The following is a 57,671-nucleotide window of genomic DNA, read 5'->3' as shown; positions in this document are numbered from 1 at the left end:
AAGAAAAGAACTAGAGTGTATAAATGATTCTAGTTCTTTTTGTTTGGGAAAATATAAACAAGTATAATTATTTTTACCAAAAGTGGATTTAAATTAGCATTTCATAATACTATATCATGACAGGTGCATATTATTCTACTTCAAATTACTACAACCTACATGCTCGGAATTTAGCTATTTATTTATCTTGTAAATTATATTACAGATACTAATAAATTCTTTTTCAATTAAAACCTTTGTGTTTAATTTATGGCAAATACATATCTTTAGTGAAATAAATACTAATGAGAAAGTAATGATTATATTAAATGATGATAATAGTATTTTGATTAGTGATACTAGAATATCTGAAAGTAAAAATAGAGGGATTGGTACAAAAATTATATCTATAATATAAGATATAGCAACTCACGAAAATATAAGTAAAATCATCGGAGACTTATCAGATGTAGATATAGATCATAAAGAAAGACAACTACATTTTTATACAAAGAATAGATTTACAATAACAGATAATAAAATAGAAAAAATAATATAATTATTTTAAAACCAGATCAAAAGAAGCTATAAATAATTTTAAGAATATTAGAAATATAAAAAATCTAAAATCTTAGTAGATTTAGGTATGATAAGTCTAAAATTTTAAATTAACTTTATAAACGACCTTTTAAATTCGTTTTTAAGACCATAAGAAAATAGTCGCAAGGTGTTTATATCTATCGAAAAACAAACTTCTAATAATAGCGACAGAAGGACTAAAAATGATATGTTAAAGTTTAAAGGTATAATTCTAACTAAAAGAGACACAAAAGAGAGAAAAAATCAATTATATACAGCAATTTTGGAATGAGGTGCATGCAGAGCAGTTATAAAAAATTATACGTCCTTATATATTGATTTATTTTTATATATATTTTTGGTATAATTAATCAAGTATTTAAAAAGTAATATTTGGAGGGAAATTTATAATGAGTAAAAGAAAACAAGTTCATGTTCCTAGGGAGAAGATAGAGGAACAAGATAAATTTATAGAATCAATGAAGCAATATACTGAGCAATTTAGGCTAATTCACGGTAGAAAACCAAGGGTGCTTACTCAAACTTTCGGATGTCAGATGAATGAACATGACTCAGAAATGCTTTCAGCAATGTTAGATAACATGGGATATGATAGAGGTGCTATGGCTGATGAATGTGATTTAATAATATATAATACTTGTGCAGTAAGAGAAAATGCAGAGCTTAAAGTATATGGAAATCTTGGACATTTAAAACTAAGCAAAAGAAAGAATCCAGACTTAAAAATTGCAGTATGTGGATGCATGATGCAACAACCTCATGTTGTAAAAGAATTAAAATCTAAATACAATCATGTTGATTTAGTATTTGGTACACATAATCTATATAAATTCCCAGAACTTTTAGTAAACTCTATGGACAGCAACAAGATGCTTGTTGACGTATGGGATGTTGATGGAGAAGTAGTAGAAGGATTAAGAAGTAGCAGAAAATTTGAGTTAAAAGCTTTCGTTAATATTATGTATGGATGTAACAACTTCTGTACTTACTGTATAGTTCCATATACTAGAGGTAGAGAGAGAAGTAGAACACCAGAAGATATAATGAATGAAATAAAAGAATTAGTTGCAAATGGAACAAAGGAAATAACATTACTTGGACAAAATGTAGATTCTTATGGTAAGACTTTAGAAAATCCAATAACTTTTGCTGAGCTTTTAAGAATGACAAATGAAGTAGAAGGATTAGAAAGAGTTAGATTTATGACTTCTCATCCAAAAGATATTTCTGATGAAGTTATATATGCTATGAGAGATTGTGATAAGGTATGTGAGTTTTTACATCTACCAGTACAATGCGGAAGTACTAGATTATTAAAGAAAATGAATAGACACTATACTAAGGAATATTATTTAGAGATAATTGAAAAAGCTAAAAAAGAAATACCTGATATAGCTTTCTCTACAGATCTAATGATAGGTTTCCCAGGGGAAACAGAAGAAGACTTATTAGATACTTTAGATGTAGTTGAAAAAGTAAGATACGGATCTGCTTTTACATTTATATATTCAAAAAGAAAAGGAACTCCAGCTGCAGAGATGGAAGATCAAATACCAGATGATGTAAAGCATGAAAGATTTAATAGAGTACTAAATAAGGTAAATGAAATATGCGTTGAGATTAATGCAAGTTACCAAGATAAGGTTGTTGAGGTCCTAGTTGAAGGAAGAAGTAAAACAGATGATGATAAGTTTACTGGAAGAACTAGACAAAATAGATTAGTAAACTTTACTGGGGGATCAGATGAATTAATCGGTACTCTGGCAATGGTTAAAATAACTGATACTAATACATTCTCACTTAATGGAGAATTAGTAAAATAGAATAAATTAATAAAAAAATCATCTCATATATTAAGAGATGATTTTTTATTATAAATATTAACACTAATATTATTTATTAAATGCATAATCCTTCACAAATATATATTATAATAGATAATATATATTAAACTTAAAATATAAAGGTGATTACAATGTTAGAATATGATTATGAAAAAATCAAAGAGTTAGAAACATGGAAAAAGAAAATGAGAAAAAAGTCTTCTTTTATAGATAAAGCATCAAAAGGTACTCAAAATAAATTTAATGCTATCTTACCTGATAAATACCATAAAATAATGACTGAGTCAATTAAAAACATGATAAAAGTAGTACTGTTTGGCTCAAAATACACAACTAAAAAGCCTAGACAAGATCTTACGTTAAGAGAAAGAGATCTTTTAGCAGAAGAAAAAATTAAAAGTTACAAAAATACTGCTATGATTGAGGGGGCTGGTACCGGAGCAGGAGGTATTCTTTTAGGTCTTACTGATTTTCCACTTTTGCTTAGTATAAAAATTAAATTGCTTTATGAACTTGCAAGTATATATGGGTTTGATATAAAGGATTATAGAGAAAGAATGTATATATTAAATATATTTCAATTAGCATTTTCAAGTAAAGATCATGTAAATGAGGTATTTAAAATAACAGAGAGCTGGGATATATATAAGGATACTCTTTCTGAAGATATTAATGATTTAGATTGGAAGAAGTTTCAGCAAGAATATAGGGACTATATAGATTTATCAAAGATGCTTCAATTAGTTCCAGGTATAGGAGCATTTGTTGGAGCTTATGTTAATAATAAATTAGTTGATAAACTAGGATATTACGCTATGAATGCATATAGAATGCGAATTTTAGAAAATAAGGAAAAAATAGCACCAAAAAATAAAAAAGTTAATATATTCCGATTTAGACACTAAACTATATATTTTCTTACAATCTTGTAAGATTCTACAAGATTACTCCATGCTATAATAAAGAAAGAAATGTATTATACAAGGAGGTAAAGGTTGAGTAAGAAAAAGATTATAGCGATAGGTTTAATATCTACAATAGTAATTCTGGCATCAATATTATTTGTTAAAGAATACAACTTAAGAGAAATCAAGAAAAATGATATAGATGTATCACAGTTTATTATTACAACAGATGAATTAAGTGAAGGAAAAGCTCAAATCAATTGGAAAAATGTAGCGAGTATTATCGGGGTTTTAAATAACAATAATTTTAAAAATACAAGTGAAAACGATATAAAAGATATATCAAAACTATTTTTAGAAAAATCTAAAGAAAATAATGAATTCTTTATACTGCAATTAGATGAAGTTATTTCTAAGTTAGATATGACTAGTAAACAATCAAAAAGGGTAAAAGACTATATAAATGATTTAGAACACTTTGGATTAATGCCTGAAAGATTAGATCCTAATGATAAATATGCTAAGTTCATTAATACAATAAAAAATGCAGCTAAGATAAATTATGAAGAACATAATATATTACCTTCAATTACAATATCACAAGCTATACTGGAGTCTAATTGGGGTGAGTCAGAACTATCAAAGGATTATAATAATCTATTTGGTATAAAAGCTCATTCATACTGGAAAGGTGAATCTGTTCAAATTAAAACGTCTGAGAACTTCAATGATGTAATAACTGATAAATTTAGAGTTTATAAAAATCAAGGAGAGTCAATAGATGATCATGCTAAGTTTTTAAAGGAAAATCCGCGATATAAAAATGTATTTGATAACAAGACTTATATAAGTCAAGCAAAAGCATTAGAAAAGTCAGGTTATAGTACTGTTGCATATGAAGATGGAACTTTAAAATATAAGGATTTATTAGTTCAAATTATTAGGCAATATAACTTACAATTAATTGATAGTGAAATGCACGGAAAAAAGGCTAGCTAATATACTAGTCTTTTTTTCGTGCATTTTAAAAATAATATTATTATTAAAATTTTTATGTTATAATAAAATTTTAAAGAAAGCTAAAACTAAATACATACAATTATTAGGAGGACATTATGGCAAATACACTATATATAGTAAGACATGGTCAGACAAATTGGAATATATTAGGTAAAACTCAAGGTCATGGAAATTCTGATCTAACTTCTCAGGGAATTGAGCAGGCAAAAGACTTATCAGCAAGTATGTTAAATCACAATATTGATTATATCTACTCAAGTGACTTAGGAAGGGCTGTCCAAACTGCAAATATAGTAGGAGAAAAACTTGGTATTGATGTAATTACAACTCCTGATCTTCGTGAAATGGGATTTGGGGAATGGGAAGGTCTTTTAATAGATCAAATTAAAAATGATTATGCTGATATATACAAGACTTGGAGGAATGAACCACATAATGTTGATATTCCTGGTGGAGAAACTCTACATCTTATAAAAGAAAGAACGGATAAATTTATAAGTGAGCTAAATAGTAAGTATGATAATAAGCATATAGTACTTGTTACACATTCTGTTACTGCAAGAGTTATGCTACTATCATTCTTAGGTTCAGGAGTAGAAAATATATATAAAATAAAACAAGATAATACAGCATTAAATATAGTAGAGTGCAGAGACTATGGTCCTATAGTTATTAAGATGAATGACACTACTCATATTAAAAATCATTCTAAAATACATAATTCAGCATTAGAATAAGGAGAAAAATCATGTCAAAGGTAATAGTAGTTGGAGGAGGTCCATCTGGGATGATGGCAGCTCTAGCAGCATCAAAGACTCATAATACTATATTATTAGAAAGAAATGAAGAACTAGGTAAGAAGCTTAAAGTTACAGGCGGAGGAAGATGTAACATCACTAATAATAGAGATATAGAAGATTTCTTTGAAAAGGTAGTAACAAATAAGAAGTTTTTATATAGTAGTTTTTATAGTTTTACAAACACAGACCTACTTAACTATTTTAAAGAAAACAATTTAGAATATAAAGTTGAAGACTTCAATGATCATAAAGTCTATACAAAAAGTGATAAATCTATAGAAGTAATTGAAGCATTAAGAAATGACTTAATAACTAGAAATGTGGATATTTTATATAATAAAAGAGTCGTAGATTTAATAGTAGAAAATGATATTATAAAAGGCGTAGTGTGTGAAGATGGAGATAAAATTTACGCTGATAAAGTTATAATATCTACTGGTGGAAAAAGTCATGCTCATACAGGATCAGATGGTAGTATGTATCAGATTCTTCAGAAACATAAGCATTCTATTAATAAGCTTTATCCAGCTCTTACTCCACTTACTATAAAAGAAGGGTGGGTAAAAAACTTGCAAGGTATTTCGATGCAAGATGTTGAAATATCATTTAAGATAAAAAAAAGGAAGATGTCAAAGGTTGGAGATATGATATTCACTCACTTTGGAATAAGTGGACCTTGTGTGCTGATAACTTCATCTTATATAAACAAGGTGATTGAAAATGAAGAAGTATCTTTAAATATAGATTTCTTACCTAAGATGACTAATGAAGAGATTTCTAAAATTATGAGAGAAACTCCAAATAAAAATGTATTAAATAATTTAAAAGGTATACTTCCATCGAATTTCTTAAAAGAGATATTTGATTTGCTAGAATTATCGGATAAAAAAGCAAATGAACTGTCTAAATCAGATGAATCAAAGATCATAGAATATCTTAAAAATATGCAGCTTACATGTAATGGAAGCAGAGGTATAAAAGTATCCATGGTGACTAGTGGAGGAGTAAGTGTTAAAGATATAAACTCTTCTACAATGGAAAGTAAAATAATAAAAAATCTATTCCTAACAGGTGAGGTAATAGACGTAGATGCAGAAACAGGTGGATATAATTTACAAATTGCATTCTCAACAGGCTACCTAGCAGGAATAAGTGTATAGGTGATAAAATGAAAGTACAAGGAATAAGAGGAGCAACAACAGTATCTCAAAATGAAAGAAATGAAATTTTAACTGAAAGTGCTACATTAATCAAAACAATAATAGATGAAAACAATATAGACGTTGAAGATATAATAAGTATAAATTTCACTATGACAAGAGATTTAGATAAAGCTTATCCAGCAGTTGCAGTAAGAGAAATACTAAATATTACTGACGTTCCACTATTAAATTTTGAGGAAAAATATATTGAAGGAAGCCTTCAAAAATGCATAAGAGCTTTAATATATATAAATACTGATAAAAGTAAAAAAGATATAAGACATGTGTATTTAAATAACGCAAAGGTTTTAAGAACAGATATTAATTAGCTTTAGGTTATAAACTTAGATATCATAAATAATTATACAGGAGAAACAAGAATGAAAAATTTAGTTATAGCAGTAGATGGACCAGCAGGAGCTGGGAAAAGTACAATAGCAAAAATAATAGCAGAAAAGTTAAACATCAATTATATTGATACAGGTGCAATGTATAGAGCAATTACATACAAATGTTTAAAAAATAATATTGATATAGAAAATGAAGAACATGTAATAGAAATTGCCAAATCTACAGATATAGATTTTAGAGATAACAATATATATTTAGACGGAATAACTATTAATGATGAAATAAGAACTATAGAAGTAAGCAATAATGTATCAAATGTTGCAAAGATAAAAGAAGTAAGATTTTTAATGGTTGATGTACAAAGAGAAATCGGTACTAGAAATTCAGTTATTCTAGATGGAAGAGATATCGGTTCTTACGTATTTCCAAATGCAGATTATAAGTTCTTTTTAATAGCAACACCAGAAGAGAGAGGAAATAGAAGATATAAGGAGCTTTGTGAAAAAGGGTATAATACTACACTTGAAGAAATAATAGCAGATATTATAAAGAGAGATGATATTGACTCAAGTAGAGAGTTTGCACCACTTGTAAAAGCTGAAGATGCAATCGAGATAGATACAACTGGTAAGGCTATAGAGGAAGTTGTAGAGTCTGTGTTATCTAAAATAAAATAAATGGTCTTGAAGGGAGATAAGTGTGAGTTTTTATAAATTTGTCACATCAATTTTTAGAGGATTTTCTAAAATATTATTTAAATATGAAGTAATAGGATTAGAGAATATTCCTAATGAGGGAAATGTAGTTTTAGCTGCAAACCATAAGTCAAATCTTGACCCAATTTTTGTAGCAGCAGCTGTGAAAAATAGAACAGTAGCAGCTATAGCAAAAAAAGAACTTTTTAACATAAAGCCTTTGGGGTATATACTAAATAAGTTACATGTTATACCTATAAATAGAGAGAAGCCAGATGTATCTAGTATTAAAACTATATTAAGAGCTATCAAAGATGGTTATGTAGTTGGAATATTCCCAGAAGGAACTAGGATGAAAGGGCCTGAATTTGGAAAAGCAAAACCTGGACTTTCTGTATTCGCGATTAAAGGAAAGGCATCGGTAGTTCCAATTTCTATAATTTCTAATTATAAGTTATTTAACAAAGTAACAATATACATTGATAAACCAATATCATTTGAAGAATACTTTAAAGAAAAACTTACGAGTGAAGATCATGAAAGACTTTCTCAAAATGTATTAGAGGTTGTTAAAGAAAACTACTATAGACACTAAGGTAGGGGGTTACTATGAAGGTTAAAATAGCAAAAAATGCAGGCTTTTGCTTTGGAGTAAAAAGAGCAATGAAGATGGCATGGGATGAAGTAGAACAACATTCAGATAATATATATGCATTAGGACCTATTATCCATAATAAGCAGGCTGTTTCAAAATATGAAGAAAAAGGTCTTAAAACTGTGGAAGAAATAGAAAATATTCCTTCTCAAAACCATATGATAATAAGATCCCATGGTGTATCAGAGGAAATATATACAACTGCTAAAAATAAAGACATTAATGTTGTAGATACTACATGCCCATTCGTAAAAAAAATACATTACATTGTTAGAGACAACTATAATCAAGGTTATAATATAATAGTTATCGGAGATAAGAACCACCCTGAGGTAATAGGTATAAATGGATGGTGTAATAATTCTGCTATAATAATTAAGAATATTGAAGATCTAAACAGCATAGAATTAGATAGTTCTTATAAGTATTGTGTGGTAGCTCAAACTACAATTAATTTAGATTTGTATAAAAATATAGTAGAACAATTATCTCTTAAGCTTAATGATATTATTTTTAATAATACTATCTGTTCTGCTACAAAAGTTAGACAAGAAGCTGCTAAAGAGTTGTCTAATGAAGTAGATTGCATGATTGTTGTAGGAGGAAAACATAGTTCTAATACTCAAAAGTTAGTGCAAATATGTAAAGAGTATGTTCCTACATTTGCAATCGAAACTTGCGATGAATTAGCTATTGAAGATCTTAAAAGCTATAGTTTGATAGGTCTTACAGCTGGTGCATCTACTCCAGATTGGATTATAAAAGAAGTAATAGACTTTGTTGAATCATTATAATAATTTTTTATCATAAAAAGTGTGTAACTTCAATCATATTGAATTACACACTTTTTAATTTGTCAATTCATATTCTTTAATTTAGATATTAATTGACAATGATTATCGACTTCTGTATAATAACAGTATATTTTGTAAATGAAAATAGTTATCAATAGTTTTTCTATTTAAGTTAACTTTGATAACTGAATAAATGGAGGTAAAACTATGGAATTTTTTGTATCATCAGCAGAAGAAGCTTTTCTTCATGTTGGTTCTATGATTGGATTCTTTATACTCTTATTTGGGTATATAAACTATAAAACTAGTGGTAATATAACGAAAGCATTAACTAAAAATAAAAAACTACAACCTCTAATTGGTTCTTTGATCGGAGCTATTCCAGGTTGTGGTGGTAGCCTTGCGATAATGCCACTATATATAAGTGGAGATTTAAGTTTTGGTGCAGTTGTAGCTAGTTTAATATCTAGTATGGGAGATGCGGCATTTATACTTATTTCTGCTAATTTTAAAATGTATATATTTGTAACGATTATAGGTATTATTACAGGTATCATTACAGGTTATATTGTAGACCTTTATAATTTTGAAGTCAGATTCAATTTAAAAAGCAAAAATAAAAAGGCTCTAGCAAGGAGTACATCATCCAAAAATACTATGAATATGAAGGAAGGTAATAGCCATATAGCACATAATCATGGAAATATAAATTCTCTAGCATATACTATTACTCACGGATTAGGTTATAAAATTTATATTGCCATATTACTTATTGGTTTTATATTTATGATAATTGCCCACTCAGGCTTAGAGTATGAATGGATTGAAAGTATTCATGAGCTAGAGGAGTTAATAGCAAGTATTGGTATAGTATCATCTATTATCTATATGATTGCTTTTAAAAAGGTATTTAAGAACTCAAATATAAGAGAAGAAGAAAATAAGAAATTATCTCTAAGTGAAATGCTAATTCACTCTGTTGGAGAAATATCTTTTGTAATTGTGTGGATCTATTTCGCTTATCTTATATATGATTTAATTATTATATCAGTTGGTGGAGAACAAGTTATAGCAAATATGGTTTTAACTAGTGGTATAATAAGCGTTATTATAGGTGCTGCTTTAGGGTTGATACCAGGTTGTGGAGTACAAATAGTACTAATGTCATTTTATTTAAAAGGTGGAATTCCTTTAGGTGCGGTAATTGCAAATTCAATATCTCAAGATGGAGATGCACTTTTCCCATTACTTGCAATGGATAAAAAATCTTCTTTCTGGGCAGCTGTAGTAACAACAATACCAGCTATTGCTGTCGGAACTATTATTTATATATTATTTGGATAATAATATATAAATAATAGTTATAATTCTACATTTTGTGATAATATAACTAAAATTCAAAAAAATTTCTATAATTCATTGCATAATACGACGAATAATGTATAATTGTATTATCGTCAATGAATGGGGGATTTAAAATGAGAATTTTAGTTTTAGTGCTTTCAATAGTAACTGTTCTAATTACATCATTTAATATAGTTATCTCTTTAGACAAAGTTGAGGCTCAAAATACTAATATATCAAGTTCTGAAGAAGTTATCGAAAAAGAAAAGAATGAACATGAAGTAAGTGAATATATTGAAGGAGAGGCCCCTTTATATATTGATGGTATTGTTGTAGTTAATAAAGACTATGGACTTCCAAGAAATTTCAAATCAGACTTAGAAGAAGAGGCCTTACAGGCTGTAGATGACATCATTGCTGCTGCAAAAAAAGAAAATATTGCTATAAAGGTTAGAAGTGGATTTAGGTCTTATGATAATCAAGTTCAACTATTTAAGACCTACGCTAATAGAGACGGCTCATCAAAGGCAAATACTTATTCAGCACATGCTGGGTTTAGCGAACATCAGACAGGATTGGCTTTTGACTTTACAACAGGTAAAAGTAATAAATCTATAGGGGTTTGGTTTGATGATACAGCTCAAGCAAAGTGGCTTTATGAAAATGCATATAAGTTTGGATTTGTACTAAGATATCCAGAAGATAAAGATCACATAACTGGATATATGCACGAGTCATGGCACTATAGATATGTAGGAAAAGAGCATAGCAAAAACTTCAAAATGAATGACTTAACATTAGAAGAATACTTAGGGTTGTATGACGGAAGTTCTGATAATAATGAAGATGATGATTTAGATGATAACTTAGATGATTAAAAATAGAGGATAAACTCAATATGTTTATCCTCTATTTTTATATATAGAACTTATATATTTTCTTGTATAAATATTATGGAGTATATATAATTAATATTATTATAAAAGTATGGAATTATATTCAATATATAGATTATAATGTTAGTAAACTACTTAAGAAAGGTATGGTATGACTTGATAAAAAGAATAATAATTTTAATGATAACACTACTAGCTAGTGCTTTGTTTGCAATAGGATGTACAAAAGAACCTGACATAAATCTAGTTTCTCTTGACTTAATTGATATACCAATGATTAACAATAATAAAATTAAAGAAATAATAAGTGATAAAAACTTAGAAGATGGAGTATATATTATAGAAACTAATTCAAACAAGTATATTTATTTTAATGGTGTGAACAATTTATACAGCAATATATATTGTAACCTAGTTGACAATACTCTTGAAATCCATGCTGAGTCTAATACTAAACTAAATAATAAACAAGGTATATTATATATAATCAGTAGTCTTAATGAAGATATATTCGATGAAATAAATCTTAAAGTTAATAATAAAAGTGAGAATTTTAAAAATGTATATCGAATATAAATAATGTAAGTAATTTTATTATCAACATAATCTTACTTATAATACTATTTCAAATAGAGGTTATACTAATTGTATTCTACATCATATTAAAATATAAATTGGGGAGTGTTAAGCTCCTCAATTTTTGTATACGCAAATATAGGAGGGATAATATGACTAAGCAATTGAGGTGCTTTCTAATAATATTATTAATGTTTAGCACTATATTCTATGGTATCTCTATATTGATAACTCAATTACATATGTTAGACTTTGATAATCCTATTTTTATAAGTATATACGCAATAGCTGGATATTCTCCTGCCATATCAGCTATTATAACAATAGCATGTTACTATACTAAAAAAGAGTGTATAGAATTCTTTATTAAAGTAATTAATATTAAAATTAATATTTTGTATTATTTATATGCTTTAGTATGTATATTAATTTTATGGATACCGCCTTACGTAATTTCTGTAGTTAATGGAGGTAGTGAAGACATGCTATCCTTGCCATTATATTATATACTAATATTTGCACCGATGATGATATTTGCTGGAGGTATTGAAGAAATTGGATGGAGAGGTTTTTTACTGCCTAATTTATTAAAAAAGTTATCAGTAACTAAGAGTTCACTCCTTATTGGAATAATATGGAGTGTGTGGCATATACCTATGTGGTTTGTAATTGGATCACCCCAACAAAAACTAAATTTCATTACTTTTTTTATAAGCTGCATAGCATCGTCTCTCTTACTATCATTACTATATATAAAGACTAGAAGTGTGTGGATATGTATATTATTTCATGCCATGGATAATGCTTGTTTTCAAGTATTTACTTACTCAATAGATAGTAATTATATTACAGCAGTTTATTCAATATTAGTCATAGCTATTTGCTACTATGTATTATATAAATTAACTATAAAAAGTACTAAATATAATATCTGAAAGATTAATTAGAAATATATCCTTTTTATATTAATATATGTATATAAATCGACAAGAAATGAACATATTATTAGTAGTATCATATATTAATATAGGAGGGTTGTAAATGAATTATAGAAACTTATTTGAAGGCATAGATTCTTTAGTTAAATTAGAAAATAATCAATATGCTTTGCCTATTAACTTTGATAATGGTGCAACGACTCCACCACTAAAAAGTGTAGTAGACATTGTAAATAAAAATATACAAAACTATGGTCCGATTGCTAGAGGTCTTGGACAAAAAGGAGATTACTGCACTGAAGAATTTGAAGCCGCAAGAGACTATTTACTAGAATTTTTTAATCTGAAAAACTCTAATACACATACAGTAATATATACAAAGTCAACAACAGAAGGATTGAATTTACTATCTAAAGTTCTTATAAAAAATAAAGATGATATTGTATTAACAACTAGGATGGAACATCATGCTAATGACTTACCATGGAGGTATGCTGCAAGTGTAGAATATGTAGAAACAGATACACTTGGGAGAGTTAGGATAGAAGATATTGAAAGAAAGCTAATAAAGCACTGCGGTCATGTAAAATATGTAGCTATTACTGCAGCTTCAAATGTTACTGGGTATATAAATACTATAAATAAGATTGCACAAATCTGCCATAAATATGGAGCACAAATCATTGTAGATGGAGCACAAATTGTAGCTCATAGAGAAGTAAATATGTTAGGCCACAATAAAGAAGATCAAATAGATTTTCTAGTTTTTTCCGCCCACAAAGCATATGCTCCTTTTGGAAGTGGTGCTATTATAGGTCTTAAAGATGATTTAAATAGCAATAATCCATTTCTAAAAGGTGGAGGTTGCGTTAAGGGTGTTTTTGACTCATATGTTACTTGGGAAGAAGTGCCACATAGATTAGAAGCAGGTACACAAAACTTCTTTGGAGTAATCGCAATGGCAAAAGCACTAAAAGACTTGAAAGAAATTGGATTTAAAAATATTTCTGACCATGAAAATAACATCAAGAATCATATTCTAGGTGAAATTAATAAAATTAAAAATGTTATATGTTATGGTGATATTCAAAATACCGATGATAGACTAGGCGTAATAAGCTTTAATATTAAGAATAAAAATTATGAGGAAGTAGCTAGTTATTTTGCTAATAAATATGCTATTGCATTAAGATGTGGTAAATTTTGTGCTCATCCATATGTAGATAGGCTTATTGGCGTTACATCTAGCATTTCATATATTGATATATTAGATGATGATTGGAAGATAGGTATGATAAGAGCTAGTCTAGGTCTTTATAATACCATTGAGGAAGCAGATAAATTCTTAAATATACTAGAGCATATAGCAAATACTAATAATCAAATAATATAGGGAAATAAAGGAGTACAGTTAATAGACTTGTACTCCTTTATTTATTTGTAAAGCTAAAAACAGAATAAATTTAATTAAAAATGACTATAATCAAAATATATTATCAAATTTTATAATAAAATAATGCATATTATATTTAACACTTAGGTAGTAATGTGCATACTATAACCTAATAACCTAGAGGTTAACTTATTGTTTAAGGGGTGATTTAATGAATGAGGTAATAATAGTAGATAAATATTTAAGAAATTCAATAATAGAGATGTTAGAAATGCCCCGATCATTCAAAGGACCATTTTCACAAAAAGATTTATTATGTCTAGAAACACTAACAATAAATGATAAAAATATAGAAAGTATTTCAGGTCTAGAATATGCTACAAACTTGAAGTCGTTAAATCTTTCTAACAATAATATTATAGATATAACTCCAATATCAACATTAAAGAATTTAAGAATTTTAAATATATCGCATAATTATATAACAAATTTAGAGAGTTTATCTGGATTAAGCAATCTTACTTACTTAAATGTATCAGATAACCAGATAATGAATATAGATTCTTTAAATTCTCTTGGAGAATTAATTTATTTGAATATCTCTAATAATCAAATATGCAATTTAAGTAATTTAAGTGAATTATCAAAACTAATAAAATGCGATGCAATCAATCAAAGTATAGGTATTTTTACACAAAAAATAATAGAAAATGGCGGATTTACTATTTCATTAGATTTATTAAAAGATAGATATGGTAGTTCACCAAATATTAACTATATATCTGATAATGGACATTATGATATAGTAGATAATTCTGTGACATGGTTAAATTTAGTTAAATCTAAAGAATATAACTTTAAATTTAAAACATCAGAGGGATTTTCAGGTAATATATTTGTAAAAATAGATATTGTAAAAGGTAATAGAGTCATATCATGAAAAACTTATTATTAAATTTATAATTTACCCTATATAGATATATTATCTAGTAGGGTATCTTGTTGTCTAGTATAGAAAAATTAAATATATATGATAAATATGCACATATAGCACTCTAAGAACATTTGTTCTATAATGCGAAATATCATTATTTATAAAAATTATTAAGTAGCTTGGGAACATTTTACATATAATCTACATATTATTTATTAAGATTAAACCTATTATAATACTTCCCTACAGTAACTCTTAACATACGAGTTATCTAAGCATTTATAGATAAAAGCCATAAATTTATTGATGTAGGCAAAGTATATAAATAGTATCTTATCTAGGGTAGTCTAAGTAAAATTTTAGACTACCCTATTTTATTGTACTTTATTATTAACTCGTACATATAAATTATAGAGAAATAAATTTAAAGGTGGGGATGAAATTGAATAATATACTATCTAACTTGATAAAATCAGTCTTTACTAACCCAGTAACAGTAATATTTTTATTACTAATTATAGTATATACAGTATCTAAAGTTTTAGAGAATAGAAATCTTTATGATTTTATTCGTAGAGACTTAGATGATTTAAATGAAAACTATAAAAATAGTAGGGTATATGCAAATGTAAAAAGTAAGTATCAGATATACATGGATGAGAAAGATTATGCAGATATAAATGTGACATCTTTTATAGAAGAAATTGCTTCAAATCTAACCTATAAAAATAAGTACTTATTAGACGAGATAAAGAGCATAAAAAATGCTTCTTCAATCTGTATTTTGCTAGGGGTACTTGGTACGTTTGTAGGCCTATCAACAATGTTGTTGTCAGTAAATACTAAAGATATAATAAATTCACTTCCTGCTACAATTAGTAGCATGCAAACTGCGTTTACTACAAGTATTTTTGGTATAATTTCATCTTTGATTATAAACATGTGTATTAAACATCATAATTGTGAACATAATTTACTTCAACTAATGTTAAAACTTGAAAATTTACTTACTTCTGAGGTTACTAATAAAAAATCATCTATTATGGATACAAAGATAGAAGAAGTAAAAAGTACGATAAAGCAAATAAGTAAATCTATTGAAGCTATAGAAAGATTTGACAAAATTTCAAAAGACTTAAATGATTTCAACGATGAATTTATTAGTGGCATAGAAGCTTTAAAAGAGCTTCTAGAAGGTTCAGGAAACTCTATTAAGACATTTGATCAAAGTGTAAGAAAACTTGATAAACAGTTTAATATTTTAAATATAAAGTTTAATAAATTGTTTGATAAATATGATAATCAAGATGAGATAAATACAGAAATACTTTTAGAAATGAAAGAGACTTCTAAAAATATATATAATACAACAGAAAGTCAATTTAAAATACGAGATTATATAAAGAATTTAAATGCAATTTTTTCACTTTATGAAAGAAGTGCACAAGATCTACTACAAAAACTTATATCACATGAAGAAGAAGCTTTAATAAAGCAAAATAATATTAGTACTGAAAGTATTGAGCTCGAAAATACAGTCAAAGATCTATCATCAATAGTAAATCTTGCCTCATATGATATACAAAGCAAGTTAGATATGGTATTTAACTACATAGATCTATATAAAGAAGCTTCAAATATTAACAAATCAGAAATTGAATCTATTGATGATACAAATATGGAAGAAATTTATGAAATAGAAAAAGAAGATATCATACAAAACTCAAAGGATATTAGAAAAATTTATCCGCTATTAAAAGATATAAATGAGGATGATATAAATGATTAATAAATATAGAAGAACTGTTAATAAAGAGTTTGAAGAGAGCAGTTTCTGGCCAACATTTACAGATCTATTATCTACAGTGCTGATGGTAGTAATACTTATTTTATTTAGCTCAGAAAGTATTACAGGATCAGTTGAACAAGATTTGGCAAAAAATGTATCTAATTCAGTAGAAAAAGCATTAAAAGAGGATGGTTTACAGGTAGAGGTAAATAAAGATACTGGCCAAGTAACCTTTGGAGAAAAGACAATGTTTGACACTGATAGTTTTGAATTAAAACCTGAAGCTAAAGAAATTTTAAAAACCTTTATACCTAAGTATGTATCTGCTATATATAAAGATTATGGTGATAATATATCTAAAATAATAATTGAAGGTCATACAGATGATGTTGGCAGCTATATATATAATTTAGATTTATCACAAAAAAGAGCATATAGCGTAGCAGAGTTTATGGTAGGTGAGGAGATTGGGAATTATGAGTATAAAGACAAACTTACTAAGGATATAGTGGCCATAGGTAGATCTCAAGCTGAACTAATAAAAGATGCTAATGATAATGTTAATCGTGATGCCTCGAGAAGAGTAGAGATTAAATATGAAATTAAGATTAATTAACCTATAGCTCTATATAATCCCTATACAATACTGTATAGGGATTTCTATTATCAATATTTATTTATATATCTAAAATGTCAATATACCATTTAGAGTTAGAATTATTTTTGGTTAAAAAACACCAAGATTCATAAATTCCGCTCTGATCATATCGTGAACTATCTGAGTTATAGGAAACTTGATATTTAACCTTATATATTTTAACATTTCGCTCAGAAAATTCATTATTATATTTTGTATAGGCTGTTATTAAGCTTTCATCTTTTTCTTCAATGACTGAAATTAAAGATATATTGTTTAAATTATTAATTTCTAACTGAATATAACTAATATCTTGAGGATTATATAATAACTTAGAAATTGATTCTATGTCTTTTTCGTTTTTGTATTCAAAGTATTCATATATTACTTTTTCTGGATAATTATGTGATTTTGTTTGTGAATATACGGTTATGAAATAAGTAAATATAAGCATGGGAATAAGAATAAGAAGAGCTATACGTTGATTACCTCTAGTCAAAAAATTCCCCCCTTTCTAGGATAGGATTATTTTGGTATAATATAAATTCAAAGTATATCTATACTATATAGTATACTATAAATGACATTTAAAAATATCTAATTATCAGAAAGTTGATAATATCTTATCTAAAATAATTAGATAAGTATTCAAGGAGGAAGTAAAATGAGTAACACACCAACACCACATAACAATGCAAAAAAAGGAGATATCGCTGATACAGTCTTATTACCAGGAGATCCACTAAGAGCTAAATTTATAGCTGAAACATTCTTAGAAGATGTTGTACAATACAATACAGTTAGAGGGATGTTTGGTTATACAGGATACTATAAAGGTAGAAAAATATCAGTTCAAGGTTCAGGTATGGGTATGCCATCTATTGGAATATACTCTTATGAATTAATACATTTTTACGGAGTTAAAAACTTAGTAAGAATAGGTTCAGCTGGAGCTATAAATGAAAACTTAAAGTTACATGATGTTGTTATAGGTATGGGAGCATGTACTGATTCAAACTTTGCATATCAATATAACTTACCAGGGACTTTTGCACCAATAGCAAGCTATGAATTAATGCAAAATGCTATTAATGTAGCACATGAACAAGGAACAAAAGTTAATGTAGGTAATATATTATCTGCAGATGTTTTCTATAGTGATGCAGGACTTGATAACTTAGCCAAATGGAAAAAAATGGGCGTTCTTTGTGTAGAAATGGAAGCTGCAGCTCTTTATATGAATGCTGCAAGAGCAGGAGTTAATGCACTATGTATTCTTACTATATCAGACTGTCCATTCACAGGAGAGGAAACTACTTCTCATGATAGACAGGTTGCATTCACTAAAATGATGGAAATAGCATTAGAATTAGCTTAATTTATTATATAAATCAAATAAAAAAGATATGGCTTATAACCATATCTTTTTTATTTACCAGATTTTTTATTTAATAACTCTAAATACCCCTGTAACATGACCTATAATCTCTACGTCTGAATCATTTAAAATTATTGGTTCCATAAAATCATTTTCTGGCTGTAATCTTATACAATTGTCTTCTCTAAAAAATCTTTTTACAGTAGCAGAATCTTTATTAATAAGAGCTACAACTATTTGAGAATTAAGTGCAGTATTTTTCTTATCTACAATCACATAATCTCCGTCTAATATACCAGCATTAACCATACTGTCACCTTTAACTTTAAGTACAAAGTTATCAGTTCCTTTTACTAGGTTAACTGGTAATGGGATATATTCTTCAATGTTTTCCTCGGCAAGAATTGGTTCTCCAGCAGTTATACAACCAACTAAAGGTAAGTTAAGAATTTCTTGATTAATTCCGTCAATTTGTCCAAATCTTGTGCCATCTAAAACTTCTATTGCTCTAGGTTTAGTTGGGTCTCTTCTTATATAACCAAGTTTTTCAAGTTTGTTTAGATGAGAATGTACAGTAGAAGTAGATCTTAGTTCTACTGCGCTACATATTTCCCTTACTGAAGGTGGATATCCTTTTAGAGTAAGTTGTTCTTTAATGAACTCTAAAATTAAGACTTGCTTATTGCTTAAATCTAAGTACATATTTATCACTCGTTTCTAAACTAAATTTAAATACAAATATCTTATGGTATATATTGTATCATAATTTTATTCTTAACACAAACGTTTGTTCCGAATAATAAATTTTTAATTATTCTATTCATCATCATCTTCTATCCACTCAAAGTTATTTACAATGTCCCTTTTAACATTCTTTTTGTGTGCAGCGTATAACTGAGTAGTAGTCACATTGTCATGGTCTAGTAAGTTTTGTACATCATATATTGAAAATCCTGTTTGAATTAAAGAAGTAGCAGCTGTTGCTCTTAACTTATGAGGACTATATCCATTTCCTCTAGATGTTTCCATAGAAATTGAGGTATATTTCTTTACTAACTCTCTTATTGCTTTTGAAGTAAGTCTTTTATTTTGTAATGAAAGAAATAGAGCATCTTTGTTATCTTCACTAAGCATCTCACTTTGACATCTCTCATTAAATATGTAATCCTTAACCACTATTTCACATGTATGGTTAATCGGCATTAATACTTCTTTACCTCTTTTCCTATAAATCATAAATTCACCTCTTGAAAAGTTAAAAGAAGAAATATTAAGTTCTCGAAGCTCATTTAATCTAAGTCCATACGTTACAAATAGAGCTAATATAGCTTTATCTCGAAGCTTAGTTTTTCTCCAGTATACTTTTTCTTTATCAGTAAGACCTTCACCAGTTTCTACAGATTCTAACATCTTTGCAACTTCATCAATTTCAAGACGTTTTATAGCGTCTGGTTGGGGCTTAGGAAGCTTTATAGGATTAAAACCATCAGTTATATTATTATCTAATTGTTCATTCCTAAAAAGGAATTTAAAGAGAGTAGAGAGAGATGATTTTTTTCGTGCTAAAGCCCGGTTATTATTTTCAAATATCAAAGTATTTTTATCTGTATGTTTATAGTATCTGCTACAGTAATCCCCTAGAAATAAATTAACATCCCTTGCTTTTATATTATTAAATTCATCTATTGTTATATCTTTAGTATCTAGTGCATCAGTAAGGTCTTTAGTCTCAACTAGATAAGTACAAAAGAAGTGTATATCATCTAAGTATGCTAGCCTGCTAGAAACAGCTACTGAGCCTTTTAGGTAGATAAAGTAATCTTTCATAAACTTAGGAAGCTTATTTTCAACAGCTATGCATTTTTCTACAATTTCATTATCTCTTAAGACAATATTATCTGGCTTGTCAGACTTATTATGTATTTTTAATACTTTTTTATCATTACTCAAAACTTATACCTCCATCAAAGCTTAATAAAACTTTGTAATTACTTAATATACCAAATAGAATATCATATGAGTTTAACACTTTCAACTATTCCTAAAAATCTTGTATATTGCAATAAAACTAGGTCAATAATTACTAAATGTTAAACTTTATTCTTACTTTGATTATAAAAAGTTTAAATTCTGAGTTGTAAGAACAAATGTTTGTAGTAGGGATAAGTTTGTGTTACAATATTAATATAAGATCATAAAGTAAGTTAAAACTTATAAAAACTATAGATTTAAATAGGTATTTTAAGGTAATATAAAAATATAAATAAACCTAGAAAGGGAAGATAAAATATGAGTACACAAATAGACCAAGGAAAATTACAAGCTTTAAATACGGCACTTGCTGGTATAGAGAAGGAATTTGGTAAAGGATCAGTAATGAAGCTTGGAGAAAGTGCTTCTATGAATATAGAATCTACTTCAACAGGATCATTAGGATTAGATATCGCATTAGGAATTGGAGGGGTTCCTAAAGGAAGAATAATAGAAATATACGGACCAGAATCTTCTGGTAAAACTACTGTAACACTTCATTGTATCGCAGAGGTACAAAAAAACGGAGGAATCGCAGCATTTATAGATGCAGAACATGCATTAGACCCTGTATATGCTAAAGCGTTAGGAGTAGACATAGATAATCTTATCGTTTCTCAACCAGATACAGGAGAACAAGCTCTAGAGATTGCTGAAGCTTTAATTAGAAGTGGATCAATTGACATAATCGTAATAGACTCGGTTGCAGCTCTTGTTCCTAAAGCAGAGATCGATGGAGACATGGGGCAAAGCCATGTAGGTCTTCAAGCAAGACTTATGTCTCAAGCTCTAAGAAAATTAACTGGGCATATAAAGAAAAGTAACTGTGTTGCAATATTTATAAACCAGTTAAGAGAAAAAGTTGGAGTAATGTTTGGTTCTCCAGAAACAACTACAGGTGGACGTGCACTTAAGTTCTATGCATCTGTAAGAATCGATATTAGAAGAATTGAAGCTATAAAACAAGGGGATAAACTACTTGGAAATAGAACTAGAGCCAAAATTGTAAAAAATAAAGTTTCTCCTCCATTCAAACAAGCTGAATTTGATATTATGTATGGAGAAGGTATATCTAAAGTCGGTGAATTAATCGATATTGGTGCTAGCCTTGACGTAGTAAAGAAATCAGGTTCATGGTTTAGTTATAATGATACAAAAATAGGACAAGGTAGAGAAAATGTTAAAAAGTTCCTAATTGATAATCCAGATTTAATGATAGAAATAGAAGAAAAAATAAGAGATCACTATAAGTTAGAAGAAAATGAAGCTTCTGAAACTGCAGCAGATATTAGTAATGAAGAATAAAAATAAAACCTTAGAGATTATCTCTAAGGTTTTATTTTTTGATTATAAATTTACTGAAAGCGAAAGAAGAAAGAAGATAGATAAAAATATTTATAAATATAAAGTGAAATACTAAAAAGCATTAAATTACTAATTATATTTATCCAAACTAGTAACTATTCCCAAAATATACATTTAAAGACTAGTTATATTTTATACAAAACTAGCTTACATATATATGCATATACTTCTCTTTATATTCATTTAAACTAAATTATATAAATATAAAGAAATTATTAATAATTATTATATAGACTTTATACCTTTGATATACCTCACAGATATTTTATTTAATTCATTGTATCTGTAAGGTATATATGAATTATAAACAAACCATTTTGTTACTTAAGTGTTTAAATATTACTTATTAAGTTCAGATAAATATCCTAAGTCAACTTCAAATTTTTCTTTCTTATCTAATGATTGAACATATGCTGTACCAATATTATTATCTACGCTTATAATATTAACTGGATGCTCTTGATAATAAACAACTACGTCATTCTTTTTTTCGTTTACTATTTCCATTGCTCTTCTTAATTGCATAAGTATCCTCCTCAATTTAACTTTAAAGTTATTTTTCATAATTATATTAACCTATGTAAAGCTTACTTATTCTAATTGAAAAAAATTATAAAAAAAGATGCGAGAAACATTAGTTTCACACATCTCATATTAATAAATATTTATGACCTACTACCTAGGTTCGACAATAAGTTTTATAGCAGTTTTTTGGTCGCCGTCTATATTTATATCTGTAAAAGCAGGTATACAGATAAGGTCCATACCGCTTGGTGCTACAAAACCTCTTGCTATTGCTACAGATTTTATAGCTTGGTTAAGCGCTCCTGCTCCGATTGCTTGTATCTCTGCACTCCCCTTTTCTCTAAGAACTCCTGCTAAAGCACCTGCTACAGAGTTAGGATTAGATTTTGATGAGACTTTTAATACCTCCATTTCAATTTACCCCCTTGTTTATACTTTATGCCATCTAAAACGTATAAAACAAAAACAATAATATAAAAAGTGATATAATTATTATAAAATAAGAAATTGTTAGAGTTCTAATCTTTCATTACTTCTATATATAATTCACAATCCCTTTATTTTTTTACAAACATCTCCCAATTTCTCTAAACTTATTATATCTTTGAGATATAATCTCTTCTTTTGAAATATTTTCGTAATAACCTAGCTCCTCTAATATATATAATTTTATATTATCTGCAACTAGTTTGACATCTTTTTGGGCTCCATCAATAGGTTCTTTTATAATTTTATCTACTATATTTAAATTATATAAGTCATAACTAGTAAGCTTCATTACTTCACTTGCTTCCTTAGATTTTGATGAATCTTTAAATAGTATGCTGGATAATCCTTCAGGTGATATTACTGAGTAAATAGAGTTTTCAAGCATGCAGATTTTATTTCCAACACCTATGCCTAAAGCTCCTCCACTTCCGCCTTCTCCTATTACAAAAGTGATTATAGGCACTGACAGTTTACTCATTTCAAGCAAGTTTCTAGCAATAGCTTCTCCTTGCCCTCTCTTCTCAGCCTCTAGGCCACAATAAGCTCCTGGAGTGTCAATAAATGTTATTATTGGTCTATTAAACTTTTCAGCTTGTTTCATAAGTCTAAGTGCTTTTCTATAACCTTCTGGGTGAGGCATACCAAAGTTTCTTTCTATGTTTTCTTGTAGGTTATTTCCTTTTTGATGACCTATAATTGTAACGCTATGTTTTCCTATTTTACCTATTCCTGCGACTATAGATGGATCATCTCTATACATTCTATCTCCATGTAATTCAATAAAGTTTGAAGTGATAAGATTTATATAGTCTTGAGTTGTCGGTCTTTTAATATCTCTACTTATAACAACCCTGTCGTAAGGAGATAAATTCAAATTATTATTATGCATTATTTACCTCCTTTTTACGTATAGCTATGTTTGAATTATGATTTAAATTATGCATAGAAAGTATCTCGTGAATGCTTGATTTAAGATGACTTCTACTTACTATTTTATCAATAAATCCGGTTTCAAGTAGATATTCTGAGGATTGGAATCCATCAGGTAGTTTTTGATTTATTGTTTGTTCTATAACCCTTGGACCTGCAAATCCAATTAATGCATTTGGCTCTGCTAAAATAATATCACCAAGCATTGCGAAACTTGCAGTCACACCTCCAGTAGTAGGATCTGTTAATAATGAGATATATGGCAATGATTTTTTTTCGAGTTTTGCTAAAGCTTGTGACGTTTTAGCCATTTGTATAAGAGATACCATTCCTTCTTGCATCCTGGCACCACCAGAAGCTGAACATATAATTATGGGTAGATTATTATCAGCTGCATATTCTATTGCATAAGTAATCTTATCGCCAACAATAGATCCCATGCTACCCATCATAAAATCAGGATTCATTACACATATAACAGTTTTAATACCATACATTCGCCCGTATCCAGTTATTACAGCATCACATTCCTTTGACTTATTTTTAGCTACATCTAATTTATCTATATAATTAGGAAATGTAAGTGGATCCTGTGTATCTACATATGAATTAAACTCTACGAAACTTCCTCTATCTATTAAAAGACTAATTCTAGATCTAGCTTCTAATTTATAATGAGTACTGCATTTTGGACAAACACTTAAATTATCTTCAATTTCCTTTTTAAATATTCGCTCTTCGCAACCCTTGCAATAGATCCAAAATTTATCATTAACACTATTTTCCTTTTTATTATCAAAAGAAACAGTTATGTATTTTTTCTTTGAAGATAGAAACTTCTTTATCATAATTAATATACTCCTTATACGATACTAAGAGCTTTGATAAAATTATTTTCAATAAACTTTGTATAATGAGTGTCATTTATAAATGCATTACTATTTATAAGCGATTTTTGAAACTCAACGTTAGTCTCTACTCCACTAATTATTATTTCATCAAGAGCCCTATTCATTCTATTTATACATTCTTCTCTATTTTCACCCCAGCATATAAGTTTTCCAATCATTGAATCATAAAGAGGTGGTATAGTATATCCTGTGTACACAAACGTATCAAAACGCACTCCAAACCCGCCAGGAATGTTTAATGATGTTATCTCACCTGGAGATGGCTTGAAGTCCTTAGAAGCGTCCTCAGCATTTATTCTGCATTCTATAGCATGACCTCTAAACACAACCTCTTCTTGTCTAAAAGGAATAGGCTTATTATCTGCTATAGATATTTGTAACTTTATTAAATCTATTCCTGTAATCATCTCAGTTACTGGGTGCTCAACCTGAATCCTTGTATTCATTTCAATGAAATAAAAGTTTTTAGAGCTGTCCACTATAAACTCAATAGTACCAGCACCTATATATCCAACTCCTTTTACTATGCTTAAAGCTGTATTATATAAATTGTTTTTTTCTTCATCACTAAGATAATCGCTTAATGATTCTTCTATAACCTTTTGATTTCTTCTTTGCATAGAGCAATCTCTACCACCTAAGTGTATTGCATTTGAAAACTTATCTCCAAATACTTGAACTTCTATGTGTCTAGGGTTTTCGATATATTTTTCCATATATAAGTCACTATTAGAAAATGCAGCCAAAGCTTCAGCACTTGCTAATTCATAACTAGAGAAAACTTCATCAGGAGAATTAATTATTCTCATACCCTTTCCACCACCTCCATTAGAGGCCTTTATCATCACAGGATATCCAATCTCATTTGCTAAACTAAGTGCTTCTTCTTTACTTTTTAACACCTCTTTTGATCCTAAAACTACAGGAACATTCAAGTCTATCATAGTTTGCCTTGCACGAGATTTATCACCCATTAATATCATTTGTTCTTTTGTTGGACCGATTAGTATTATATTGTTTTCTTCACATCTACCTGCGAATTCAGCATTTTCAGATAAAAAACCAAATCCAGGATGAATAGCATCACAGTTCAACTTTAGTGCTAGATAAATTATATTGTCTATATTGTTATAGCTCTTGCTGATATTATTAGGTCCTATACATATAGATTCATCTGCTAAGTATCTATGTACACATTCTCTATCAGCTTCAGAATATATAGCTACAGTCTGTATACCCATTTCTTTACATGTTCTAATTATTCTAACGGCTATATCTCCTCTATTAGCTATTAATATTTTCTTTATCATATATTTCCTCCAATCTAGAATGATTTTATTTTAAATAAAGGCTGATCATATTCTACTAAATCTTCGTTTTTTACTAGAATATCAATTACTTCTCCTCTTACTTCACTTGTTATTTCGTTCATAAGCTTCATAGCTTCAAGTATACAAAGTGTATCGCCTATTTCAACTATATCACCTATTTTTACGAAATTTTCGTCTTGTGGGCTTGGTGAAGCATAGAATGTTCCTATTAATGGTGCTACAACAAAAGAAGTCTTTTCATCATCATGTACTTCTACTTCTCTTTCTGCGCTTATCTCTTCTTGATAGTTAAAATCTGTAGCTTCTGATTTCTCAGCATATTTATATTCTACTTGTGAATTTGTTTTTGACACCTCTAACTTAATACCTTCTAAGTCTAGCTTTACTGAAGTTAAGTTTGTAGAATCTATAAATTTTAATAAATCTTTAATTTCGTTTGTTTTCATTTATTTACCCCCTCGTATTATTACCTGGTGCTAATATTATATCACAAAAAAATAAAATCTAAAAGAAAAAGTGCCGATTATTTTATCGGCACTAACTATTTATAGCATTAGATTCACTTTTAATGATACTTATTTCATCTAAAGTCAGCCCTGATATATCTGATATAAAGTCAATTGAGGCATCTTTGTTGATTAAATCTATAGCCATATTTTTTCTAGCTAAGTATTTTTTATCTTTTTTGTTTTCATTGCATAACATGCTATTTTCACGCTCGTCGAACATTTGTTCTTGAATCGGATTCTTAGCACCTTTACCATCATCACAACTATATTGCGAACTAACTTCTACACTCGATTCTATTTTATTAAAACTATTTAAATTTTCAGTACACTCTTCTGCTACTACAATATCACCTTGAGCAGAGCATGATGCAAGTTCTGGATTTCTTGAATCTTTACTTTTTTCATTAAAATTATGTACTATTAGTTTAGCAAGTGTAGTAAGAGGAGACAGTAAAATTAGTAAAGACGGAATTAAAAAGTTCACACCAGTTCCAAGTAAACCAATTATAACTGTAATTATACTTATAGCCATATTAAATCTATCCAATGATATCTTGCATATCATCTTACCCAGCATATAAGATTTCATAATTGAAAGTAATAGAGTTAGTATGCAAAGAGGAAATAAAGTATAACTTGATAACATACCTCCAAAGCTCAGTGAGTCAAAGTTACCTCCAATATTATTATATACAAACATATCTCCGTTTAAGTATGCATAGATACAGGCTATAAGTCCTATTGCAGATCCTAAAGCTTGAGAATACCAATTTAAAAATTTAGAGCTCATTCAATTCCCCCCCTTAAAAACCATATATTAATTAATATGATTCTATCTTTATAATTATATCTATTCCATATTAATAACAAAAAGCCTCCTATTTTATAGGAAGCTTTTGTTATATAAGACTTTCAATCGCAAGTTTAAGAGCTGTTATATCCTCATCTCTAGTTTGTAATGAAATAAGTTTATTTGTTAGATCTATTGCTGTCTCTCTATCATTAGATTCAATAGATTTATAAATAGAACTCAAAATATCATATTCTTCGTAAGTGAAATTTTGTTTTTCTAAGTTATTATTAAAAGAATGAATACACAAAATATTACCTCCTATTTTTTATTATAATTATATTGTAATCAAATTATTGTATTACAATACTTTTTTGTGTATACTTTTTATTATGGTAAATTAAGACTATTTTGATTAAATATGATTAATATGGTAACAATACAAATAAATCCACTGAGTAAAGGGGAGCGTTGATTATGTTAGACACCATTGAGTTTATACTTAAGATATTATTTTTAATTTTATCTATAGTTTGGATTGGTAAGATAATGATTTTAAGAACGGATAAGCAAATAGTTATAAATCCACTTCTTATTGCTATCTCAGCTATATTAGTTATACTACCAGAGACTAAAGATAACTTTGATATTATTGGATTTGACATTCAAAATATAAGAATTTTCTTATACGCTTTATATTCTATAGTTGTAATGATGGGCGTTTATGCTACTAGTCGTAAAAATGGAATGTTTTAATAAAAAAGGACTATCCTAAAATTAATTTAAGATAGTCCTTTTTTATATTTGTAATTTATAGTATTGTTATATAAATTACCGTACCAGAACATTTGTTCCCGCATGCTAAATATGGCATTAATATAGTTTTTGTTTACTTCTTAGCTTCACATCTATAAATTTTCATACCTTGAGACATAAATTTATCTTCGTATTCAGTAGTTACATTTTCATTATAGTCACTTTCAGCTAAATTAAGCGATATATTTTTTAATGCCCATCCATCTGATGCAATTTCATTTAACGTAAATTCAAATAGCTTCTCATTGTCTGTTTTAAAATGTATTTCTCCATCTGCGTTTAGTATTTTATCATATTTATTTAAGAAGTTAGTATGTGTTAGTCTTCTTTTCGCCCATCTAGTTTTTGGCCACGGATCACAGAAGTTTACATATACTCTATCTATTTCTTTTTCATCGAAGTAATCTAGTATATTGTTTACATTTCCCCAAACAAATAATATATTGTCTAAATTGTTTTCATCAGCTTTTTCAACTGCTTTTACAAGTACTTCTTCTTTTATCTCCATTGCTATATAGTTTATATTAGGATTTTGCTTAGCTAAAGTTGTTATAAATTTTCCACGACCAGTTCCAAATTCTACATGTATAGGATTATTATTTTCAAAATGAACACTCCACTTACCTTTCATTTCTTCAATATTTTCTTTAATAACGTAATCTTTATAGCTTAATAACTTCTCATCTGCACCTTTTACTTTTCGTCTTCTCATGTCATATCTCCTTGTATATAAAATTCACCTTACTAATTATAACTTCATTTCGATAGTTTATGCAATTAATTGTGAAAAAATAAAAAAGGATACTAATCATAGCTAGTATCCTTTATATATTATTATTGACCGCAGCCAGAACATCCTCCACCGCATCCGCTACCTTCTTCTATGTTCTCTGGTGCTACTCTGAAGCCATATTCTGTATCCTCAATTACAATATCTCCGTATTGATCGTACTCTTCTTTTGTCATAATGAATTTTAAATCATTCACTTCGCAAGTTATATCACTATCTTTTTGCTCATCTAATGCAAGACCAAATGATGGTCCGCAACAACCATTACCTGAAAAGTAAACCCTTATATTGTCTGGTCTATCTTGATTATCCTTTAATATATCTTTTAATATATCTACCGCTGTACTTGGTAAAGTAACCTTCATATAAAATCATTCCCCTTTAATATTTTATTAAAATTTTGTTTACTCAGTTTTTAAGTTTCCCCCTATAATTAAAAATAGTAAAACAAAGTACTTCAAAAAACAAGCCTTTATTGTTATAATATAAAATTGACAGATTAAGGAGGTAATTTTCATGAAAAAATATAAATCTTCTATTATAATAGAAGCATTGGGGTTAATAATCGGATGTATATCTATGAGTATTGGTATTAATATGTTCCTAAAGCCTAATACAATAGCTCCAGGAGGCCTTAGTGGTATGTCTGTAGTACTTAATAAACTTACTGGCATTTCGGTCTCTAGTATAATGCTTATTATAGGTGTGCCATTAGTACTATTCGCTTTTAAGATATTAGGAAAGAAGAACTCTATTAAAACATTAATTGGTACTGTTTTATTCTCTGCACTTATTAAATTAACTTCACCTTTATCAAATATCACTGTAACGGAAGATGTTTTACTTGCATCAATATGTGGTGCAATATTTGTTGGAATAGGTATTGGTATTGTTTTTATGGTAGATGGTTCTACAGGTGGAACAGATTTAATAGCTCTTATTTTAAGTAAAAAATTCCCAGGAATAAAAGTCACTAAATTTATGACTTGTTTAGATGGCATTGTAGTTATTTCATCAGGTATAGTAAATAAGAACATAGAAACAGCTCTTTATTCTGCAATCGCTCTTTATGTAATTGTTAAGATAGCTGATGCAATAATGGAAGGTTTTGATTATTCTAAAGGATTATTTATTATTTCAAATGAATCAGAAAAACTTAGAACTGCAATAACTAATGACCTAGATAGAGGACTTACTATTTTAGATGGTAAAGGTGGATATACTGATGAAAAAAAAGATATACTACTTGTAGTTGTTCCTAAGAATCAAGAAGTTCATCTTAAAAGACTTGTTAAGGCAACAGATCCAAATGCATTTATTATAGTAACTAATGTTCATGAAGTTTTAGGTGAAGGATTTAAAAGCTTACAAAGTTAAAAGCGGCAGTGCCGCTTTTTATTTTGTAAGCTTTTATTTTTTTCGTAAAGTTGAATTTATTTCTAAATTAAAACCATCTTTTAGATTGCATATGCAAAGGCTAGGTGTTGTATATTCGTAATCGCTAATAAAAGGAAATAAAACTGTATATCTACCTGCAGATAAATCATCAAAACTATATTCTCCTTTTTCCTTTGTAAATTTATAGAATTTATTTCCGTTTGAATCTATAAGAGTTATTAATTTATTTTCTAAAAACTGATTATTTGGAGTTTCCTCACGATCACTACTAATACTCAGTGATAGACACCCGTATATGCACCCTGTTATTTTACTTTTTTTAAGCTTTTCTATCCCGAAAGAAGCTGTAGATAACTTTATCAATATTGGTTGGATAAGAATACCACTTAGTATTCCTGATTTAAAGAAATTAACTTCGTGATAAAAATCCGCCTTTATTATACAATTTGAGCATATGTTTTTAACTATCATTTGTGAAATTGAATATAATAAGGATGGTCTTTCATCTGTCTCAAGCTTACTGTATTCCCCATCCACTTGGACATTATCATATAGTACAGGTGTATGTTCATCCCAAAGTATGTTAGGTTTAAAAGTAAAATCTTCGCCATAATCTACAACTACACTATTTAATAGTACGCATTGATCACTAGCTATCACTTTGACATTATGTGTACATATAGTTTTTATAAAAGATAAATCTTGAATTTTATTGTTAGATACATTAATGAGAGCTAAATTCTTTAGATTATTTAAACTTGGAATGTAAGATATATTGTTACACTCTAGGCCTATACTTTTGAGTTTCTTCATATTAACTAAGAAAGAGACATCTTTAATTTTATTGTCACTCAAATCTAAATCTGTAAGTTTATATAAAATACCTAAGTAAGACACGTCACTAATATTATTTTTACTTAAATTAAGTTTTAGTGCATTAAAGGCAAATTGTATTCCTCTTATATCTTCAATATTTTTGTAACTTAAATCAATTTCTTTTAATGTAGATAGAAACTGTTTCGTAATTTTTTCTTCTGATTTATTATAGGTACTAGCTAAGGCAAATTTTAAATCTTTACTTATCCAATCTTCTATAACATTATTATTTTCTGCCACAGCTGATCATTCCTTTTCTATAAAATTATTATTAATAAAGAGAACTAATTATTAAAGTAGTTATTTCTCATCATTTCATACTTATAGCATATTACGCTTTTATGTGGTTTAGTCGAAGTTATCTTTCTTATAAATTTTCCGACAAAGTTAAACCCCAATACTTCTAACGGTTTTTTTGAATATACATTTTCTTCATATAGTATAGCTATAATTCTATTTAGCTTTAAGTCTTCAAATCCAAACCTAAGCATTTCTACTGCTAATTCGGTGGATAAGTCGTTACCCCAATAAGATGGATTTATACAAATTCCCATCTCACCTTCTTTTGAATCTTGAGAAATATTATTGAAGCCAACATTTCCTATAACTTTTTTGCTCTTTTTTGATACTATTACAAAATGACCAATTTTACCTTTTTTATAATTATCTAGAAAAAATAACTTTATAAAATTATGTGTATCTTGTATATTTTTATGTTTGTTAAAAGGTAAGAATTTTACAACTTTTTCTTGTTGATAATATTCGAATAAGTCAGCTGTATCTTTTAAGGTTGCAGGCCTTAGTATACATCTTTTAGTTTCTAATGTTTTCATTTGAGGATATTTAATGTTATACATAATTGCTTCCCCTTTAACTATTTTATTGAATAGTATTTATATAGATTATGCTAGAAATAGTATAACTGTTCATATAAGACATAAAATATATAGTTTTATGCCATTTTTATAAAATATAGATTTATCAATAGTTATAGGTATAATTAATCATATTATGTCAGTTATATGTCAGAATTTTGTATGTTATTTATTTTTAGATTATGTTACAATAGATATATAATTGTAAAACATTGGAGGATATTATGAGTTTCGTTTTTATAAGGAAAAGAAGTAAAAACTATATAGTATATTTAGAATACAAAGACTTAGATAGCGGAAAGAAAAAGCAAAAGAATATGGGGTCTTATGATAAAAAAAGAGATGCTAATAAGAGAGCTACAGAGTTAAAAGACAGCATATATAATGATGATTTTCTAACTCCTAATAAGATGATTTTAGAAGAATTCTTAGCAGACTTTTTAGAAAAATATAAAGAAAATTTATCCATAACAACATATAATTGTTACAAAAGAATCATCACAAAATACATAGTACCTATGATCGGTAAAATAAAATTAGAAGATCTAAAACCATTACATATCCAAAATTACGTAGATGATTTAGTAGGTATTTTAAGTCCACAAACTATCAAGATACATATAAATATTTTAAATCTCGCTTTAAAAAGAGCTTATCGTTTAAAGCTAATCAGAGAAAATATTATAGATTGTATAGAGATTCCAAGAGCAAAAAAGTTTAAAAATAATATATATGACCAAGAAAAAATGATAAAATTACTTAATATATGTAAGGATACCGAACTACAATTACCCATATTTTTAGCAAGTGGTTTAGGTCTTAGAATATCCGAAATTCTAGGTCTTACTTGGGATAATATAGACTTCAATAACAATACAATAACCGTAAATAAAATCACAGCTAGATCAAACGGAGAAGTAATTTTAAAAGACCCTAAAACCGAAAGTTCAATAAGAACAATATCGTCACCTAAAGAAATTATGGATATGCTCAAAGATTATAAAAAAAAATACATAGAGTTAAAGCTAAAAGGTTTAATAAAAACTGAAAAAAACCTTATTTTTTTCGATAAAAATAATAAACCAATAGCACAAGATGTTATAAGCAAAAAGTTCTCAAGACTCTTAAATGATAATGATCTCCCACATATTAGATTTCATGATCTGAGACATTCCCATGTTACATTATTAATAAATTCGAAAGTTCCTATAAGGGTAATCTCAGAAAGAGTTGGTCACTCTAATATAAATACAACATTGAATACATATTCACATGTCCTTAAAGAAATGGATAAAGAAGCTTCTGACAAAATTTCAGAGAGCCTATTTAAATTAGGTTAAAAAAATAAAACTCACAATTATGAGTTTTATTTTTTTAACCTAATTATTAGTTTACATAATAAAATTATTTCGACGCTGTTACTTCTCTATTTTTACTTTTATATAAATACTCTAAATTAAATTTATTTTATCTTCAAACTGAAAAAAAGATAAGAAAACTAACCTTTTAAAATCGTTTTTAATGCCGTTTAAAAAAGTTAATAGATACTTAGTATTAAAAAAGATAAAACTTCTTAGAATCGCAATAACAAGCTGTATTAAGTTGTAGCCTAAAAATCCACTTTTTTAGTTATATTTCTAACATTTTTTTAATGAATATTTTCTATAAAAAATAATATAATTACAATAACTATATTATGTAAACTATATTGCTATTTATCATAAAATTTTTTTGATTTTAAAAATAATAATTCCAATAAGTATTATCATTAACATAAATAGTAATGTTAGAGGATATGCAAAAACAAAATCTAATTCCGGCATGTATCTAAAATTCATCCCGTATATCCCAGTGATAACTGTAAGCGGTGTCGATATAGCTGTAAGTAATGTTAGCTTCGTAATTAAGCTGTTTGTCTTTTCACCTACTCTGGAACTATAAATATCCAAAAGTTTATCCGCAAGCTCTCTCGTAGAAATAGCAAATGTATATAACTTATCTATACCAAAATCTATATCTTGGAAATTTTCAAGATTATATTTTTTAACATCTGAGTGCTTTAGATATCTAATATTCTCTTTAAGTATTCTATCTCCGATATACAAAAGCGGTCTTGTATTTTTTACTATAGTTCTAGTAATTCCTCTAATATAATTTATATCCTCAATATGATCACTACAGACCTTATCCATCATACCATCTTCTATTTTTAAAATTAAATCTTCGACCTTATCCAACGTTTCAAATCCTACAAGTATAACCTCTTTTATTATTGAATAATTGATTTTAAACAAAGTTACGGTTGAACTTTTTTCAAGTTCTAAATTTTTTGTAATCATATTTTTCACATAATTATAAATAAAGTGATTTTCCTCAACTACTACGACTATAAAGCAATCTGATAAGTATAAATTCACTTCTTTTATTATTGCTTTTTTCTCTATAAGCTCACAAGTATTTAAGCTTAAAAAGTCATATTTATCAAATAGATCTAATTTTGTATTTTCATCAAATTCAAGGCAATCTTCAAGCGTGTCTTGATCTATATCTAACGGTTCTTGAAGTAAATTAAGTTCATCTGGTGTACTTAATATAATATAAGAATTACCTTTTTTATAGAAATTTTTATTAAACTCATTCATAATATCTTTGGTACTTAAATCTATAATATACATATAATCACCACTCAATAGACTATTTAAAATAATAAAAAGAGATACCAAAATTTATTAATTCAGTATCCCTTTTTATTATTTTACACTATTTGAATATTATTTATTCATCATTAAGTCTATAGCCAACGCCTACTTCTGTGATTAAATATCTAGGGTTTGCTGGCTGTTTCTCTATTTTTCTTCTTAGAGTAGCCATAAAAACTCTAAGCGAATTAGTTTCACTTCCAATTATATTACCCCATACTTCTTTTATTATAAAATTATGAGTCAGAACTTTACCATGATGTCTAGCTAATAATGATAAAAGGCTATACTCTATTGGTGTTAGGCGAACTTCATAATCATTCATCATTACTTTTCTTTTTTCGAAATCAATAAATAATTTATCTACAGAAAAAGTAGATTTTGTATTTTCGCTTGCAACAAAACCACTCGCACTATGTCTTAACGCTACTCTAACTCTAGCTAATAATTCAATAATAGAAAATGGTTTAGTCAAGTAGTCATCAGCACCTACGTCGAATGCCTCAACTTTTTCTCTATCTTGTTCTCTAGCAGAGACCACAATAATCGGAATATTACTTAACTGCCTAATATTTCTAATTACATCTATCCCATCCATATCTTCTAAACCTAAATCTAAAAGAATTACGTCAGGTGAATAAGACACACAAAGTGATATAGCATCTTTACCGTTAATGGCTTCAATCACCTTATAATCTTGAGTTGCAAGGGATGTGGATATAAACTTCCTTATAGTTTTATCATCTTCTACTACTAAAATTACTTTTTTATTCAATTTCTAGTCCCCCCTCATGATGCATTGGCAAATTAAACCCAAAAGTAGCACCTTTTTGTTTATTGTTTATTGAATATATTTCACCTTTATGAGCTTCTATTATAGATTTACATATTGGAAGTCCTAATCCAACACCTTTTCTAGAGTCAGAACACTTCACTTCACCAGTGAAGAATCTATCGAACACATACTTTATATTCTCACTTGGAATTCCCGGTCCATTATCACATACTTCAAATTGTGCTTGGTTGTTTTTTTCATAAACATTAATTTTGATTTTACATTGCTCTCCAGCATATTTTATTGCATTATCTATTAGATTTATTAAAACTTGTTCAATTAACTTAGCATCCATAGGAACAAACATAGGATCATTGGGAATGTTTATTTCTATATCCATATTTTCAATTCGTCTTTTTATATGATTTAGAGAAGAAGAAATTACTTCTTCAGCAAGTTCTAACTTTTTCTTTACTTCTAGTTTATTCTCATCTATTCTAGTCATGCTTAGTAGATTTTCAACTAGTCTAATAAGCCACTGAGAGTCTTCATAAGCTCCGTCTATCAATTCATATAATAAATCATCATTAATCTCTTCTTTATTTTTCATTATTGTACTTAACGTTCCTGATATTCCAGCTAAAGGAGTTCTAATATCATGAGAAATAGCTCTAAGTAAGCTACTTATAAATCGCTCTTTTTCTAACTCATTTTTTGCACTTTCTTTAATTTGCGATAAAATCTCTCTATCAAGTGCAATTGACATCTGTGCTACAATAGCTTCTATTACACAAATATCTTCGTTGTCTAACTCTTTTTCATAGCAAGAAATACCTATTACACCTAAAGTAGAGTTTATACCTATGATTGGCATATAGTATCCCTTAGATCCAGGAAGTGTATCTGTTGATTTCCCAGCTATTGTTGCATTTGACAATACCCAACTAGCTACAGCTTTTTCATCATCGTTTACTAATTTATTTGATAGATTTCTATTCTCTTCAAATAGGATTAGATCATTTCCTGAATTTGATTTAGTATAACATACAACATCCCTACTAAGACTAATAAATAATAGTTCAAGTCCCTTGTTTATTATGTCTTCTTTACTAGATACCCTTAAAAAACTCCTACTTATCTGATAAAGCATCTGTGTATTTTCTTCTCTCTTAGAATAAGTTTCTGCTTGATGCTGAATTCTTGATGTAAGTGTTGATGTTGTTATACCTACAATACAAAATACTAATAATGTAATAATATAATTGGGATCATCTATTGAGAATGTATGTAACGGCTCAGTAAATAAATAATTGATCAATATAATGTTTAGTATAGAGCTAATGATTCCCGATGTATATCCTTTTGTACATACAGAAATAAAAACAACATTCAGTATATATATTAATAGTATATTCTCACTAGCAAATCCAATACTTCTAAGTGAATAAGCAATTATTGTACTTATTATAGTTATTATAGAAAGTTTAATAAAGTCAATATATGTTATTTTAAACTTTGATTTTATTGAATTTTCTTTTTTTATTATATATTTATCCTTAGTACCTGATTTATAAGGAATTACATGTACATCTATATGGTAAACTTCCTCTATTAATTTATCAACTACATCTTTTTTTAATATCTTGTTGATAAATTTATGATTACTATGATTTCTACCTATTACAATTTTAGTAACATTTCTCATTTTCGCATATCTTATTATTTGCTCTACTAAATTATCACCATGAAGTACTACTATTTCTGCACCAAGTTTTTTTGCCAAATCTAAATTACTTTTCAGTTGATTCCTTTGAGTCTCATTTAAATTGTTAGATTCTGGAGTTGTTATATATAATGCAATCCATTTTGAAAGAGAAGAATAAGCAATTCTAGAAGCAGTCCTAATAATTTTTGTTGAAGAAGGAGAAGGACCTACACAAGCCATTATTGTATCTGAGGTAGGTATTACAGTTACTTCCCCTTTAGAAAGTCTTGAGATTTGTACTTCTTTATTAACTCTCTCTGCAGTCTTTCTCAAAGCAATTTCTCTAAGTGCTATTAAATTATCCTTTATGAAAAAGTTATCTTTGGCTTTTAAAGCTTGATCTTTTTTATATATTTTACCCTCATTAAATCTTTGTAGTAATACATCTGGTTCAATATCGATTAGTTCTAGTTGTGTAGAATTATCTAAAAGTCTATCTGGTATAGTTTCTTTTACAGATATTTTAGTAATAATTTCAACAATATCGTTTAAGCTCTCTAAATGCTGTACATTTACTGTGGTATAAACATCAATGCCAGCTAATAATAACTCTTCTATATCTTGCCATCTTTTGTTATGTCTAAGTCCTCTTACATTTGTATGTGCAAACTCATCTACTAACATTAGTTCTGGGTTTCTTTTTAAAGCAGCATCTAAGTTAAACTCTTTTAAATCAATTGTCTTGTACTTTATCTCTTTAACTGGAAGAATCTCTAGACCATCTAATAACGAAAGAGTTTCAGGTCTTGTATGAGGTTCTATATAACCAACAACAACATCTACACCATATTTTTTAAGATTTTGTGCTGATTCAAGCATGGAATATGTCTTACCTACTCCTGCAGCATATCCAAAGAATACTTTAAGCTGTCCCCTTTTTAATTTACTCTCCTCATCTTTAATTTTTTCTAGTAGACTTCTCGGATCAGGTCTATCCATAAGTTATCTCCCACCTCTATTTCTTAGAATAATATAAATATCTTGTTAAAAGTAAAATTATCATTATGTGATGTTACTATAAAAAGGATGTGCACTTATTTTATAGTAACACACCCTTGATGCTAATACATTTTATTTCAGTTTATTTAATTCGATATTTAAAAGCAATACATTAACCTTAGATTCACCAAATATACTCATAAATGGTTTGTCAGCATTTTTTTCAATTAATTTTAATATTGTACCTTCCTCTATATTAGTATATTTAGATATACGACTTACTTGATATTCTGCAGCAGCTACACTTATATGTGGATCTAAACCACTTCCTGATGCAGTAATTAAATCAATAGGTACTTTTTGAGTATTTTCTGGATCATATTTTCTCAGCAATTCTATTCTATCGTTTAATATATTTTCATATTCTTTTCCTGTTGGTGTTTTGTTTGTACCAGCTGACATATATCCATCATACCCTTCTCCAGCTGCAGATGGTCTAGACCAAAAATTCTCCGGATCAATAAAACTTTGACCAATGATTTTAGAACCTACTTCTTTGTTATCTTTATCAGTGATTATGCTTCCGTTTGCTTTATCTGAAACAAATACTTGTGCAAAAGCTGTTATTGCTAGAGGATATATAACACCAGTTATAACAGTCATTATTATAAATATTAACCCAGCTTTTTTTATATAATTTATCATTTTACTTCTCTCCCCTACATTATAAAACTTATTAATATATCTATAACTTTTATTGCTATAAAAGGTGCTATAAGGCCACCAGCACCATATATAAGAATATTTCGTTTTAATAATTTACTTGCTGGCAATTCTTCATATTTCACACCTTTAAGTGCTAATGGTATCAATGCAATTATTATTAAAGCATTGTATATTACAGCAGACATAATTGCACTTTCTGGGCTAGACAAGTTCATTATATTTAGTTTATTTAACTGTGGATATACTCCTAAAAATAATGGTGGTATTATTGCAAAGTATTTCGCTACGTCATTAGCTATACTAAATGTAGTTAATGCACCTCTTGTCATAAGTAATTGCTTTCCTATTTTTACTATTTCAATAAGTTTGGTAGGACTTGAGTCTAAATCAACCATATTTCCAGCTTCTTTTGCTGCTTGAGTTCCTGTATTCATAGCAACAGCCACATCTGCTTGTGCAAGAGCAGGAGCATCATTGCTACCATCTCCAGTCATAGCAACTAGATGTCCTTTCCTTTGATATTCATTGATTAACTCTAATTTACCTTCTGGAGTAGCTTCAGCTAAGAAGTCATCAACACCTGCCTCAGCAGCTATTGCAGCTGCTGTTAATGGGTTATCACCTGTTATCATAATAGTCTTTATTCCCATTTTTCTAAGGTCATTAAATTTTTCCTTTACTCCAGATTTTAATATATCTTTTAAGTGGATAACTCCCAATACTCTATTATCTTTGCATACTACAAGTGGAGTTCCTCCTTGTCTTGATATGCTAGATACTATATCATCACATTCTTTTGGGTATATTCCATTTTTACTTTCAACAAATTCTTTTATAGCACTTGCTGCACCCTTTCTAATTTCATTCTTCGAAGTATTAACTCCACTCATTCTTGTTTTTGCTGAAAAAGGCACAAATTCGGCTTCTAAAGGACCAAGATATCTTCCTCTTATTGCATAAAGTTTTTTTGCTAGTATTACTATACTTCTACCTTCTGGTGTTTCATCCGCTAAAGAGCTAAGCTGAGCTGAATCAGCTAACTCTTCATTATCTACACCTTGTAGCGGTATAAATTCAGACGCTTGTCTATTACCAAATGTAATAGTTCCTGTTTTATCTAGTAATAATACATCTACATCTCCAGCTGCTTCAATTGCTCTACCTGAAGTAGCTAATACATTTGATACATTCAACCTACTCATACCAGCTATTCCTATTGAAGAAAGTAGTGCACCTATAGTTGTTGGAGCTAAACAGACTAACAATGCTATTAAAGATGTAACTGAAACTATTGTACCAATACCATTATAATTTACTGCAAATAAGCTATATGGGTATATAGTAACGGTCACTACTAAGAATATCGATGTTAATGCTATTAATAAAGTTTGTAAGGCAATTTCATTTGGTGTTTTCTTTCTTTGAGACCCTTCAACCATAGCTATCATTTTATCTAAGAAACTTTCTCCTGCTTCAGCTGTAATTTTTACTATTAAGTAATCAGAGACTACAGTAGTTCCACCAGTAACTGCACATCTATCACCACCAGATTCTCTAATAACAGGAGCACTTTCACCTGTTATTGCGCTTTCATCAACCGAAGCAACTCCATCAATTACATCTCCATCTCCAGGTATTTGTTCCTCTGCTACAACTAATACAATGTCACCTTTTTTTAAATTATTCGATGCAACCATCTCAAACTCAGCATATTTATCTGGAGAATTTAATCTCTTGGCCATTACATCTTTCTTTGCGGCTCTAAGACTATTTGCTTGTGCTTTACCTCTGCCTTCTGCTATAGCTTCAGCAAAGTTAGCAAATAGTACTGTAAACCATAAAAATACGGTTATCATTAATGTGAATATAGGATCATCATTAGTAAAATTTAAGAATGATAATAATGTAATTACACTAGTTATAATAGAACCAATATATACAATAAACATTACTGGATTTTTAAGTTGTGTTTTAAATCTAAGTTTTTTAATTGAATCTTTAAGGGCATCTCTAATAATATTTTTATTTATAAAGTCAGATTTCTTTTCTATACTTTCTTGCTTATTTTTACTTTTACTATGCATATACACTCATCTCCTAATTGTATTATATATATCTTATTTTAAAAAATCATACTCAGATGTTCTGCAATTGGTCCTAGAGCTAATGCCGGCAAGAAACTTAATGCTCCTATCATAAGTACTACTCCTACCAATAAACCAACGAACATTTTATTATGAGTTGCTAGTGTTCCAGAACTTGTAGGCAAGATCTTCTTACCAGCAAGAGATCCAGCTACGGCAATTGTTAATATCGCTGGGATAAATCTAGCAAGCAACATAGTTATTCCTGTTAAAAGATTTATAAATACATTATTTGCGCTAAATCCTGCAAAGGCACTACCATTGTTATTTCCAGTAGAGCTTAGTGCATATAATATTTCTGAAAATCCATGTGGTCCATTGTTGTTTAGTAAATCACCTATATTAGGTAACATACATGTTATAGCAGTACCTATTAAAACTAATATGGGTGTAGTGATAACAAGTATAGATGCCATTTTCATTTCAAATGGTTCTATCTTTTTACCTAAATATTCAGGGGTTCTACCTACCATAAGCCCTGCAATAAATACAGTTAACATTGCAAAAGCAAGCATTCCATAAAGTCCAGAGCCTACACCACCAAATATTACTTCACCTAATTGCATTAGTAGTGTTAAGACCATTCCACCTATTGGTGTAAATGAGTCATGCATAGAGTTTACTGAACCATTTGAAGCAGATGTTGTAGTTACTCCCCAAATAGCTGAATTTGTAACACCAAATCTTACTTCTTTACCTTCCATATTTCCTCCTGATTGTTTATCTGTTATATCCATACTTATACTTGGGTTATTAGATATTTCAGGAGTTCCTTTATATTCTGCATAAAATGTACTTACCATAGCTAATGTAAATATTATTAACATTGCACATAATATTGCATTACCTTGTCTCTTATCTTTAACTAACTCTCCAAAAGTAAAGCATAAAGCAGTAGGAATTAATATTATAGATACTACTTGTGCTATATTTGAAGGTAAAGTTGGGTTTTCTAAAGGATGAGCTGAATTTGTTCCAAAGAACCCTCCACCGTTAGTACCTAATTGTTTTATAGCAATTTGACTAGCAGCTGGTCCTCCTGGAATTATTTGTGTTGAACTTTTAGTTCCATCTTCTAGAACCATTGTTTCTATTGTACTTACCTCTTTATATGGAGTAAGATTTTGAACAACGCCTTGAGTTGTTAAAAATATTGCTAAAGCAGTTGAAAGAGGTAATAAAACATATAATACTGATTTAGTTAAATCCACCCAGAAATTTCCTATTTTTTTTGTTTTAGTTCTGATAAATCCTCTTATCATTACCAAAAGGATACATATACCAACTGCGGCAGATACAAAGTTTTGTACTGTAAGACCAAGCATTTGGCTTAAATAACTTAGTGTACTTTCTCCGCTATAAGCTTGCCAGTTAGTATTTGTCACAAAGCTAGCTGCAGTGTTAAATGATAAATCCCAACTTACTGATCCAAGCTCTGCTGGGTTAAGTGGTAATATATGTTGAATCATTTGTAATATCATTACAAAAAATAAACTTATTACACTAAAAATAATTACAGATATTGCATATTGTTTCCAATCCATTTCATCTTCTTCTTTGATATTAAGTACTTTATAGATAAATCTCTCAACTGGTGCAAATATTTTACTTAATAGTACCTTTTCACCTTTAAAAACCTTAGCAATATAATGCCCTAAAGGCTTAGCTAAAAAAATTGTTAATGCAATGAAAAATATTATTTGAATAATAATTCTGACCATAACTTTCTTCCTCCCCTTGTTCTTGTATATTTAAATAATACCAATTTTTGTATAAAGGCAGGATTAAGATAGTTCATATAACATTAAGATTGTATTAAGATGAAAATAGAATACTTAATGCAAAAAATAAAATAGCCATAAAAGTAGTATATATTACTACTTTTATGGCTATTTTATTTTTACTAATTAGTTACTCCAATCACAGAAAACTCAGATGACTTTTCTAAAGCATATTCTAAGTCAGCAATCAAATCATCTACGTCCTCTATTCCTATTGATACTCTTATCATATCAGGAGACACTCCAGCAGATTTTTGTTCTTCTTCAGATAATTGTGCATGTGTAGTACTTGCTGGATGAATCACTAAAGATTTTGCATCAGCTACATTAGCAAGATGAGAGAAGATTTCTAAGGACTCTATAAATACCTTTCCAGCTTCAACTCCACCTTTAATTCCGAATGTAAATATAGATCCACAACCTTTAGGACAATACTTTTTACCTAACTCATAATACTGATTACCTTTTAATCCCGGATAATTCACCCATGATACTTGTGGGTGATTGCTTAAGTACTCTGTTATCTTTTTAGTATTTGAAACATGTCTATCTACTCTTAAAGATAGCGTTTCAAGACCTTGAAGTAGTAAGAATGAATTAAATGGACTTATACATGCTCCTGTGTCTCTTAGTAACTGTACTCTTAATTTTGTAATATAAGCTGTCTTGCCAATATCTTTAGTATAGCTAATTCCATGATAGCTTGGGTCTGGATCAACAAGTACATCAAACTTTTCGCTCTTCTCCCAATCAAAGTTACCTGAATCTACAACTACACCACCTATAGAAGTACCATGACCTCCAATAAATTTTGTTGCAGAATGAACGACTATATCAGCTCCAAATTCAAATGGTTTGACTAGATAAGGTGTACCAAAAGTATTATCAACAATTAATGGTATATTATTTTCATGAGCAATATTTGCAATCGATTCTATATCTGCAATATTTATTAAAGGATTACCGATCGTTTCTATATATAATGCTTTAGTGTTTTCATTAATAGAATTTCTAAAATTTTCTGGATCATCACAATCTACAAAGGTAGTATTTATTCCAAGCCTTGGAAGTGTTGTTGAAAATAAATTAAAAGTACCACCATATAATGTGCTTGCAGATACAATTTCATCTCCCGCCTGTAGTATATTAAGAATAGCATAAGTTATAGCAGCTGATCCTGATGCTACTGCTACTGCTCCTACCCCACCTTCAAGAAGCGCTAACCTTTGTTCAAAAACATCTGAGGTTGGATTCATCATCCTAGTATAAATATTTCCTTCTTCTTTAAGTGAAAATAAATTAGCCCCGTGCTCTACACTATTAAAAACATATGACGTTGTTTGATATATAGGTACCGCTCTCGAACCAGTAGCTGGATCTGGATTTTGTCCTCCATGTACTTGCAGTGTATCAAAACTTAAATTTTTTCTTCCCATATTTATTATCCCCCTTAATATTTTGTTAAATAAATAAAAGCCCATCTTTGATAAAAGAGGGCTTATCTATATATAGCTTACTCTCTCATCTTTCTTATGGAATCTCCATAAGCAGGATTTAGCACCATGTATATAAATACTGGTTGCTGGGTTTCATAGGGCCTATCCCTCCACCTCTCGTAATAAGATTTCGTATTTTATTTATTTTTATTAAGTTTATTGTATTTAATATGTTGATAATATGCAACAACTTTTTAATTTTTCTTGGAATTTATTTACAAAATCCTGCATCTTTATTATTCATTATCTTTTTTGAATTACAATTTGGGCATGTTATTACTTCCTTAAAATAATTTATTATATATATTCTTCCACATGTAGCACATCTAAAAGTACAAAGTGTAGTAGGAACATCTTCTAATGTAATATCATCCTCTTTTTTTATTTTAGTTAACTTATTTTCTAGTACTGATGTAGCACATTTTTTTCTTGCTGATTTTAATATTATGTGGAATTCTTTTTTAGTTAAGTTTAAGCGCTTTATACACTTATCATCATTTAGGTTTTCAATATCTTTACACTTTATAACCTCAAGCTCAATTTCGCTTATTTCTATAAAATCCTCAAATGACATAATATATCCCACCTTATACATTATATATATTTTTATCTCACACACTTTATAATTTATGTGTTTGAAACCATCCTTAGAAACTACAAAATTTATTAATAGTTTTATTTAATATGACTAGTAGTGTTCGCGAACATAAGTTCTATCGGTCTTAAAACTTCATTTTTATTAACATGTAGCATAATATTTTCGTATATTTATATAGGAGATGATTATTTTGTATAAATTTTTTAATGATATTAAAATTTCAGATTGTCTACTTGCTGATTTTGCTTTGAAGTGTGATGATATTTTAAACTTAAGTCCTATAGACTACGATACTACTACTATTGTTTTATCAAGAAACTTAGCTAATTCTATTTTACTTAGAGATAATGATAAGTTTAATCAAAATGTAGCGTATTTAAGTAATAAAAAACTATTAGAAGATGATGAGCTTATAGAATCTTTTTTATATAGAGTAATGGCTTATATAAAATTTAAAAGTAGTACTTATGATATACTTCAAAAATATGATTTAGTAGCTAATTATGATCAGGATCATAATCACGATTTTATTTTATTTTACGATGTACTTTTAGCTCGCGGAATTAATGATGGAGATGACGAACTTTTATATTATTATTTATTAACATTCTTAAATAGATATATTAATAATGATTATACTATATTAGCTGAATATATTACTATTATTGAAGAGATCATGAATATTGATCCTATAGATACTATATATTATAGCATTGATAATGTGAAAAATAATAAGAGAATAAAATTTAAAGATGATATGGGATATGGAATTACTTTTTAGTATATTACTCAAGAGCTTATAATTATATATTTATATTCTTAATATATAATTATAAGCTCTTAAAAAATTATAGGAGCTTGCTTTTTAAAGTTAAGATTTAACTAATATAGATTACTGCTCCTGTAAATTCAAATATAAATCTTTATATATTTGTAAAAATGATGAAGCTAGTTTATCAACTTTTTCCTCCCATCTTTTATCCTTACCCTCATCAGGACAATAATTTATCTGTACATCATCTACAGATAAACCAATATAATATGGTCCACCTTCTGTGAGGTAGTTTTCTTTTAAATGTTTAGCAGTGTGTAATATAGAATCATATTGGCTTGAAAATAATCTTCCCTCAGAATTATCACTGTATACTTCGTATCCCGTTAGATTATTATCTTCAATAGCTCTTCTTGAAGTTGCAAAACCGCTCTCCAAAGCTACAATCGCAGCAACTGCAAGTGCATTTACACCATATATCTCTTCTGCATCTACAATAGCTTGAGATAGATGTGACATAGTAGATGCTCCTTTATAATTTAGTAATATATTTTCCATTTCTTCAGCTGTGATTTTACTAGGTACTGTAATATCGTCTCTAATATATGTAATATTTACTTTTCTTTCTTCTTCAATTTTTGCGATTTCTATATTCGAATCTAAAGTACATGCTGCTTTAACCAGTTCTACATGTTTTTCTTGTGAGCTTGAATTTGAAATTTCCTTTATGCTTATACTTGAAGATGAATCAAATCCTAGCATAATAGATGTTATACATACTACACTAATAATTTTCTTATTCAATCTCATACTTTTGTCTCCTATCGAAGTATTTTCAATATATTTATAATTCACTATATTGTTTTATATTTCCTTTTTTAAATTTATATAGTGAGATTGAGTCTTCGATATATTGTTTTATTCGACTACATATATGAACTATTTTCGCCAAAAACAATCATTTATCACTTAAATTCATTGTTAATCTCATCGTAATAAGCATACGAATTTGTCGTTTTTACTTGTACGATTTTTTGGTATCAATTTTGTTACAAATATAATAAAAATTTATTTTATATATAAATATTGGGCATGTAGGACTAAACCATACATACCCAATAGATTTTTAATCTTTATTTTCTTTTGCCTTTTTTCTTTCAAGTATTTCTTTTAACATTTTCTTTTTTAACTTTATTTTATCTCTTCTTTGTTTTTTTGTTGCCATAATCAAAACCTCCATTTAAAATAATACAAAAATCAAAGGACTTTACTTTTTGAAGTGAAAGTTCTATTTAGGACAATTATATTAATTTTAAAAGAGATTGATGACTATATACTGAAAAATTATAATTAAATTGTATCAGCTTAAGTAATTTCTTTATATATCAACTTTTAAATTGAATTTTTTTATTGATAATAGATCATCTACCAGTAGGATAATAAAAATTATTGGACATAATACTTGCCAATAATATCCTAGATCTAAATATAACCTATCTATAATGTTTGCTTGAAAGTACTTTACACCTATATAAGTTAATACTGTCCAATATATAGAGAACTTTAAGCATATTATGCCTTGAATATTAAATTTTAGCTTTGAGTAATCCCAATAATCTTTATTAAAGTATACTTTCATAATAACACCAGTTATATACTCGATTAATGTAGGAACTAAAAAACATATAATAATTAATATGTATTTATTATAAGCAGTACTATCATTAATTAATACTAACAGTGACATTGCAATGGCGTACATAGGCTTAAATGGAAGATGTAAGAATCCATCCTTTTGAAAATATCCATTACATAAATAGCAATATATATTCTCAATCCCCCATCCTATAATACCATATACAAAAAAGTTAAAAGATAAGTACAGTAGTACATTAATTTTTTCCATGTATATACCTCCTTAAATAATAAGTATTTTTGGTATATACGCATACTTTTATTCATTAGTTTATTATCTACATCCTACATTTATCTGTATATTAAAATTCCCCTTTAGATACTTCTTATTTACTTTTATAAATCTTATAAATACTAAAGTACCTATAATTAACAATATTAATCCTAATATTAAAGTAATTGTTATATCATTTGAAGTAACAGTCATATCTACATTTTCAGCACTTTCACTACTAATAAATTGAGAAATAAAACTGATAAAGTTATTTACAAAATGAACTGTAATTGGAATTAAGATATTTATATATTTAATCTCTATAAATATATAAATAAGAGTATGAGGTTTATAGATTAAACTTCATACTCTTTTTTATTGATATTTAATATATCTATTTAGAAATTATTATTTCAACATAATCTCCTATTGCATGCTGTAGCGGTATTACAACAACTATGTCTCCATTTTCTTGATAACTAAATGCTAGCGGGTATGTTTTGCTATTATTAAAGTCTGTATTTGATAATATATTTATCATTTCTTCTTCAGTTTGTTGCTTGATATAATCAAGCTGAGCTTTTTCTAAGTTCTTATCTGTTGTTTTAGTTTTGTAATCTGTTGTATTTAATAATGTGTTTGAAATACTCTTAATATCTGCATAATCTTTAAGCATTAATCTACTCTGATTATTTAAATCAATATTCGTACTACATATAAATTCTATAGGATAAGCATTATTTAAATTATTGTAGTAGCCATAATAAACAATAGATAGTATATTATCATTTATCAGCTTTATTTCATAGTTTACCTCTAGTGTAGGATCTTCTTTATCAGGATCATAAAAATTAATTATGCTCAAAGCATCATCTTTTATAATTTTATTTATACTATCTTTTTTAGAGGTATCACTTATGTTTTTTAATTGGGGATATTTTATTATAATATCATTTAGTGTATAAGTAATTTCTGATATATCACCAATCTCCTTAGTTGTTACTTTAGCTTTATCCTCAGTATTCATCACTTGAGTAGGATTATTAACTTTGTTTGAACTTGCTTCTTCTTTACTATCAATACTACACCCTATGGCTAGTAGGCTCGTTGCAACTATACTTACTGTCACTATAAAATGTTTTTTCATAGTGAGTCATCTCCCTTTCTTTTATTATGTTGATTAATTCTATCTATTAAGTGTTAATTCCTTGTTTTTTTATAACTTTTAAATATAAAAATAAATAATGATTTTAAATACATTTTTACATTTGTCATTTTTATGATTTTTCTGCTTTTTTATGACATTCATTGACACGCAAAAAGTTATCTAAAAATAAAAAATCTTTATCTATTATGTAGATAAAATCAAATAATAGATAAAGATTTGTATTTTGATAGCATTAAATTTATTTACTTAGATTTTCTCTTATTTCATCAATATTATATGGAGTATTTTGATACACACAATAATTTAACCAGTTACCAAATACCATATTTGCACTTTCTCTCCATGTAACTAATGGTAATTTTTCTATATCCTCATCTACAAAATAATTTTTAGGCAAATTAATATTTAGTCCTTTATTAATGTCTCGTAGATACTCATTTTTAAGAGTATCTCTATCATACTCTAAGTGTCCAGTGATAAATATTTGCCTTCTATCTTTTGTTGCCGCAATAAATACACCTGCATCTTTAGATTCAGATAATATTTCTAACTCATTGATTTTATCTATATCATCTCTTTTCACCTCAGTATGTCTTGAATGTGGTGCATAAAATCTATCATTTAATCCTCTAGTCAAATCATCATGAGGGTAATTAACCCAATGTTCATATACTCCATACAATTTATGATCTAGTTTGTATTTAGGTATATTGTAGTGGTAATAAAGAGCAGCTTGTGCTCCCCAACAAATATGTATAGTAGAAAAAACATTACTCTTAGTCCAGTCCATAATTCTTTTTAATTCATTCCAATATGTAACATCCTCAAAATCTAATTGTTCAACAGGTGCACCCGTAATGATAAGTCCATCAAATTTTTGATCTTCTACATCTTCTATATAGCTATAAAATTTTTCTAAATGCTCTATAGGTGTATGCTTACAAGTATGACTCTTTGTTTGTAAAAGAGTTATTTCTACCTGTAAAGGTGTATTTGATAAATATCTTAGTAGCTGATTTTCTGATTGAATTTTAATTGGCATAAGATTTAATATTCCAATTTTTAATGGTCTTATATCTTGAGTGCTTGCTCTGTGTAAATTCATAACAAAGATGTTTTCTTCTGATAACAATTTATATGCTGGTAATTCTTTAGGTATTTTAATTGGCATATCAATATCCCCCTGTAATATTAATATTTATATCTCTATATTGATAATATTTTAATTATAACATAAAAGCCATACTTGATTGATTTCAAGTGTGCCTTATTTAATGAGTAATTTCCATTAATATATTTAATACAAAATTTATAATAAATAAAATTGTCATAGCATACATTGCTATAGATACTTCTTTTGATTTATTATAAATCCAAAAGCAATACCATTTACCATATATCCTATGAATAAATTTTTTAGAGGAGATATATAATGAAACCTTACTCTTACTTTTTCCTTATGATAATATCATTACTTATATTAGTACATCTTAACGAAAATTCTAAATCTCTAATAAGATTTTTTACGAAATTAGTAACTAGTTTATTTTTTGTAATTATAGCTTACTCAGCATATCAAGAATCTGTATATAACTTTTATTGTTTATTTATATTTTTAGGTCTATCTTTTGCGTTAATTGGAGATATATTTTTAGGTATCAAATATCTAAATATAAAAATTATGTTTATCCTAGGTATCGCTTGTTTTATGCTTACTCATATATTTTACTCATTAGCTTTTATATATTTAGTTCCTATCAGTATCAATGACATAGTATGCACTATAGCACTATCTTTTATAATTATTTTCACATATATATCAATAGATGGGTTTAATTTTAGAAATTCATTTTTTATAGTTTGTATTTATATTGTAATCATATGTTTCATGCTTTTTAAAGCTATCTCGCTTATAAGAATAGAAATAAGTGCTACTGCTACATTTTTTACAATATTAGGAGCATTTTTATTTACTTTATCTGATATTGTTTTATCCTTTGTATATTTTTATAATAATTCACCAAAATTTTTATCTAATTTAAATTTAGTATTATATTATCTCGGCCAGGGTTTTATTGCTTTGAGTATATTATACATATAAAAAAGCCTCATAACTGAGTAAAGTGGACCCTTTGTCAAGGACACTAAAAAAAGAGTGGCGTTAAGAAGCTACTAAAAGCTGATTCCTATATTGTATAGGAGTTAGCTTTTTTAAATTCCACTGGCCTCGATCATTATTATAGTAATTCATATAGTCATCTATTAAAATTTTAAGTTCTTCTATTGTTGTGCAGTTTTTGTAATCAATTTCATCTTTCATATGTCCAAAGAATGACTCCTGCGGAGCATTATCCCAGCAGTTACCTCTTCGAGACATAGATTGGCCTAAGTTATTTTTCTTAAGTAGTTTTTGAAAAATTGGACTTGTATAATGGGCTCCTTGGTCAGAATGAATAAATGCATCTTTTGGTAATTTAAATGATTTTAGTTTTATCAAATTATTTATAGTTTCTGTTACAATGTCTATAGCTAAACTGTTAGAAAGATTATATGCTAGTATTTCATTAGTTGATGAATCTTTTATCGTAGATAGATAAGCCGTTTTACCATTGCCGTACGGCATATATGTAATATCAGTTAACATTACTTTACCAGGTATATTTTGTTTAAATTCTCTATTTAACTTATTTGGAACAACTCTATGTTCTTTTGTAGCCTTAGCCATACGCTTGTACGAATTAGGTTTACGTATTGGACAAATAATATTATACTTTCTCATTATTCTTTGGATTTTCTTTCTATTCATTATGACATTGAATTTATTCTTTAATATCATCTTTATGGTTCTAGAACCTTTCTTATATCCACGGTAATTAAATGCTTTTAGAATAATCTCTTTTAATTTAATATCTTCACTTTCTCTCATATCTCTAGCTTTAAAGTTTCTTAAAAAATTATAATAACCTGAAGTAGAGACATTAGCAATTTTGCATAAATGTCTCGTCATATTATAAAGTTTAAAATCTTTAATTAAATTTTGTATTATTCTAAATATCATAGATGATGGCAATTTCTTATTTATCACCTGCCTTTCTTGCAGCTCGAGCTTTTTTATAAATTCAAGCTCCGCTTTAAGATACTCTATTTCAGCATCTTTCTTTGCAAGAACTTCCTCAATAGTTAAATCTCGATTAAGTGTTCTTCCTGAATTTAAAGTTCTAGTATCTTCTAAACCTAAAACGCCTTTATCCTTATATGCATTCTTCCATCTTCGACTAGCTGAATCTATACGTCCAATTCCAATTATATCAACATCAAATCCAGCATCCTCAAAAATATTTCTCGGAGTTTTTCCATTTTCATATTCTGCAATAAATTGTAGTTTAAATTCATTAGTATAAGTTATGCCCTTAGAGGATACATTTTTTATATATTTAATTTTAGATAATTCTAGTATTTCTTGCTCTGTAAATATTTTTTTACTCATCCTTAAATCACTCCTCAATTAATATTTTACAAAAAAAGATCCTATATAGATAGACACGTTTTTTCTCGTGTCCACTATATAGGATCCATTTTAGAGGCTCTTTTCTACTATTTTTTCTTTTTTATTAAGCTATTCATTTCTAGTTTAGAAAATATATTATTCATAGTTTCATAGTCAATATCAAGCTTTAATTTTTCAAGTTCTAAATCTTGTATCTCATCAATATCAGTTTTTATAGTTGCTAACTTTTTACTTAAAAAAGCATCTTCTTTATACAGAAGTAAGTTTTTTATAGGAGATCTCTTTATCCCTAACTGCTCTTTAAAGAAAAGTGATATCTCTTTTTCGCTTTTTATATCTAAGTTATCTATTGCTTCGTAAATAGCTTCAAGAGATGTATAATGTCTAAGAAGAGGTCTACTAGAAGTTTCACCTACATTTTTTACGCCTCTAATATTATCCGATTTATCTCCTTCAATTGCCTTTGCATCAATAATTTGTATTGGCTCAATACCTTTAAAATGTTTTACATACTCAGGTGTATACTCAAAGACTCCACTTGGTAGGTTTAACTCTTTCTTATTGATACCAAGCTCCTCATACATTGCATCACGCTTACCTGTTACTATCCATAGTTTTGTATTATCTGATACTAGCTGTATATAATCTTCATCTTTAGTATGAAGTATTGTTTCAATATCTGTTTCAAATTTTTTCACTAAGCTTCCTGCAAAATCATCCGCTTCATAGTACTCATGCGAGAATATAGGAATGTTAAGCTGAGGTAATATTTCTGTTAAAAGCTTAAACTGGTTACTAAGTGGAATAGGTGTTTCTTTTCTATTAGCTTTATATTCAGGGTCTAATTCTCTTCTGAATGTTCCAGATCTACTTCTATCTAAAACAACTGCTAAATGTGTAATACGTTGCCTTTCTAAAAGCGGAAGTAATGTTTTAAAGAACATGTATATACCATTTGTATATATTCCGTCTGGTGTTTGCATAAGTTTTGTATAGGCAAATTCTTTTTGCTCATCAGTTTTAGCAAATAGAAGGTCTCTTGCCGTAGCATAAAAACTTGTTGAAAGCAATGATGAACCATCTACTATAAGTAATTTATCAGCGATACACTTAACTTCCTCATCAAAGATATCTGCATTAAATTCAACCTCTTCAAAACCTAACTTTAATTCAGCTTTTATAACTGAATCTTTCTTTAATTCCCTATTTATACCTCTTAAGTCAGTATTTAAACGAGAACCAATATAACTATTAACTCGTATATAATCACCCTTAATTAAACCCGATGATATTATATCATCTTCATTATATAATCCCTTTTCTAATTTTTTTAAGTGTAATAAGTGACTCTCATTACAATAAGAATCATTATTTTCCTTTATCATATTGTTAGTTTCTTTTTTCTGTACGTCCTTATTTATTTCATATTCTAATAAATCGAATAAATTATCCATATTAACTCCTTTTGATACAATAGTTTGCTATATATATTTATATCATATATATACATATAAATATATATAATAAATGATTTTTACTTAGTGGACTGTAAAAACAATAAGAAGCCTAGATAAAATATCTAGACTTTTTATATTAAATATTAACTAAATTCTTCATACTAATATCAAGTGCTTTTACAGAGTGTGTCAACTCACCAACAGATATAAAGTCTACACCTATTTCAGCAATTTTTTCTATTTTATCTATAGTAATATTTCCAGAAAACTCTGTTATAGCATTATTACCTATAATTTTTACTGCTTCACTAGCAGTTTTTATATCCATATTATCAAGCATAATAATATCTGCTCCAGCTTCAAGTGCATCTCTTACCATAGCAATGGTTTCTGCTTCTACTTCTATCTTTCGTACAAATGGACAGTTATTCTTTACAAGAGTTATTGCATTTATTACTCCTCCTGCAGCATCAATATGGTTATCTTTTAAAAGTATTCCATCAGAAAGATTATGTCTGTGATTAACCCCTCCACCTAATTTCACTGCATATTTATCTAAGATTCTATTATTAGGCATTGTTTTTCTAGTATCAAGCAATTTTGTATTACTATTTTTTAGTTTCTGTACATACATATTAGTCTTTGTTGAAATACCGCTCATTCTTTGTAAATAATTCAATGCAACTCTTTCACCCTTTAGTATATTTCTTGTACTTCCTTTTAAAATTGCTATTTTTTCGTTAAAGCGTACTGATTCACCATCTTTTTTGAAAAATTCTATACCTACATTACCTATTATATCAAATACTCTTTTAAAAACATCTAATCCACATATTATCCCATCTTCTTTACATATTAGATCAACAGTAGAATTAGCACTTTCACTAATAATACTGTTAGTAGTAATATCTTCATTAGGAATATCTTCTATTAAAGCCTCTTTTATCATGTTATCAATAATCAAATAATTCATCTTGTAAATCCCCACGATTTCTCTTAATTTCATTTATAACCATTAATTTATTCTCTTCTTCTATTTTATTCAAATCTAAGCAGTTAAAATTTAATTTGTTATATACAGTTTTATTAGTGTTTATCTCAATAATATCTACAATAGAATTGATTTTATTAGCTGCTCTATTTGAAAATACAAGACCTTCAAGTAAAGAATTACTTGCTAGCCTATTAGCACCATGTACTCCTGTACAACTTATTTCACCAACTGCAAATAAATTTTTCATAGATGTATTAGAATTTAAATCAACTTCAATACCACCCATAAAGTAGTGCTGTGCTGGAGATACTTTAATATATTCTTTAGAAATATCAATGCCTTTTTCCAGGCACTGTTCATATATAAACTTAAATCTATTTATAAGATAATGTTTATCAAAATGAGTTGCATCTAGATAGACATAAGGTATTCTATCTTTTTTCATTTGTCTATATATTGCATTACTAACTATATCTCTTGGTAATAACTCATCAACGAATCTTTCTTTATTTTTATTTAGAAGCTTTGCTCCTTCTCCTCTTAAAGACTCTGATATTAGTAGTCTTCTGCCACTTTTATCATCTTCATAAAATGCAGTTGGGTGAATTTGAATATAATCAATATCTTTTAATTTAATATTATGCTTTAGGGAAATTGATATTCCATCTCCTATTAAATTACGTTGATTTGTAGAATTTTTGAATATACCACCGATACCTCCAGTGGCTAAGACTACTACTTTAGAATGTACCACCTTGATATTCTCATTATTAATCATTATTCCACCTACACATTTACCATTGTCATTAATTATATCTAATAAATATAAATCCTCTAGTATGACTATATTTTTTCTTTTCCTTGCTTCTTTCAAAAGTATTTTATGTACAACCTCTCCAGTATTATCTTTACTATGTACTATTCTATTAGTACTATGCGCACCTTCTTTGGTATAGTCTATATCACCATTAACTTTATCAATCTGTAATCCATAGCTTAAGATCTTATTAATATTTTCTATAGATTCTTTGGCAAGAATTTTTACGGAATCCAATTTATTTTTATATCTACCTGCTTTTAAAGTGTCTTGTATAAATAGCTCAATATCACTTTCATCTTTTGCTGTCGATATTCCCCCTTGAGCTAAATACGTATTATTTTCTTCTAATTTTGACTTTGATATTACTAATACTTTTAAGCTTTGATCTAAGTTAAGTGCACAGTATAATCCAGATACTCCACTACCTACTATTAATACATCTACTTTATTATTCATAGTTTATACCTCAGCAAGTTTATGCATATTTAGCAATGAATTTAATGCTTTTACCCTTACTGTTTCTTCAACAACTACTTCATTGTCCATGTTTAAAAGAGTTTCATATAAATTCTTTAAAGTTGTCTTTTTCATATCAATACAACTAATGCTTTCTCCAGGTATAAGAAAGTTTTTATTTGGGTTTTTTTTATTTAATTCATATAGTATTCCTTCTTCTGTTGCTATTATATAATCTTTTTTTTCAGAGTTAGTTGCGTATTCTATTATTCCAGTTGTACTTCCAATATAATCACCTAAATCTCTTATTTCCTTTTTACACTCGGGATGAACAAGGACTAAAGCCTCTTTATATTTATTTTTTAGATGTATTATATCGCATACTTTTATATTATGATGATATTTACAATAGCCTTCCCATAGGATAAACTTCTTTTCAGGAAAACTTTCTGCAATATATCCACCCAAGTTCTCATCTGGTAAAAATATTATTTCATCGTTATCTACATTATTTAATATATCTAAAGCACTAGATGAAGTAACACAAACATCACAATGTGCTTTTACCTTAGCAGTTGAATTTATATATCCTATCACGATTGCATTTGGATATTTATTCTTCAATTCTAATATACCATTCTCATCTATCATATCTGACATTGCACAACCTGCATCTAAATCTGGCATTAGTATTTTTTTATTTGGTGATAGTATTTTTGCACTTTCACCCATAAATTTAACTCCACAAAATACAATAACATCTTCCTTACAGTCTCTTGCTATTTCACTCAAGTAATAAGAGTCACCTACATGATCTGCTAACTCTTGAATTTCAGAAGGTTGATAATAATGTGCTAGTATTATAGCATTCCTCTCTGATTTCAATAATTTGATATTTTCTACTATATTCTCTCCCATAACTACACCACTTTCTATCTTAACTAGTGTATATACACCTGTAATGTCATTATAGCACTAGGACTTTTTTTATTCAATTATAAAAATTTATATGAATCTACACTTTGAATATTAACTCCATTTTTGGTTATATTACTTATTAAAGTATCTATTTAATAAACCTAGGAGGAGTTATGGCTAAGAAAAATAATAAAAAAGAAAAAAAGGAAAAAAATACTAAGCTTGAAATAGGTGAAGAGCTTAATATAGATCCTCAATTAAGACCATCAAAAACTGGTTCTGTAAGTCAAAATACTGCTAAACCAATAAGCTCACATAAAAAGAAAAAATAATTAATAAAGCTGTAGAAGATATCTTCTACAGCTTTATTAATTATTTTT

Annotated in this window: 59 protein-coding genes and 1 riboswitch; of the genes, 26 read left to right on the top strand and 33 right to left on the bottom strand. The window is 28.1% G+C overall.

Features of this window, described 5'->3' with window-relative positions:
* The first annotated feature begins 968 nt into the window (after positions 1-968).
* The 17 genes from miaB (at position 969) to CHL78_RS05445 (ending at position 17,331) form a co-directional block, all read left to right on the top strand.
* Positions 969-2,402 (top strand): tRNA (N6-isopentenyl adenosine(37)-C2)-methylthiotransferase MiaB, encoded by a 1,434-nt coding sequence (miaB, locus tag CHL78_RS05525; RefSeq protein ID WP_116041242.1) that lies wholly within the window; start codon positions 969-971, stop codon positions 2,400-2,402.
* A 152-nt stretch (positions 2,403-2,554) separates the two neighbouring features.
* Positions 2,555-3,328 carry an EcsC family protein gene (locus tag CHL78_RS05520; RefSeq protein ID WP_116041240.1) on the top strand — a complete coding sequence of 258 codons (774 nt, stop codon included), beginning with the start codon at positions 2,555-2,557 and terminating at the stop codon, positions 3,326-3,328.
* 90 nt (positions 3,329-3,418) lie between these two features.
* The gene (locus CHL78_RS05515) at positions 3,419-4,327 is read left to right on the top strand and encodes a glycoside hydrolase family 73 protein (protein WP_116041238.1); all 909 of its coding nucleotides are present in this window, start codon (positions 3,419-3,421) and stop codon (positions 4,325-4,327) included.
* 116 nt (positions 4,328-4,443) lie between these two features.
* The gene (locus tag CHL78_RS05510; RefSeq protein WP_116041236.1) at positions 4,444-5,085 is read left to right on the top strand and encodes a histidine phosphatase family protein; all 642 of its coding nucleotides are present in this window, start codon (positions 4,444-4,446) and stop codon (positions 5,083-5,085) included.
* 11 nt (positions 5,086-5,096) lie between these two features.
* Complete coding sequence (locus tag CHL78_RS05505) at positions 5,097-6,308, top strand: BaiN/RdsA family NAD(P)/FAD-dependent oxidoreductase (protein WP_094368640.1); 1,212 nt, start codon at positions 5,097-5,099, stop codon at positions 6,306-6,308.
* Between the two features lie 8 nt (positions 6,309-6,316).
* Positions 6,317-6,679 carry a chorismate mutase gene (gene aroH / locus CHL78_RS05500; RefSeq protein WP_094368641.1) on the top strand — a complete coding sequence of 121 codons (363 nt, stop codon included), beginning with the start codon at positions 6,317-6,319 and terminating at the stop codon, positions 6,677-6,679.
* A 51-nt stretch (positions 6,680-6,730) separates the two neighbouring features.
* Positions 6,731-7,378, top strand: a complete 648-nt coding sequence (cmk, locus tag CHL78_RS05495) for a (d)CMP kinase (RefSeq protein WP_094368642.1) — start codon at positions 6,731-6,733, stop codon at positions 7,376-7,378.
* A 22-nt stretch (positions 7,379-7,400) separates the two neighbouring features.
* Complete coding sequence (locus CHL78_RS05490; RefSeq protein WP_094368643.1) at positions 7,401-7,991, top strand: lysophospholipid acyltransferase family protein; 591 nt, start codon at positions 7,401-7,403, stop codon at positions 7,989-7,991.
* Positions 7,992-8,005: 14 nt separating this feature from the next.
* Positions 8,006-8,845 carry a 4-hydroxy-3-methylbut-2-enyl diphosphate reductase gene (locus CHL78_RS05485; protein WP_094368644.1) on the top strand — a complete coding sequence of 280 codons (840 nt, stop codon included), beginning with the start codon at positions 8,006-8,008 and terminating at the stop codon, positions 8,843-8,845.
* A gap of 207 nt (positions 8,846-9,052) precedes the next feature.
* Entirely contained in the window at positions 9,053-10,189 is a 1,137-nt protein-coding gene (locus CHL78_RS05480; RefSeq protein ID WP_094368645.1) for a putative manganese transporter, read from the top strand.
* Between the two features lie 134 nt (positions 10,190-10,323).
* Positions 10,324-11,067 (top strand): M15 family metallopeptidase, encoded by a 744-nt coding sequence (locus CHL78_RS05475; protein ID WP_158540639.1) that lies wholly within the window; start codon positions 10,324-10,326, stop codon positions 11,065-11,067.
* Positions 11,068-11,265: 198 nt separating this feature from the next.
* Positions 11,266-11,661 carry a hypothetical protein gene (locus tag CHL78_RS05470; protein ID WP_158540638.1) on the top strand — a complete coding sequence of 132 codons (396 nt, stop codon included), beginning with the start codon at positions 11,266-11,268 and terminating at the stop codon, positions 11,659-11,661.
* Between the two features lie 152 nt (positions 11,662-11,813).
* Entirely contained in the window at positions 11,814-12,596 is a 783-nt protein-coding gene (locus CHL78_RS05465; protein WP_094368648.1) for a CPBP family intramembrane glutamic endopeptidase, read from the top strand.
* Positions 12,597-12,702: 106 nt separating this feature from the next.
* A complete protein-coding gene (locus tag CHL78_RS05460) occupies positions 12,703-13,992 on the top strand; it encodes an aminotransferase class V-fold PLP-dependent enzyme (protein ID WP_094368649.1) in 1,290 nt (429 codons plus the stop codon).
* Between the two features lie 211 nt (positions 13,993-14,203).
* A complete protein-coding gene (locus tag CHL78_RS05455; protein WP_094368650.1) occupies positions 14,204-14,932 on the top strand; it encodes a leucine-rich repeat domain-containing protein in 729 nt (242 codons plus the stop codon).
* A 436-nt stretch (positions 14,933-15,368) separates the two neighbouring features.
* On the top strand, positions 15,369-16,715 hold the full coding sequence (locus tag CHL78_RS05450) for a MotA/TolQ/ExbB proton channel family protein (RefSeq protein ID WP_116041234.1): 1,347 nt from the start codon (positions 15,369-15,371) through the stop codon (positions 16,713-16,715).
* Positions 16,708-17,331, top strand: a complete 624-nt coding sequence (locus CHL78_RS05445; protein ID WP_094368651.1) for an OmpA family protein — start codon at positions 16,708-16,710, stop codon at positions 17,329-17,331. Before CHL78_RS05450 ends, CHL78_RS05445 begins: the two co-directional genes overlap by 8 nt.
* A 61-nt stretch (positions 17,332-17,392) precedes the next feature.
* Here the strand turns inward: CHL78_RS05445 and CHL78_RS05440 are convergent, their stop codons facing one another.
* A complete protein-coding gene (locus CHL78_RS05440; RefSeq protein ID WP_094368370.1) occupies positions 17,393-17,851 on the bottom strand; it encodes a DUF4829 domain-containing protein in 459 nt (152 codons plus the stop codon).
* 165 nt (positions 17,852-18,016) lie between these two features.
* On the opposite strand from CHL78_RS05440, the gene deoD reads away from it, so the two are divergent.
* A complete protein-coding gene (deoD, locus tag CHL78_RS05435; protein ID WP_094368369.1) occupies positions 18,017-18,730 on the top strand; it encodes a purine-nucleoside phosphorylase in 714 nt (237 codons plus the stop codon).
* A 66-nt stretch (positions 18,731-18,796) separates the two neighbouring features.
* Here deoD and lexA read toward each other — a convergent pair whose 3' ends face one another.
* Together lexA and CHL78_RS05425 are read right to left on the bottom strand one after the other, a co-directional pair.
* Positions 18,797-19,432, bottom strand: a complete 636-nt coding sequence (lexA, locus tag CHL78_RS05430; RefSeq protein ID WP_094368368.1) for a transcriptional repressor LexA — start codon at positions 19,430-19,432, stop codon at positions 18,797-18,799.
* A 114-nt stretch (positions 19,433-19,546) separates the two neighbouring features.
* Positions 19,547-20,680 carry a tyrosine-type recombinase/integrase gene (locus CHL78_RS05425; RefSeq protein WP_094368367.1) on the bottom strand — a complete coding sequence of 378 codons (1,134 nt, stop codon included), beginning with the start codon at positions 20,678-20,680 and terminating at the stop codon, positions 19,547-19,549.
* Positions 20,681-21,019: 339 nt separating this feature from the next.
* Here CHL78_RS05425 and recA point away from each other — a divergent pair, with 339 nt between their 5' ends.
* Together recA and CHL78_RS21270 are read left to right on the top strand one after the other, a co-directional pair.
* On the top strand, positions 21,020-22,066 hold the full coding sequence (recA, locus tag CHL78_RS05420; protein WP_116041232.1) for a recombinase RecA: 1,047 nt from the start codon (positions 21,020-21,022) through the stop codon (positions 22,064-22,066).
* Positions 22,056-22,181: a hypothetical protein gene (locus CHL78_RS21270; RefSeq protein WP_274541839.1), complete on the top strand. Its 126-nt coding sequence runs from the start codon at positions 22,056-22,058 to the stop codon at positions 22,179-22,181. The genes recA and CHL78_RS21270 overlap by 11 nt, the downstream gene beginning before the upstream one ends.
* A gap of 284 nt (positions 22,182-22,465) precedes the next feature.
* On the opposite strand, the gene CHL78_RS05415 is transcribed toward CHL78_RS21270, so the two are convergent.
* The 8 genes from CHL78_RS05415 to CHL78_RS05380 all read right to left on the bottom strand — a co-directional run bounded on the left by CHL78_RS05415 (position 22,466) and on the right by CHL78_RS05380 (position 27,921).
* Positions 22,466-22,651, bottom strand: a complete 186-nt coding sequence (locus tag CHL78_RS05415; RefSeq protein WP_094367633.1) for a small, acid-soluble spore protein, H family — start codon at positions 22,649-22,651, stop codon at positions 22,466-22,468.
* A gap of 150 nt (positions 22,652-22,801) precedes the next feature.
* Complete coding sequence (locus tag CHL78_RS05410) at positions 22,802-23,062, bottom strand: stage V sporulation protein S (RefSeq protein WP_094367634.1); 261 nt, start codon at positions 23,060-23,062, stop codon at positions 22,802-22,804.
* Between the two features lie 154 nt (positions 23,063-23,216).
* Positions 23,217-24,029 (bottom strand): acetyl-CoA carboxylase carboxyltransferase subunit alpha, encoded by an 813-nt coding sequence (locus tag CHL78_RS05405; protein WP_094367635.1) that lies wholly within the window; start codon positions 24,027-24,029, stop codon positions 23,217-23,219.
* The gene (gene accD / locus CHL78_RS05400; protein WP_094367636.1) at positions 24,022-24,918 is read right to left on the bottom strand and encodes an acetyl-CoA carboxylase, carboxyltransferase subunit beta; all 897 of its coding nucleotides are present in this window, start codon (positions 24,916-24,918) and stop codon (positions 24,022-24,024) included. The genes CHL78_RS05405 and accD overlap by 8 nt, the downstream gene beginning before the upstream one ends.
* A 14-nt stretch (positions 24,919-24,932) precedes the next feature.
* Positions 24,933-26,291, bottom strand: a complete 1,359-nt coding sequence (gene accC / locus CHL78_RS05395; RefSeq protein ID WP_094367637.1) for an acetyl-CoA carboxylase biotin carboxylase subunit — start codon at positions 26,289-26,291, stop codon at positions 24,933-24,935.
* 14 nt (positions 26,292-26,305) lie between these two features.
* A complete protein-coding gene (gene accB, locus CHL78_RS05390; RefSeq protein ID WP_094367638.1) occupies positions 26,306-26,758 on the bottom strand; it encodes an acetyl-CoA carboxylase biotin carboxyl carrier protein in 453 nt (150 codons plus the stop codon).
* 91 nt (positions 26,759-26,849) lie between these two features.
* Positions 26,850-27,611 carry a hypothetical protein gene (locus CHL78_RS05385; RefSeq protein WP_094367639.1) on the bottom strand — a complete coding sequence of 254 codons (762 nt, stop codon included), beginning with the start codon at positions 27,609-27,611 and terminating at the stop codon, positions 26,850-26,852.
* Positions 27,612-27,720: 109 nt separating this feature from the next.
* Positions 27,721-27,921 carry a hypothetical protein gene (locus CHL78_RS05380; protein WP_094367640.1) on the bottom strand — a complete coding sequence of 67 codons (201 nt, stop codon included), beginning with the start codon at positions 27,919-27,921 and terminating at the stop codon, positions 27,721-27,723.
* Between the two features lie 167 nt (positions 27,922-28,088).
* On the opposite strand from CHL78_RS05380, the gene CHL78_RS05375 reads away from it, so the two are divergent.
* Positions 28,089-28,367 carry a hypothetical protein gene (locus tag CHL78_RS05375; protein WP_094367641.1) on the top strand — a complete coding sequence of 93 codons (279 nt, stop codon included), beginning with the start codon at positions 28,089-28,091 and terminating at the stop codon, positions 28,365-28,367.
* Between the two features lie 133 nt (positions 28,368-28,500).
* On the opposite strand, the gene trmB is transcribed toward CHL78_RS05375, so the two are convergent.
* Positions 28,501-29,139: a tRNA (guanosine(46)-N7)-methyltransferase TrmB gene (gene trmB, locus CHL78_RS05370; RefSeq protein ID WP_094367642.1), complete on the bottom strand. Its 639-nt coding sequence runs from the start codon at positions 29,137-29,139 to the stop codon at positions 28,501-28,503.
* A gap of 122 nt (positions 29,140-29,261) precedes the next feature.
* A complete protein-coding gene (locus CHL78_RS05365; RefSeq protein ID WP_094367643.1) occupies positions 29,262-29,582 on the bottom strand; it encodes a Fe-S cluster assembly protein HesB in 321 nt (106 codons plus the stop codon).
* Between the two features lie 151 nt (positions 29,583-29,733).
* Between CHL78_RS05365 and CHL78_RS05360 the strand changes: the two genes are divergently transcribed.
* A complete protein-coding gene (locus CHL78_RS05360; protein WP_094367644.1) occupies positions 29,734-30,594 on the top strand; it encodes a YitT family protein in 861 nt (286 codons plus the stop codon).
* A 33-nt stretch (positions 30,595-30,627) separates the two neighbouring features.
* Here CHL78_RS05360 and CHL78_RS05355 read toward each other — a convergent pair whose 3' ends face one another.
* Positions 30,628-31,731, bottom strand: a complete 1,104-nt coding sequence (locus CHL78_RS05355) for a hypothetical protein (RefSeq protein ID WP_094367645.1) — start codon at positions 31,729-31,731, stop codon at positions 30,628-30,630.
* A gap of 44 nt (positions 31,732-31,775) precedes the next feature.
* Positions 31,776-32,348: a GNAT family N-acetyltransferase gene (locus tag CHL78_RS05350; protein ID WP_094367646.1), complete on the bottom strand. Its 573-nt coding sequence runs from the start codon at positions 32,346-32,348 to the stop codon at positions 31,776-31,778.
* A gap of 242 nt (positions 32,349-32,590) precedes the next feature.
* On the opposite strand from CHL78_RS05350, the gene CHL78_RS05345 reads away from it, so the two are divergent.
* On the top strand, positions 32,591-33,706 hold the full coding sequence (locus CHL78_RS05345; protein ID WP_094367647.1) for a tyrosine-type recombinase/integrase: 1,116 nt from the start codon (positions 32,591-32,593) through the stop codon (positions 33,704-33,706).
* A 378-nt stretch (positions 33,707-34,084) separates the two neighbouring features.
* Here CHL78_RS05345 and CHL78_RS05340 read toward each other — a convergent pair whose 3' ends face one another.
* The 8 genes from CHL78_RS05340 to CHL78_RS05305 all read right to left on the bottom strand — a co-directional run bounded on the left by CHL78_RS05340 (position 34,085) and on the right by CHL78_RS05305 (position 45,265).
* The gene (locus tag CHL78_RS05340; RefSeq protein WP_094367648.1) at positions 34,085-35,041 is read right to left on the bottom strand and encodes a magnesium transporter CorA family protein; all 957 of its coding nucleotides are present in this window, start codon (positions 35,039-35,041) and stop codon (positions 34,085-34,087) included.
* 100 nt (positions 35,042-35,141) lie between these two features.
* Positions 35,142-35,840 carry a response regulator gene (locus tag CHL78_RS05335; protein ID WP_094367649.1) on the bottom strand — a complete coding sequence of 233 codons (699 nt, stop codon included), beginning with the start codon at positions 35,838-35,840 and terminating at the stop codon, positions 35,142-35,144.
* Positions 35,833-38,544, bottom strand: coding sequence for a sensor histidine kinase (locus CHL78_RS05330; protein ID WP_116041228.1), 2,712 nt, complete (start codon positions 38,542-38,544; stop codon positions 35,833-35,835). Before CHL78_RS05330 ends, CHL78_RS05335 begins: the two co-directional genes overlap by 8 nt.
* Positions 38,545-38,676: 132 nt before the next feature.
* Positions 38,677-39,249 carry a potassium-transporting ATPase subunit KdpC gene (gene kdpC / locus CHL78_RS05325; protein ID WP_116041226.1) on the bottom strand — a complete coding sequence of 191 codons (573 nt, stop codon included), beginning with the start codon at positions 39,247-39,249 and terminating at the stop codon, positions 38,677-38,679.
* 14 nt (positions 39,250-39,263) lie between these two features.
* The gene (gene kdpB, locus CHL78_RS05320; protein ID WP_116041224.1) at positions 39,264-41,354 is read right to left on the bottom strand and encodes a potassium-transporting ATPase subunit KdpB; all 2,091 of its coding nucleotides are present in this window, start codon (positions 41,352-41,354) and stop codon (positions 39,264-39,266) included.
* 38 nt (positions 41,355-41,392) lie between these two features.
* Positions 41,393-43,135: a potassium-transporting ATPase subunit KdpA gene (kdpA, locus tag CHL78_RS05315; RefSeq protein WP_116041222.1), complete on the bottom strand. Its 1,743-nt coding sequence runs from the start codon at positions 43,133-43,135 to the stop codon at positions 41,393-41,395.
* 182 nt (positions 43,136-43,317) lie between these two features.
* Positions 43,318-44,631, bottom strand: a complete 1,314-nt coding sequence (locus CHL78_RS05310) for an O-acetylhomoserine aminocarboxypropyltransferase/cysteine synthase family protein (protein WP_116041220.1) — start codon at positions 44,629-44,631, stop codon at positions 43,318-43,320.
* An 82-nt stretch (positions 44,632-44,713) separates the two neighbouring features.
* A riboswitch (SAM riboswitch) is annotated at positions 44,714-44,820 on the bottom strand.
* Positions 44,821-44,902: 82 nt separating this feature from the next.
* Positions 44,903-45,265 carry a DUF134 domain-containing protein gene (locus CHL78_RS05305; protein WP_158540637.1) on the bottom strand — a complete coding sequence of 121 codons (363 nt, stop codon included), beginning with the start codon at positions 45,263-45,265 and terminating at the stop codon, positions 44,903-44,905.
* A 214-nt stretch (positions 45,266-45,479) separates the two neighbouring features.
* Here CHL78_RS05305 and CHL78_RS05300 point away from each other — a divergent pair, with 214 nt between their 5' ends.
* Positions 45,480-46,070 carry a hypothetical protein gene (locus tag CHL78_RS05300; RefSeq protein WP_094367232.1) on the top strand — a complete coding sequence of 197 codons (591 nt, stop codon included), beginning with the start codon at positions 45,480-45,482 and terminating at the stop codon, positions 46,068-46,070.
* A 111-nt stretch (positions 46,071-46,181) separates the two neighbouring features.
* Here CHL78_RS05300 and CHL78_RS05295 read toward each other — a convergent pair whose 3' ends face one another.
* The 5 genes from CHL78_RS05295 to metA form a co-directional block, all read right to left on the bottom strand.
* Positions 46,182-46,871 (bottom strand): glucosaminidase domain-containing protein, encoded by a 690-nt coding sequence (locus CHL78_RS05295; RefSeq protein WP_094367231.1) that lies wholly within the window; start codon positions 46,869-46,871, stop codon positions 46,182-46,184.
* Positions 46,872-47,439: 568 nt separating this feature from the next.
* Positions 47,440-47,967, bottom strand: a complete 528-nt coding sequence (locus CHL78_RS05290) for a putative ABC transporter permease (RefSeq protein WP_094367230.1) — start codon at positions 47,965-47,967, stop codon at positions 47,440-47,442.
* Positions 47,968-48,030: 63 nt separating this feature from the next.
* Complete coding sequence (locus CHL78_RS20660; protein ID WP_158540636.1) at positions 48,031-48,183, bottom strand: hypothetical protein; 153 nt, start codon at positions 48,181-48,183, stop codon at positions 48,031-48,033.
* A 181-nt stretch (positions 48,184-48,364) separates the two neighbouring features.
* A complete protein-coding gene (locus CHL78_RS05285; RefSeq protein ID WP_094367229.1) occupies positions 48,365-49,117 on the bottom strand; it encodes a polysaccharide deacetylase family protein in 753 nt (250 codons plus the stop codon).
* Between the two features lie 259 nt (positions 49,118-49,376).
* Positions 49,377-50,309, bottom strand: coding sequence for a homoserine O-acetyltransferase MetA (metA, locus tag CHL78_RS05280; RefSeq protein WP_094367228.1), 933 nt, complete (start codon positions 50,307-50,309; stop codon positions 49,377-49,379).
* Between the two features lie 261 nt (positions 50,310-50,570).
* On the opposite strand from metA, the gene CHL78_RS21555 reads away from it, so the two are divergent.
* Positions 50,571-51,239, top strand: coding sequence for a lysoplasmalogenase family protein (locus CHL78_RS21555; protein WP_094367227.1), 669 nt, complete (start codon positions 50,571-50,573; stop codon positions 51,237-51,239).
* Between the two features lie 60 nt (positions 51,240-51,299).
* Here CHL78_RS21555 and CHL78_RS05270 read toward each other — a convergent pair whose 3' ends face one another.
* From CHL78_RS05270 to nadA, 5 genes are all read right to left on the bottom strand, one after another.
* Positions 51,300-52,625 carry an IS3 family transposase gene (locus tag CHL78_RS05270; RefSeq protein WP_094367226.1) on the bottom strand — a complete coding sequence of 442 codons (1,326 nt, stop codon included), beginning with the start codon at positions 52,623-52,625 and terminating at the stop codon, positions 51,300-51,302.
* A 107-nt stretch (positions 52,626-52,732) separates the two neighbouring features.
* Positions 52,733-54,100: a 5'-3' exonuclease gene (locus CHL78_RS05265; protein WP_199533997.1), complete on the bottom strand. Its 1,368-nt coding sequence runs from the start codon at positions 54,098-54,100 to the stop codon at positions 52,733-52,735.
* A gap of 139 nt (positions 54,101-54,239) precedes the next feature.
* Positions 54,240-55,076 (bottom strand): carboxylating nicotinate-nucleotide diphosphorylase, encoded by an 837-nt coding sequence (nadC, locus tag CHL78_RS05260; protein ID WP_094367225.1) that lies wholly within the window; start codon positions 55,074-55,076, stop codon positions 54,240-54,242.
* The gene (locus tag CHL78_RS05255; protein ID WP_094367224.1) at positions 55,057-56,373 is read right to left on the bottom strand and encodes an L-aspartate oxidase; all 1,317 of its coding nucleotides are present in this window, start codon (positions 56,371-56,373) and stop codon (positions 55,057-55,059) included. Before CHL78_RS05255 ends, nadC begins: the two co-directional genes overlap by 20 nt.
* Positions 56,374-56,376: 3 nt before the next feature.
* Complete coding sequence (gene nadA / locus CHL78_RS05250; protein WP_094367223.1) at positions 56,377-57,291, bottom strand: quinolinate synthase NadA; 915 nt, start codon at positions 57,289-57,291, stop codon at positions 56,377-56,379.
* A 173-nt stretch (positions 57,292-57,464) separates the two neighbouring features.
* Between nadA and CHL78_RS20655 the strand changes: the two genes are divergently transcribed.
* Positions 57,465-57,623 carry a hypothetical protein gene (locus CHL78_RS20655; RefSeq protein WP_158540635.1) on the top strand — a complete coding sequence of 53 codons (159 nt, stop codon included), beginning with the start codon at positions 57,465-57,467 and terminating at the stop codon, positions 57,621-57,623.
* Positions 57,624-57,671 lie beyond the last annotated feature (48 nt).

Source organism: Romboutsia weinsteinii (assembly GCF_002250835.2).
Classification (GTDB): domain Bacteria; phylum Bacillota; class Clostridia; order Peptostreptococcales; family Peptostreptococcaceae; genus Romboutsia_A; species Romboutsia_A weinsteinii.
The sequence above is the reverse complement of the archived record's forward strand: the minus strand, read 5'-3'. Positions and strand labels throughout refer to the sequence as shown.

Coding starts and splice junctions, on each gene's coding strand:
- miaB (WP_116041242.1), top strand. CDS start 969: ATGAGTAAAAGAAAACAAGTTCATGTTCCTAGGGAGAAGATAGAGGAA.
- CHL78_RS05520 (WP_116041240.1), top strand. CDS start 2,555: ATGTTAGAATATGATTATGAAAAAATCAAAGAGTTAGAAACATGGAAA.
- CHL78_RS05510 (WP_116041236.1), top strand. CDS start 4,444: ATGGCAAATACACTATATATAGTAAGACATGGTCAGACAAATTGGAAT.
- CHL78_RS05505 (WP_094368640.1), top strand. CDS start 5,097: ATGTCAAAGGTAATAGTAGTTGGAGGAGGTCCATCTGGGATGATGGCA.
- aroH (WP_094368641.1), top strand. CDS start 6,317: ATGAAAGTACAAGGAATAAGAGGAGCAACAACAGTATCTCAAAATGAA.
- cmk (WP_094368642.1), top strand. CDS start 6,731: ATGAAAAATTTAGTTATAGCAGTAGATGGACCAGCAGGAGCTGGGAAA.
- CHL78_RS05485 (WP_094368644.1), top strand. CDS start 8,006: ATGAAGGTTAAAATAGCAAAAAATGCAGGCTTTTGCTTTGGAGTAAAA.
- CHL78_RS05480 (WP_094368645.1), top strand. CDS start 9,053: ATGGAATTTTTTGTATCATCAGCAGAAGAAGCTTTTCTTCATGTTGGT.
- CHL78_RS05475 (WP_158540639.1), top strand. CDS start 10,324: ATGAGAATTTTAGTTTTAGTGCTTTCAATAGTAACTGTTCTAATTACA.
- CHL78_RS05470 (WP_158540638.1), top strand. CDS start 11,266: ATGATAACACTACTAGCTAGTGCTTTGTTTGCAATAGGATGTACAAAA.
- CHL78_RS05465 (WP_094368648.1), top strand. CDS start 11,814: ATGACTAAGCAATTGAGGTGCTTTCTAATAATATTATTAATGTTTAGC.
- CHL78_RS05460 (WP_094368649.1), top strand. CDS start 12,703: ATGAATTATAGAAACTTATTTGAAGGCATAGATTCTTTAGTTAAATTA.
- CHL78_RS05455 (WP_094368650.1), top strand. CDS start 14,204: ATGAATGAGGTAATAATAGTAGATAAATATTTAAGAAATTCAATAATA.
- CHL78_RS05445 (WP_094368651.1), top strand. CDS start 16,708: ATGATTAATAAATATAGAAGAACTGTTAATAAAGAGTTTGAAGAGAGC.
- deoD (WP_094368369.1), top strand. CDS start 18,017: ATGAGTAACACACCAACACCACATAACAATGCAAAAAAAGGAGATATC.
- lexA (WP_094368368.1), bottom strand. CDS start 19,432: ATGTACTTAGATTTAAGCAATAAGCAAGTCTTAATTTTAGAGTTCATT.
- recA (WP_116041232.1), top strand. CDS start 21,020: ATGAGTACACAAATAGACCAAGGAAAATTACAAGCTTTAAATACGGCA.
- CHL78_RS21270 (WP_274541839.1), top strand. CDS start 22,056: ATGAAGAATAAAAATAAAACCTTAGAGATTATCTCTAAGGTTTTATTT.
- CHL78_RS05415 (WP_094367633.1), bottom strand. CDS start 22,651: ATGCAATTAAGAAGAGCAATGGAAATAGTAAACGAAAAAAAGAATGAC.
- CHL78_RS05410 (WP_094367634.1), bottom strand. CDS start 23,062: ATGGAGGTATTAAAAGTCTCATCAAAATCTAATCCTAACTCTGTAGCA.
- CHL78_RS05405 (WP_094367635.1), bottom strand. CDS start 24,029: ATGCATAATAATAATTTGAATTTATCTCCTTACGACAGGGTTGTTATA.
- accD (WP_094367636.1), bottom strand. CDS start 24,918: ATGATAAAGAAGTTTCTATCTTCAAAGAAAAAATACATAACTGTTTCT.
- accC (WP_094367637.1), bottom strand. CDS start 26,291: ATGATAAAGAAAATATTAATAGCTAATAGAGGAGATATAGCCGTTAGA.
- accB (WP_094367638.1), bottom strand. CDS start 26,758: ATGAAAACAAACGAAATTAAAGATTTATTAAAATTTATAGATTCTACA.
- CHL78_RS05385 (WP_094367639.1), bottom strand. CDS start 27,611: ATGAGCTCTAAATTTTTAAATTGGTATTCTCAAGCTTTAGGATCTGCA.
- CHL78_RS05375 (WP_094367641.1), top strand. CDS start 28,089: ATGTTAGACACCATTGAGTTTATACTTAAGATATTATTTTTAATTTTA.
- trmB (WP_094367642.1), bottom strand. CDS start 29,139: ATGAGAAGACGAAAAGTAAAAGGTGCAGATGAGAAGTTATTAAGCTAT.
- CHL78_RS05365 (WP_094367643.1), bottom strand. CDS start 29,582: ATGAAGGTTACTTTACCAAGTACAGCGGTAGATATATTAAAAGATATA.
- CHL78_RS05360 (WP_094367644.1), top strand. CDS start 29,734: ATGAAAAAATATAAATCTTCTATTATAATAGAAGCATTGGGGTTAATA.
- CHL78_RS05350 (WP_094367646.1), bottom strand. CDS start 32,348: ATGTATAACATTAAATATCCTCAAATGAAAACATTAGAAACTAAAAGA.
- CHL78_RS05345 (WP_094367647.1), top strand. CDS start 32,591: ATGAGTTTCGTTTTTATAAGGAAAAGAAGTAAAAACTATATAGTATAT.
- CHL78_RS05340 (WP_094367648.1), bottom strand. CDS start 35,041: ATGTATATTATAGATTTAAGTACCAAAGATATTATGAATGAGTTTAAT.
- CHL78_RS05330 (WP_116041228.1), bottom strand. CDS start 38,544: ATGGATAGACCTGATCCGAGAAGTCTACTAGAAAAAATTAAAGATGAG.
- kdpC (WP_116041226.1), bottom strand. CDS start 39,249: ATGATAAATTATATAAAAAAAGCTGGGTTAATATTTATAATAATGACT.
- kdpB (WP_116041224.1), bottom strand. CDS start 41,354: ATGCATAGTAAAAGTAAAAATAAGCAAGAAAGTATAGAAAAGAAATCT.
- kdpA (WP_116041222.1), bottom strand. CDS start 43,135: ATGGTCAGAATTATTATTCAAATAATATTTTTCATTGCATTAACAATT.
- CHL78_RS05310 (WP_116041220.1), bottom strand. CDS start 44,631: ATGGGAAGAAAAAATTTAAGTTTTGATACACTGCAAGTACATGGAGGA.
- CHL78_RS05305 (WP_158540637.1), bottom strand. CDS start 45,265: ATGTCATTTGAGGATTTTATAGAAATAAGCGAAATTGAGCTTGAGGTT.
- CHL78_RS05295 (WP_094367231.1), bottom strand. CDS start 46,871: ATGAGATTGAATAAGAAAATTATTAGTGTAGTATGTATAACATCTATT.
- CHL78_RS05290 (WP_094367230.1), bottom strand. CDS start 47,967: ATGGAAAAAATTAATGTACTACTGTACTTATCTTTTAACTTTTTTGTA.
- CHL78_RS20660 (WP_158540636.1), bottom strand. CDS start 48,183: ATGACTGTTACTTCAAATGATATAACAATTACTTTAATATTAGGATTA.
- CHL78_RS05285 (WP_094367229.1), bottom strand. CDS start 49,117: ATGAAAAAACATTTTATAGTGACAGTAAGTATAGTTGCAACGAGCCTA.
- metA (WP_094367228.1), bottom strand. CDS start 50,309: ATGCCAATTAAAATACCTAAAGAATTACCAGCATATAAATTGTTATCA.
- CHL78_RS21555 (WP_094367227.1), top strand. CDS start 50,571: ATGAAACCTTACTCTTACTTTTTCCTTATGATAATATCATTACTTATA.
- CHL78_RS05270 (WP_094367226.1), bottom strand. CDS start 52,625: ATGAGTAAAAAAATATTTACAGAGCAAGAAATACTAGAATTATCTAAA.
- CHL78_RS05265 (WP_199533997.1), bottom strand. CDS start 54,100: ATGGATAATTTATTCGATTTATTAGAATATGAAATAAATAAGGACGTA.
- nadC (WP_094367225.1), bottom strand. CDS start 55,076: ATGAATTATTTGATTATTGATAACATGATAAAAGAGGCTTTAATAGAA.
- CHL78_RS05255 (WP_094367224.1), bottom strand. CDS start 56,373: ATGAATAATAAAGTAGATGTATTAATAGTAGGTAGTGGAGTATCTGGA.
- nadA (WP_094367223.1), bottom strand. CDS start 57,291: ATGGGAGAGAATATAGTAGAAAATATCAAATTATTGAAATCAGAGAGG.
- CHL78_RS20655 (WP_158540635.1), top strand. CDS start 57,465: ATGGCTAAGAAAAATAATAAAAAAGAAAAAAAGGAAAAAAATACTAAG.